Source organism: Pseudoalteromonas sp. SA25, from assembly GCF_011378705.1.
Lineage (GTDB): Bacteria > Pseudomonadota > Gammaproteobacteria > Enterobacterales > Alteromonadaceae > Pseudoalteromonas > Pseudoalteromonas arctica.
The window spans coordinates 1-57,671 of the sequence record NZ_WTKV01000009.1 but is presented as its reverse complement, the minus strand read 5'-3'; the positions used below and the strand labels follow the sequence as shown (position 1 = coordinate 57,671).

Below are 57,671 nucleotides of genomic sequence, written 5' to 3'. Positions count from 1 at the left end.
ACAAACTGCTCGTCGCCATAAGGTACTTCAATGCTAAAACGGCTACCTTTATTTGGCTCAGAATGCACATCAAGCGGCAAACTTAATAAGTCAGCCATACGTTTTACAACACCTAAGCCTAAGCCTACGCCTTTGTTATCGCCCGACTCAACACGGTAAAAGTCATTAAATATTTTAGCTTGCTCTACTTCGCTAATACCAGGGCCTGTATCCCATACTTCTATTCGTAAATTGTGCTTTCGGTTCCTACAGGCAATTAATACACGGCCATTATCGGTGTATTTAACTGCATTAGAGACCAAGTTTTGAATAATTCGGCGTAAATAGGTTATATCGCTGTGCACAATTTGTTGGTGTGAACGCACACTAAGCTTAAGGCCTTTATCACTTGATAAAATAGCGTATTCACTTTGCAGTGGCGCTAAAATATCTTCAATATAAAAGTGGCGAGGGGTTGGGGTCATAGCGCCTTGTTCTAGCTTGGCTATTTCAAGTAGTGCCGACATTAAGTGCACGGTTGAATCAAGACTGTCGCCTAATTTTTCAAAGCTGTTTTGGTTAGTGCTGTCGAGTTGCTTTTCGTCAATGGCAGCAAGGTATAAACGTGCTGCGTTTAACGGCTGTAAAATGTCGTGGCTCGCCAGTGCTAAAAAGCGCGTTTTACTGTCGTTGGCTTGCTCTGCTTCTCGTTTGGCTAAAGTAAGTGCTTGCTCGGTTTGTACACGGCTATCTATTTGAGCTTGTAAGTCTCTATTAATGGTTTGTACTTCTTGAGTTCGCGCTTCTATGCGGTTTTCAAGATCCATGTTTACTTCTTCAAGTGCATTTTGCGTACTTATGTGATTGGTAATATCCGAAAAGCTGGTAACAAATCCGCCATCGGGCAGCGGATTACCAATCATTTCGTATACTTGGCCATTACGACGGTGGCGAATAAAGTGATGCGAGCTGCCGTATTTTAAATGCTGCACACGTTTTTCTACTTGGCGTTCTATTTCGCCAGGGCCACATTCACCACGGTTAGCGTTGTATCTAATAATATCTTCTATGGGTTGGCCTACTTCTAAAAATCCTTCAGGGTAGCCGAACATTTCGCTGTAGCGTTTATTCCAAGCTACTAGCTTTAAATCTTTATCGACAACTGAAATACCATGGCTTAAATTTTCGAGTGAGGTAAATAACAGATTTTGATTAAATTGCAGCGCTTGTGTGGTTTCGTCAAAAAAGTTTACAACTTCTTCAAACGCCATACGCTTACCCGACGATACCGTATGTATTAATGCTTGCGCGGAAGATGCGCCAAGCACGCCTGTTAACGCGCGTTCGCAGTAGGCTATAAATTCAGGCTCTGGGTGTGCGTTGTTATCGCTTAAGTGATGGGCGAGTGCGTAATGCGCCAATACTTGTTGGCTGCGCTGAATACCTAAAAAGGTTTGCAGTAGTATTTTAAAGTCGTAAACAGTGGCTTTTACGTCTTTATTTAAGCGCCTTGATAAAATAGCCTGATCTTTAGGGTTAACAAAAGCAGCTGCCTGAATCTTATCAATTAAGCGCTCCTCAGCCCCAAGTGAAAAACTAATATAACACCCAATATTGGCAAACAAAGCTATCAAGGTTCCGCGTGTTATAAGCGTTTGTTGTAGCTCGCTATCAAGCGTTGCACCGGCATCGAGTATTGGCAGCATTAAAAATAGTACCCAGCAAATAAAGCCCGCAACTAAACCTGCATAAACCCCATAAGCATGGCCTTTTCGCCAGTATAAGCCGCCCACAATAGCGGGTAATAATTGAGTAACAAGTGAAAAAGCAACTAAGCCCATACTTGCCAGTGCGCTGCTATGGCCAAACCATTGCTGATAGAAATAGGCCAAAATTAATATGCCTGCAATAGCAAAGCGCCTTACAAGTAAAATGCGAGACTTATAACTGGTGGTAATTAAGTTGCGTTTAAATTTACGACGTAGCATTAGGGGTAATACCACATCGTTTGAAATCATCGTGCTTAATGTAAGCGTTGCTACCACTATCATTGCGGTGGCGGCCGATAAACCACCTATAAATACAAAGGTGGTTAAAAAGGCGTTGTCGTTAATTAACGGTAGGGCAAGTACAAAGCTGTCGGGTGAATAGCCGCTGCCAATTTCAGGATGAATAGCCGCAGTCGCAATAGGTAAAATCATTGCGGCAGTTAATAGTAAATACAGCGGGAAAGCCCAGCGAGCGGTAAGTAAGTGGCGTTTGTTTTGATTGTCGACCACGGTTACATGAAACTGGCGTGGTAAACATATAATAGCCGCCGCAGCCATTAAAGACTGGCCAATAAAGTTAAAACTAAAAAAGTTAAAGTCGCTCCAATGGGCCCAAATCGACTCGGTTACTTTATTTGAAGTAGGCTCTGGCATATTAAATAAGGTGTAAACAGCAAGTCCTGCTACAGCAATAAGTGCAATAAGTTTAATCATTGATTCAAACGCGACAGCAAGCATTAACCCAGAGCGATACTCTGTTACGTCCACTTTGCGGGTACCAAAAAATATTGCAAATAAGGCCATAATTAATGTGGCAGAAAGCGCGAGCATATCGCCTGATATTTTATTACTGTTTTGCAAAAGTAAAAAGCTGGTACTAAGCGCTTTTAATTGCAGTGCAATGTAGGGAATAGTCGCCAGCAGCGCAATAACAGTAACCATAATCGCGGTAGTTTGGCGTTTGCCGTAACGAGCTGAAATAAAGTCAGCAATAGTGGTTATGTTTTGTTTTTTGCTTACCAGTACCAGCTTACGTAAAAACCCTTGGCCGAATAAAAACAGCAGCGCAGGGCCCAATAATATTGGCAAATAACTCCAACTGCTGGTGGCGGCTGTACCCACTGAGCCGTAGTAAGTCCAAGAGGTACAGTAAATCCCAAGTGAGAGTGAATACACAAAAGGGTGATGGCTAATACGCTTTGCCAAAGGGGTTGTTTTATCGCCCCAATTGGCGAGCCAAAACAGCACACCTATATAACTTAAAGCAACAATAATGAGTACGGCAGTCATGTTGTTATTAAACCTTATTATTTTAAATAGTCCCTCAACCCTATGAGGGATTAACACAATACCAGAACTGAGGTTAAGTGTGAGGCTTGAATTTAAAATAAAACTTTCATTTTATTTCTATCTTATTGAATATTAATAACAAAAATAAAATCATCTCAAGCATTAGACTAATGTCGCATTAATAAACAACTTACCAATTTAATAGTAAAGCCAATTCAAAAAATTAAGCTAACCAATTGAAATAAAATGAAAATGTATAAAATACGTTTGAATGATAAATACAGTTTACGTAAACGTTAATAAGCTGTTACGACTATGGTCTCAATTCAATATGTAACCAGCGTTGCTAAATTGGTAAGCGAAGATAAAAAACCACTCATCGCGATATTGCGGTGCTTAAAGGGGAAAACAAAAATGGCTTTTAAAGATGAAGAACAAGCAAAAGCTTATTGGGCAGAAAACATTTCGCTGTTATTTAAACTATTAGCAGTGTGGTTTATCGTGTCTTTCGGCTTTGGCATATTACTGGTTGATGTACTTAATGAAGTGCGTTTTTTTGGGTTTAAACTTGGCTTCTGGTTCGCCCAGCAAGGCGCGATTTATACCTTTGTTGCTTTGATTTTTGTGTACGTTTTCAAAATGAATACGTTAGATAAAAAATACGGCGTAGACGAATAGGAGCTAAGCAATGGATGTTCAAACACTCACGTTTATAATTGTTGGTTTAAGCTTTGCGCTTTATATCGGCATAGCAATTTGGGCCCGTGCGGGTTCAACTAAAGAGTTTTATGTAGCAGGCGGCGGCGTACCTCCTCTTGCTAATGGTATGGCAACGGCTGCCGATTGGATGAGTGCCGCGTCGTTTATTTCAATGGCGGGTATTATTTCGTTTGCAGGTTACGATGGCAGCGTTTACTTAATGGGGTGGACAGGTGGTTATGTACTATTAGCCATGTGTTTAGCGCCTTACTTACGTAAATTCGGCAAGTTTACTGTTCCTGACTTTATTGGCGACCGTTACTATTCACGCACCGCGCGTTTAGTGGCAATTGTATGTGCCATATTCATTTGTTTTACTTACATTGCAGGGCAAATGCGTGGTGTAGGCGTCGTATTTTCACGCTTTTTAGAAGTAGAAATTGAAACCGGTGTTTACATTGGTATGGTGATTGTATTCTTTTATGCGGTACTTGGCGGCATGAAAGGCATTACCTACACACAAGTAGCGCAGTATTGTGTACTTGTATTTGCCTACCTTGTACCAGCCATTTTTATCTCGATGATGATGACGGGTCACTTTTTCCCACAAACCGGTTTTGGTGCCACATTAATTGGCAGCGATGGCGTGTACGTACTTGATAAACTAGACGGCTTAAGCGCTGAACTTGGTTTTGCGCAATATACCGAAGGCTCTAAGAGCATGATTGACGTGTTCGCTATTACTGGCGCGTTAATGGTAGGTACTGCTGGTTTACCACATGTAATTGTTCGCTTTTTCACTGTACCTCGCGTAAAAGACACGCGTATTTCTGCAGCATGGACACTTGTGTTCATCGCGATTGTTTATACTACAGCACCTGCGGTTGCAGCCTTTGCTCGCGTAAACATGGTTGATACTATTAATGGTAAAGACGGTAGCGGTACAGCTTACGCAGAAGCACCAGGATGGATTAAAAACTGGGAACGCACAGGTTTAATTACATTTAATGATAAAAACGGCGATGGCAAAATGTTCTACACGGCGGGTAAAATAACCGATCCGAACAGTGCTAACGAAGTAAACGTAGACCGCGACATTATGGTATTAGCAAATCCAGAGATTGCTAACTTACCAGCATGGGTAATCGCACTTGTAGCTGCTGGTGGTATTGCCGCTGCACTTTCTACAACAGCAGGTTTACTACTGGTTATTTCGACCTCCGTTTCGCACGATTTACTCAAGCGAACTCTCAAGCCCGATATTACCGACAAGCAAGAGTTACTTGCAGCGAGGTTGGCAGCCATGGTCGCTATTGTTATCTCCGCGTACTTTGGTATTAACCCGCCTGGGTTTGTGGCATCGGTAGTGGCATTTGCATTCGGCCTGGCGGCAGCGAGTTTCTTCCCAGCAATTATTATGGGTATATTCTCTAAAACAATGAACCGAGAGGGCGCAATTGCAGGCATGGTAACGGGTATTGGCTTTACCGCTGCTTATATTATCTTCTTCAAGTTTGTAAGCCCAGAGCTAAACAGCCCTGAAAACTGGTTCTTAGGTATTTCGCCTGAAGGTATTGGCTTAATTGGTATGATTATTAACTTTGCAGTTGCTGCAGTTGTTCTTAAATTTACTAAACCAACACCAGTTGAAATTCAAGAAATGGTAGAAGGTATTCGTAACCCTAAAGGGTCAGCTGAAGCGCACGATCACTAGGCAACATTTATAGATATAGTTTACAAAACATAAAGCACCAAAAGCCCGACTTTAGTCGGGCTTTTTATTTGTTTAATAAATAAGTACATTAGATTGGTACACCACCATTTAAAGAGCGAATACAATGAGTGTAGAACAACAAGAAATAGCCCAATACGTTTGTTTACAAGCGCCTTTTACCATGCTTGATAGCAGCGCATACGAATACTTTGTAAATCATCTTGATATTATTTACCTCACCCGCGAAAACCAAACTCAGTGGTTACAAAGTGAAAACCCTAAACTGTTTTTAATTCGCTCTGGTTTGTATGACCTAGTTGATGGTAAGGGCGATGTTGTTACACGCTTAGCGCAAGGTGACTATTTTGGTTTTCCGTCGCTGTTAACCGGTGAGGCAATTCAAAATAGGTTGGAAGTACAAAAAGAGGGCATAGTGTATATGCTCTCTCAAACGCACTTTGATTTTTTACGCAGAGAATATAAATCGTTTGAGCAATATTTTGTACGCGCTCATGCTAACCGGTTGTTGTCATCGCATTATAAAAGTAAAAACGATAGTTGGTCTGAACGTAAAATATCAGAGCTGATGACCCGCACCGCCATTACGCTTACGCCCGATGCAAGTATTAGGCAAAGTGCTAAAAAAATGAAAGAGCATGGCGTATCGTCAATAATGATAACGCAGCACGCGCACTTAGTAGGGGTGGTAACCGACCGCGACTTACGTAACCGAGTACTTGCCGACGAAGTAGATCCACAAGACGCAGTAAGCAGTATTATGACCGCCAAGCCCAAGTTTATATTTGAAAATAACCGGGTGTTTTCGGCGCTGCACTTAATGCTTAAATACAATATTCATCATTTGCCCGTGCTTGACGAAAACCATAACCCGATAGGGATGATAACCAGCACCGATTTACTGCGCCAACAAAAAAGTGACCCCGTACAGCTTATAGGGCGCATATATAAAGCGCATACTGTTACTGATTTAAAACGCTACGCTAAAGAAATTCCCGAACTTTTGCGTAGTTTTTCGTACAACATTGACGACATATCATTAATTGGTAAATTACTCAGTGGTTTAACCGATGCGCTTACATCGCGCCTTATTCACTTATTTCAAGAAGAGCATGGCGCAGCGCCAACCAGCTTTAGTTTTATTTGCTTTGGCTCGCAAGCACGCGAAGAACAAACCCTGCATTCGGATCAAGATAACGGCTTATTACTCCCTAACGACTTAATCCCCGAACAACACGCTTACTTTAAAAGCATGGGAGAGTTTGTATGTGAGAATTTAGTTGAGTGCGGCATTAGGCGTTGCCCAGGTAATATTATGGCAAGCAGCGATGAGTGCCGAATGAGCGTAAACGACTGGAGCGAGCGCTTTTTTAAATGGATAAAAAGCCCCACACCCAATGCAATGCTTAACTGTAAGATATTTTTTGACCTGCGATTTATTGAAGGTTCAAACGCTTTATACACGGCTTTTTGCGAGCAACTAATTCGTATATCGCGTAACGACTTATTCTATGCCGCAATGGCAACCGACATAAGCAGCAACAGCGTGCCAATTGGTTTATTTAATAAATTTAAAACAGAAAAAACAGATCAAAATAATAAATACATAGATTTAAAAAAACGCGGTGTCGTAATTATAAATGACATAGTGCGGTTATACGCTTTAAAAGCGGGTATTAGGCGCGCCAACACGCAAGAACGATTAGACGCACTACTAAAATATAAACTGATCAGCAAAGAAGATATATACAACCTAAAAGACTGCTGGCGGTTCTTAACGCAGTTGCGCTTGAGTACACAAATAAACGAAGAGGGCTTACCGAGTAATTGTATTAATCCTAATAAATTAAACTCACTAGAGCGCCATCAACTAAAAGAAGCGTTTTACCTTGTTAAACAAGCGCAGCAAGCCGCCGCGTTTAAGTTTGCTCGCGGCAGTTTATAATGATGGATTACTAACATGGTAAAAAAGCTACTCACTCGGTATTTAAAGCGCCGTAAATTACTAGGCAAAAATGCCTTACAACAACGTTATTTGGTGATTGATTTAGAGCTCACTGGGCTTGATGCAAAACAGCACGAAATTGTATCGGTAGCGTGGGTGATAATAGATAACCAATGTATAAAAATGAGCGAGTCGCAGCACCTTATAAATAAAGACGTAAAAAGCCTTGAGCAAAGTCCTGTTTTTCATGGAATTAGCGACGATGCTATAACAAAAGGACAGAGCTTGTGCAGTATATTAACGCAATTGAGCTGCCATTTTAGCGACTGTATTTTAGTGTTTCATAATGCCATGCTCGATTGGGGCTTTTTAAAAATAGCGCTTAAAAATGCCAATATAACTACACGTCCTAAACTCATAATCGACACACTCCATATTGAACAAAAGCGCTTACTCCATCATTCAACTGAAATAAAACAAGATGATTTAACCCTTAATGCATGCCGCACACGTTATGAGTTACCAAGCTATCATTGCCATCATGCCCTCACTGACGCACAAGCCACTGCGGAGTTACTGCTAGCTCAGTGCCATCAAATAAGCCGTGGCAAAGAGTTGCAGTTGAGGTCAATAATTTAACAAAACTACAGCATTTACTAATTATTTTGTTAAGATAAGAATTTTAAAAGGATTTATTATGGTAATTGAAGCCGCCAGTAAGTATTACAACCAGTTAAACAATGACCTTAAAGCAGTTAAAAAGTACATCCACAATAATTTTGGTGTGTTTCTTACTATTCTTTACTTACTGGGTAGTTTATCAGGTGTTGTGTATCTTTACGTTTTACTTAATAACTTCTCGGTTGATGTATTCAACTTCATTGAAATAAGTGACTTTTTACTGGCACTGATTTCAAATCCTTTACTTGTTACTCTTTATACTGCGATCATCGTTTTAACAGCAATTTATTTAAATTGGCGCTCAGGACATATGCCAGATCCTAGTAAAACAACCGTTTTAAAAAAACTTTATTATGGCTTTGGTTACCCGTTCTATTTATTAAAACCTAGTTACTCAGTCATGTTATTTTTAGGACTTATAATATCTACATACCCTACTATGTTGGCGCATTCACACAGTAAAGATATAATAAATGAAAGAACAATGAATTATCACTTGTCATTAAATTATCCAATTGCTAAGAGTAAAGTAACTCAAATTAAAAATGTTCAAATAGTAGCCTCAACAATGGGGAATTTATTTGTTTATGATAATAAACAAGATAAGTTACTTATTATTTCACAAGAAAATATTTCAGCATTAATACCTAACCCACACAAAGAAAAAACGATTAAGCCAGAGGTAAAAGATTAGCTTTAATTAAACATTTGGCAGAAACACGATTGGCTGTTATTTATTAGTATTTACGCATAGCCCAGCATGGAACTTTTTTAGGGACGTAACATGAAACTCATTACCACTATTTTTCTAACCTTATTTCCTCTTATCTCTTTTGCTAATTCAAGCTTACCTACAAATCGTCATATTGCAGTGCAAGGGACTGCTGAGCTATTAGTTGAGCCTGATATGGCTCAAGTTTCCTTTGAAGTATCGAGCACTAAAGATTCGTTGCTTGAGGCTAAACGAGATCTTGATGCCCAGATTAACTTGTTACTAGAAGGAGTCGATAAATATGGCTTTGAGCAAGACGATGTTTTTATCTCTGGTTTAAAAAGCAATGTATACAATATTATTGGTACAGAAACGGGGACTGTTTCAGGCGATAAGTACTTAGCACTAAAAACGGTTAAAGTAACAATAAACGATATTAAAAAAATAGATGGTTTTATTGAATTTGCACAAAGCGTAAAAATAAATAATGTTATAGCAATCGAGAGTGTATCTTCAAAAGCAAAGTTGTTAGAGGCGCAGGCAACAAAAGCTGCAGTAGATGATGCAATAGCTAAAGGGAACCTGCTTGCTAAAGCATTTAGCGCTAAACTTGGGAAAGTTTACAGCATCAATTCGAATTCAAACCGAACGAATTTCGGTGATAATGAAGGCGATGCAAAGCACTCAGTTTTATCGGGCTATACAAATAATTCATACCCCTTCGAACATAAACGGTATGTAGATAAAACAATAAGTACCAATTCAATAATAAGCATCACCTCATCAATAAACGTGGTGTTTGATTTAGAAATAACTAACTAAAATTTTCATTTTAAATACATTTTCGTACTGTAAGCTGGCTTTAAGTTTTTGATTAATTTGAAGGTAGCCATATTATGAGCGATGAAAATAACACGTTAAAAGCACAAACTGAGGCAAAAATAGCGGCAGGGCGTAAAGGTAATCCTGATTTTATGAAAGGTGTTGATGAAACGATTACACAAGCAAAAGCGTTTCAACAAGGTGCTAATGCACTTGATTTAAACCAAAGCGCACCAAGTTTTGAGTTACCAAATCAACATGGTCAATCGGTGCAGTTAACCGAGTTACTTCCTAAAGGGCCTGTGGTTGTTACTTTTTATCGTGGAAGTTGGTGTCCGTACTGCAATTTACAGCTCAAAGCGCTTCAAGCACGTTTACCTGAAATTCACGCATTAGGCGCACAATTGGTGGCTATTAGCCCACAAGTACCCGATGGCTCAATGAGCGAAAGCGATATAAGTAAAATGGATTTTTTAGTGCTGTCGGACCAAAATGCCGATGTAGCAGCAAGCTACGGCGTAGCATGGCAAGTACCCACATTTTTATTAGAACATATGCGAGTAGACCGAGGCCTAGATTTAGAGTCGGTTAATAATGGTAATAGTCGTGTTTTACCGATCCCCGCCACCTTTGTTTTAGATAAACAAGGTAAAGTGACTTGGCGTTATGTTGATGTTGATTATCGTACTCGTTCTGAGCCAGAAGATATAATTAATGCATTGAAAAATTTAGTATAAAAAACTTAATTTAAGAAGTCAGAACCCTCGAAGAGCTTGCAATGCCTAAGCTCTTTAACCTTAATTTAAAGTTTCTAATGCTTCCCTCTTATAATCAGATGCAAGGTCGATTACAATACAGACATCTAAAAGGCGTATTGCCTTTATCTGCACGCTAAAAGAGTGGATTTTATATTTCATGGCAATCAAACTTGCAATTAATGGTTTTGGTCGTATTGGTCGAAATATTGTCCGCGCGTTATACGAGTCTGGTTTGAGCGACGATATAAAAATTGTTGCGATTAACGAACTTGCTGATCCTGAAGCTATTGCTCATTTATTAAAATACGACACATCCCACGGTCGTTTTTCTTTTCCTGTAAAACTTGGTGAAGACACCATTAGTGTTGCAGGCGATACCATTGCACTTTTTTGTGAAGAAAACCCAATTGAATTACCTTGGCAAACGCTCGATGTAGACGTTGTACTTGAATGTACGGGTGTTTATCACTCGCGTGAACATGCGCAGTTACATATTACCGCAGGCGCTAAAAAGGTGTTGTTTTCGCATCCGGCCGATAACGATGTTGATGCTACGATTGTGTATGGCATTAACGACGATGAGCTTAAAAGCGAGCACACAATTGTGTCTAACGGCTCGTGTACAACTAACTGTGTTGTGCCGGTTATTAAAGTATTAGATGATGCATTTGGTATTGAGTCGGGCGCTATTACAACGATTCATGCGTCGATGAACGATCAACAAGTGATTGATGGTTATCATCATGATTTACGCCGTACTCGCGCTGCAAGCCAATCAATTATTCCAGTTGATACAAAGCTCGCCCGTGGTATAGATCGTATTTTACCTAAATTTAAAGGCCGTTTTGAAGCCATAGCCGTACGTGTACCGACTATAAATGTCACGGCAATGGATTTAAGTGTAACGGTTAATACCGATGTAGATTTAAACGCAGTAAATAGCGCACTTAAAGCACAAGCAAAAGACCGCTTAGAAGGTATTTTAAGTTATACCGAAGAGCCGCTTGTATCGGTTGATTTTAATCACGACCCACATTCTTGTATTATTGATGGCACACAAACACGTGTTAGTCACAAACGACTGATAAAGTTATTAGTATGGTGTGATAACGAATGGGGTTTTGCTAATCGTATGCTCGACACCGCGCGTGCTATGATGGCAGTGAATAAGTAATTTATTAATATAATAATTTTAAACGTATTTTTCAGGTTCAGTATCGTTAACTAAGGAGATGTTCATGTCGGTCATAAAAATGGCAGATTTAGATTTAAACGGCAAACGCGTATTAATTCGTGAAGATTTAAATGTACCAGTTAAAGCAGGTAAAGTGACGTCAGATGCGCGTATTCGTGCAGCACTACCTACTATTAAATTAGCGCTTGAGATGGGTGCTAAAGTAATGGTTATGTCACACCTTGGCCGTCCTACGGAAGGGGAATATGATGAAGCGTTTTCGCTAGCACCTGTAGCTGATTACTTAAACGATGCCCTTGAGCAAACTGTACGTTTAGAAAAAGATTATCTAAACGGTGTTGATATTGCTGATAACGAAGTTGTTGTTTTTGAAAATGTGCGCTTTAACAAAGGCGAGAAGAAAAACGACGAAGCGTTATCTAAGCAACTTGCAGCACTGTGTGATGTATATGTAATGGATGCATTTGGTACGGCTCACCGTGCACAAGCATCTACGCATGGCGTTGGCTTATTTGCTGATGTGGCATGTGCAGGTCCATTGTTATCAGCTGAACTAGAAGCGTTAGGCAAAGCACTTGATAACCCAGCTCGTCCATTAGTGGCGATTGTTGGTGGTTCTAAAGTTTCAACTAAGCTAACCGTTTTAGATTCACTTTCTAAAATTGTTGACCAATTAGTTACCGGTGGCGGTATTGCAAATACCTTTATTGCTGCATCAGGTAGCCCAGTTGGTAAATCGCTTTACGAACCAGATTTAATGGATGAAGCTAACCGCTTATGTGCAGCAGCGATTGCTAATAATGGTGAAATTCCGGTACCGACTGACGTAGTTGTTGGTAATGAGTTTTCTGAATCTGCTGTAGCTACGCTTAAAGATGTAAGCGAAGTAACAAGCGACGATATGATTTTTGATATTGGTCCTGATACAGCGAGCAAGCTTGCAAAAATTATTGCAAATGCGGGCACTGTTGTATGGAATGGCCCTGTTGGCGTGTTCGAGTTTGACCAATTTGGTAATGGCACACGTGCTATTGCACAAGCAATTGCTAACTCAAATGCGTTTTCAATTGCTGGTGGTGGTGATACCTTAGCCGCAATTGATAAATACGGCATTGCCGATAAAGTTTCTTATATTTCTACTGGTGGTGGTGCGTTCTTAGAGTTTTTAGAAGGCAAAAAACTTCCAGCAGTTGAAATGCTAGAGTCGCGCGCTAAGTAATTTTAGTAGCGTAAGGTGAGGGGGTAATAGCCCTCACCGACAATTAATTATTAAATACCTCTCACCCTAATTTAATAGTTAATTTAGATGGAATATTACTGCAAAGCAGTGGTTTTTCGTGGCGTTGTTATAACGCCAAACTAACACATCCGTTCAAACTAGATGGTAGGGAACTACTGTCGATAAATTGGAGAATACCCAATGGCTTTAATCAGTATGCGACAACTTTTAGATCATGCAGCAGAGCATGGTTACGGCGTACCTGCTTTTAACGTTAACAATCAAGAGCAAATGCGCGCAATAATGGAAGCGGCTGACAAAACAAACAGCCCAGTAATCGTTCAGGGATCAGCTGGAGCACGTGCTTATGCTGGTGCTCCATTTATTCGTCATATGATTTTAGCAGCCGTTGAAGAATGGCCACATATTCCCGTTGTTATGCATCAAGATCACGGCACATCGCCAGGTGTATGTCAGCGTTCAATTCAGCTTGGTTTTTCATCAGTAATGATGGATGGCTCGTTAATGAGCGACGGTAAAACTCCTTCAAGCTACGAATACAATGTAGAAGTAACGCGCGAAACTGTTGCTATGGCTCATGCTTGTGGCGTATCGGTTGAAGGCGAGCTAGGTGTTCTTGGTTCACTTGAAACAGGTGAAGCTGGCGAAGAAGATGGTGTTGGCGCAGAAGGGTTACTAACCACTGAGCAAATGCTAACAGACCCTGAAGAAGCGGCTGACTTTGTAAATAAAACACATGTTGATGCACTTGCAATTGCCTGTGGTACTTCGCACGGAGCTTATAAATTTACTCGCCCACCAACAGATGACATTTTAGCGATTGATCGCATTAAAGCGATTCATGCACGTATTCCTAACACGCATTTAGTGATGCATGGTTCATCTTCAGTTCCTCAAGAATGGTTAGAAATTATTAATCAGTATGGTGGCGAAATTCCAGAAACTTATGGTGTGCCAGTTGAACAGATTGTTGAAGGCATTAAGTTTGGTGTTCGTAAGGTAAATATTGATACCGATTTACGTTTAGCATCTACCGGTGCAATTCGCCGTCATATGGCGTTAAACCCATCTAACTTCGATCCACGTAAATACCTAGCTGAGGCAACTAAAGCAATGACAGAGATTTGTGTTGCACGCTATAACTCGTTTGGCACTTCTGGTCAGGCTAGTAAAATTAAGCCAATTTCACTTGATGAAATGCACCTTAAATACTCAAGCGGCGAGCTAGACCCTAAAATTAGATAATAGATCAATTTATAATTGATCATTATTAGGGCCTGTTTATCTTTCGAGGTTAAATTTGCAGCAATATGTTTGGTATTTAGGCAAGGCAGAGCCTATGCAGTGTGGTTTTATTCCCCATAAATAGACGATAACGTGGAATAAATGCCAAACATGCGCTGCCCGAAGGGTTCTGCCTAGGGGCAATTTACTCTTTGTTGCTCGGTTTTTACTTAGCCCGCTAGGTTACAAACCTCACGCCGCGATTAAATCGCCCCTAGATTGAACAAATTTTAATCCTGAAAGGTCAACAGGCCCTAAGCCAGTAACTTTGTTGCTGGCTTTTTTAATGTCAGCCCTTTTTATATTGCAGGTTACGGCTTCTATTGATCAGATCGCTGTACTATCAATGCCGTACTTTGGGATCACGCATTTACTAACATAGCCTTTTCGGATCATTACTTTACTAAGCCAAATACACTTTTTCGCTATTTTAGGCTCTGAGATAATTTGATCGTTATTTATTTGTATAAACAATCAACAACTTATGGCTTTGACTAGGTACAACTCTGATCTGAGAGTGGATCGGCTTGGTAAAAATCTGATCCTTTATTTGGGCTTAGTAAAATTTAGATCTATTTTTAAACGTATTGATTGTTACACAGGCGGGTTTGTTAATTTTAAAATAGCTTTAAAGCTACTTTTAAACGATCGATCTGTAAAAAAGTCTTGGTTAGTAAAAAAATGATCCCAGTTAATTTTGTATTATTTAATGATTCAACTAGCGACAAAAAGCAGATAATTTCAAAAATTAGCTATTTTATAAATTTATCGTAAATCTCTTTTTATTACGTTAAATATTAAAAAGGTTTTAAAAATATGACGTTAATGAGGTTTTTTGTCACTAATTTGTGTTTTTTTTACCACCATTTTAATTTACACGTTACACTTTCATAAAAATGTCATACTTAGTCATAATAATGAAAACTAATTCGATAGCGTAAGAGATAAATTGGAATGTCACGTAAAGTACTAGTCGTAGATGACGAAGCTCCTATCAGGGAGATGTTGGTTTTTGTTTTAGAGCAAAATGGATTTCAAGCAATTGAAGCAGAAGATTACGACTCTGCTATTGCAGCTATGGTTGAGCCTTACCCAGATATGGTTTTACTTGATTGGATGTTACCAGGTGGAAGTGGTATTCAAATTGCTAAAAAGTTTAAGCAAAACGAACACACCCGCCAAATCCCAATTATTATGCTTACAGCCCGTGGCGAAGAAGAAGACAAAGTACGCGGTCTTGAAGTAGGTGCTGACGATTACGTAACTAAGCCGTTTTCTCCTAAAGAGCTTATGGCGCGTATTAAAGCGGTTATTCGCCGTGTATCGCCAACCTCATTAGAAGAAGCTATTGAAGTACATGGCCTGCGTTTAGACCCTATTTCGCATCGTGTTACCTCAGAAGGTAACGAGCTTGATATGGGGCCAACCGAATTTAGATTACTGCACTTTTTTATGACTCACCCAGAGCGTGTTTATAGCCGTGAACAGCTGCTTGATCATGTATGGGGAACTAATGTTTACGTAGAAGATCGCACGGTTGATGTGCACATTCGTCGTCTGCGTAAAGCAATTGGCCCACTTGGACATGACCGTTTGGTGCAAACTGTACGTGGTGCTGGATATCGTTTTTCAAGTAAGCTGTGATCAGCTTAAAGCTTAGCTAATGTATGAAATACGCATGTATTACTACTCTAAGGTAAAGTGAGTGTATGTATCGAGTTGTTAATAAGCAGGCGTTAGTAAAGCGCCTGTTTATCTATTTTTTACCCTTACTATTAATTGGTGTGCTGGTTGGCGCGCCATTTTTGCTTTTATTTTTAGGATCCTTTTCCCTCCTTATTTGGCACTACCATCAACTTTATCGTTTGAGCGATTGGCTACTTAATCAACGTAGCTTTAATCCACCTGAGGGCGAGGGTGCATGGGAGCAAGTGTTTGAAGGTATTTATCATCTACAGCACCGTAATCGTAAAAAACGTAATGAGCTTGCTGATTTAATTCGTCGCTTTCGCGATGGAGCTGAAGCAGTACCTGATGCGGTAGTGGTATTACAAAACGATTTAAGTATTGTGTGGTGTAATCAATTAGCGCTTAAAGTGCTTGGTTTGCAGTGGCCAACCGATCATGGTCAGCGTCTTGATAATTTAATTCGCGAACCTAAGTTTGCTAAATACATGCACAAAGGTGAATTTGACGACGCGCTTGAGCTGGATAACGGTCATAGCATTGAGCAAGTACTAGAATTTAGGGTTATGCCTTATGCAAGCACGCAACTTATGGTTGTTGTGCGTGATGTAACGCGCTTAAAACAGCTAGAACAGATGCGTAAAGACTTTGTAGCCAATGTGTCACACGAACTACGTACACCGCTTACAGTGGTTACTGGGTATCTTGAGATGATGGATGGCGACATGATGCCGCCGCCAGCAATGTGGAACAAAGCGCAAAATACTATGCTTGAACAATGCAAGCGCATGGATAGCTTAGTCAGCCAATTACTATCGCTTTCGCGTATTGAAGGTGCTCGTCGCCAAGATAACGATAAAGCCATAAACGTACCGCAATTACTTGGTTATATTCACACTGAGGCAAACTCAATTAATCAAGACAAAGGCCATGAGCTTATTTTTAATATCGATAAAACCCTTGATATTAAAGGCTCTGAGGATGAACTGCGTAGTGCGTTTTCTAATTTAGTATTTAACGCCATTCATTACACTAAACCCGGTGGCAAAGTGGAAGTGTGTTGGCAGCGCAAAAACAATAAAGCGCGTTTTAGTGTTACCGATAATGGTGATGGTATTGCGCCAGAGCATATTAACCGTTTAACTGAGCGTTTTTATCGTGTTGATAAAGCCCGCAGCAGAACAACAGGTGGCTCAGGTTTAGGGCTTGCGATTACAAAACATGTACTAACGCGCCACGATAGCAAATTAAATATTAGCAGCGAAGTTAACAAAGGTTCGTGTTTTTCTTTCGAATTTTCAATAGATAAGATAGTTTCGCTAGCTAAGTAATTAGGCTGAAAAGCAAAGTCATAAAAGTGTCATTTAAGAGTAATGTAACTGTCATGTACTCACTTTAGAGTGGGCAGCAGTTAGAAAATGGGACGAACAAACCGGAGAACCCTACATGAAATTTAAAAACTTAGTTGCCGCAATGGGTGTGGCTGTTACAACTTTCGTATCTGCACAAGCAGTTGCTTTAGACCAAGATATTCCTGAGTATCAAAAAATTAGTGGTGTTTCAGGTAACTTCTCATCAGTAGGTTCTGACACTTTAGCCAACATGATGACGTTCTGGGCTGAAGAGTACAAACGTATTTACCCAAATGTAAATATTCAAATTCAAGCGGCAGGTTCTTCTACTGCACCACCGGCACTTACCGAAGGTACAGCTAACCTAGGTCCAATGAGCCGTAAAATGAAATCTAAAGAAATCGAAGCGTTCGAAAAACGTTACGGTTACAAGCCAACAGAAGTTCGCGTAGCTATTGATGCACTTGCTGTATTTGTACATAAAGATAACCCAATTGAAGGTCTTCGTATTGACCAAGTAGATGCTATTTTTTCATCTACTCGTAAATGTGGCGCACCAGAGCAAGTTAATCGTTGGAGCGATGTCGGCCTAACAGGCGATTGGGCTGCTAAAGACGTTCAGCTTTATGGACGTAACTCAGTGTCAGGTACTTATGGCTACTTTAAAAAGAAAGCACTGTGTAAAGGTGATTTCCGTAATAACGTAAATGAGCAACCGGGTTCTGCATCAGTAGTACAGTCAATTTCATCTTCATTAAATGCAATTGGTTACTCTGGTATCGGCTATAAAACATCGGGCGTACGTACAGTACCGCTTGCTAAAAAAGGCGATAACTTTGTTGATGCAACACTTGATAACGTTGCGCAAGGTAAATACCCGCTATCGCGCTTTTTATATGTTTATGTGAATAAACACCCGAATAAGCCGCTATCACCTATGGAAGAACAATTTTTAAGAATGGTACTTTCAAAAGATGGTCAGCAAATTGTAGAAAAAGATGGTTATGTACCACTTTCTGCAAAGCTAGTAAAAACAGAACTTAAAAAGCTTGGTTTGAACTAATACCAATTGCATTAAATTAGTGAGTTATTATAGCGATAAGAAAATAGCGCAATAACAAGGCTAAAATTATGATACATAGTTGTTCTATATAAATAATTTTTAACGTAGTTAGTGAGTTATTTAATACGCTAGAATGGTCATGTTTTTAATAAAATTGGTATGATAAACCATAGGCAATAAAAAACCGCTCACTGAGCGGTTTTTTATTGCCTAAAACTAAAAACTTTAAGGAATTAAATATTACCTAATTTTTCGGCTTGTGCTTTACATTGGTTGTAGCTCTCAACACATTTTCCAGAGCATACTTGCTGCTTTAAGCCCTCAGCAGTTGTTTGCTGTTCACATGTACTTTCGCATTGGTAATTTTGCTGAGCACACTGATTCATTTCAGGGTTTTCAACTTGGTTTTGGCAACCTACTAATAGTGCAAAAGTAAGGGCGACTACGCTTGTTTTTATTAAAGTGTGCATGCTTCTTATCCTTAAAATGGAGTCGCAATAATATTAAATTTCGACTTGAATATTGTCGATCAATCTAACACCACCAAAATAGGCTGCGGCTAAAATAACAAATTGAGTATCTTCGATTGTAGCAGTTTTTAATGTATCTCGTTGAGCAATCTCAAAATAGTCTGGCTTTAGGCCAGCTTGCTCTAAGCTCTGTTTAGCTAAGCTTTCAAGTTTTACGAAGTCTTTTTCGCCGCTTTTAAGTTGCTCAGCGCATGTATTAAGTGCTTTAAATAATACGGTTGCAGTCGCTTTTTGCTCATCAGATAAGTAACCATTACGTGAGCTCATAGCAAGGCCAGAAACTTCTCGCATTGTAGGTACACCAATAACTTCAACCGGAATTGATAGGTCGCGTGCCATGGTTTTAATTACTTGCAGTTGCTGAAAATCTTTTTCACCAAAACAGGCGTAATCGGGTTGTACAAGGTTAAATAATTTTGTAACTACCGTGGCAACACCTCTAAAGTGACCAGGACGTGAGCCACCACAGTAACCTAATGAAATATCAGGCACATCTACAAAGCTCTGTGCGCCAAGTCCATTTGGATAAATTGTTTCTACACTTGGGGTAAATACAATATCAGTGCCTAGTTCTGCAAGGCCTTGTTTATCTTCGTTTAGTGTACGAGGATAGTTATCTAAATCTTCGTTAGCACCAAATTGCATTGGGTTAACAAAAATACTCACAACGACTTTATCGGCTAAGTTTTTTGCTTTTTCTACTAGCGAAAAATGCCCACGGTGCAAGTTGCCCATTGTTGGCACAAGTGCCACGCTAAGACCCGCTTGGCGCCATGCTTTAATTTGACTACGTAACGATCTGATTTCAGTAATTGACTGCATTATTTAAACTCGTGTTCAGCGCTTGGAAACGCGCCATTTTTAACGTCTGTACAATACTTTTGAACGGCTGCAGGCATATTGCCTGTTTCGAGCAAAAAGTTTTTAGAAAATTTAGGAATGTAACCTGCTGAAATACCAACAAGGTCATGCATTACCAGTATTTGGCCGTCAGTTAAACTGCCCGCACCAATACCAATTGTTGGGATGCTTAGGGCGTCTGTAATGCGTTTTGCCAATGCACTTGGAATACATTCAAGTACTAATAATTGTGCGCCAGCAGCTTCAAGTGCTTTTGCGTCATCAATCATTTTTTGTGCTTTGTCTTCTTCGCGACCTTGTATTTTAAAGCCACCAAATACATGTACTGACTGTGGTGTAAGGCCTAAATGCCCGCAAACTGGAATACCTTGTTGAGTAAGCGTTTTAATGCTCTCGTAAAGCCATTCTCCGCCTTCAAGCTTAATCATGTTTGCGCCAGCGCGCATAAGCTCAGCTGCATTTTTACAAGTATCACTTACGCTTGAGTAGGTCATAAAAGGTAAGTCAGCAATTACAAATAATTCGCGGCTACCAGCGCGTACACAGCGGGTATGATATGCAATATCTTGATTGGTTACGCCAAGGGTGTCATCGCCGCCTTGTAGTACCATGCCCAAAGAGTCGCCCACTAAAATAACTTCAACGCCGTTATCATGAAATAACTTTGCAAAACTAGCGTCGTAGGCTGTCAATGCAGTAATTTTGTTATTTTCTGCTTTCATTTTATTTAAAGTAGAAACGGTTATTTTAGACATAATATCCTCGCAGGCAAAAGCCTAGGTTAATTACAGAGGTAATTGTTGTAAGTCGTTGAGCGGTAAATTATTTGCAATGGTTTTTAATGCAATGCCGCTAGGTAAAATAAGTTCAGGTGCAAGCTCTAATAGTGGATAAACCACAAACTCGCGATTATTCAAACCATAATGAGGCACAGTTAAGCGCACCGTATTTATAATTTGATCATCAAATAATAGAGTATCTATATCAAGAGTGCGTGGACCCCAACGTTCAGCCTTTCTTACTCGACCATGCTCAAGTTCAATTCGTTGCGTTAAATCAAGTAATTGCTCTGGCTCAAGGGTCGTTTTAATGCACGCTACTGCATTGATATAGTCTGGTTGATCTTGTGGGCCCATAGGCTTACTTGCATAGTAATGCGATACGTTTATAAATTCACAATTAGGCAGCTTTTTAAGCGCGATTACCGCGTTATCAAGCTGCTCTTTTGGTGAGTTTAGGTTGGCACCTAAACCCAAATAAACACAGTGCATGTTATTACTCAGCTGGCTTTTTAGTAGGTCGACGGCGCTTTCGCGGCTTAGGACCACCTTGGTGACCTAAGTTTTTAACCATCTCTTTTTGGCCGTTTATATCTTGGCTTAAGTATTGTGTCCACCACTGGGCAAGCTCAGTGTGCTGTGTTTCGCCTGCATCTACGCGTAAGAGTAAAAAGTCGTAGGCGGCTTTAAAGCGAGGTTGCTGCGTTAGTCTGTAAGCACGTTGGCCTGCACGTTTATCCAAACGGTGCTGAATATGCCAAATATCGCGAGCACCTAAAGTAAAGCGTTTAGGAACCGCAATGTGTTGTGAGTTATCGCTTAGTACTTTATTCATTGCTTGTGCGAAAGCATCGTATTCTGCAAGTTGTTCTTGGCTTTGAATCTTTTTAGTACGTTCAAGCAGCGGGAACCAAAGTAGTGCGGCAAAAATAAACGCTGGTGTTACTTTTTTATCTGCATTAATACGTTTGTCGGTATTTTGAAACATTTGCTGAATAAGCGTGTGTTCTAAGCCACTTGGATTTTTATCTAAGATTTTATCAAGCTCAGGAAACAATGAGCGGAATAAGCCGTATTTACGCAGCATTAAAAAGTTAGCTTCGGCCTTGCCATTTAAAAACAGCTTAAGAATTTCTTCAAATAAACGTGCTGGCGGAATGTTATCAAGCAAACTTGCAAGCTCGCTAATTGGCTTTTCACTTTTAGGCGCAATGCTCATATCAAGTTTAGTAGCAAAGCGAACTGCACGTAACATACGAACAGGGTCTTCGCGGTAACGCGTTTCAGGGTCGCCGATTAGCTCAATTTGTTTAGCTTTAATTGCCGCTAAGCCGTTGGCGTAATCGTGAATACTAAAATCTTTGATTGAGTAATAAAGTGCATTGATTGAAAAGTCGCGGCGTTCTGCATCTTCTTCAATACTGCCAAATACGTTGTCACGTAGTAATTGGCCTTCATCGCTTGATTGGCTTATTTGATTTTTGTCTTCTTGCGCTTCGTGGTGGCCACGCATAGTCGCCACTTCAATAATTTCACGGCCAAATACAATATGTGCTAAACGAAAGCGACGACCAATAAGGCGACAGTTTCTAAATAGTTTTTTTACTTGATCTGGCGTGGCATTAGTAACTACGTCAAAATCTTTTGGCTGTTGGCCTAACAATATATCGCGAATACAACCACCAACAAGGTAGGCATCGTAGCCACCGTCTTTTAAGCGGTATAATACTTTGATTGCATTTGGGCTAAATTGTTTGCGAGAAATACCATGCTCACCACGAGTGACAACAATAGGTTCACTGCTTACAGAAGCGCTTTCGGCACTGGTATTCGGGCCGATTATTTGTCGGCAAAATTGAAAAAGCTTGGAAATAATAGTCTGTCTCCTAGAAGGTGTGATTGACTCTGCATCGCAATCAAAAGTTACAGCAAATGGGGCGGTTATAGCCCAGTACAAGCTGTTTGACGTAATTAGCATATATTTAGGCGGCTATCATATACCAGCAGGGTTTAAAAATTAAGTTGATGTGTTGAAATTAAGCCGTTTTTAGCTATTTTATTTACTTAAATGTGTAAATTGGACTTTCTGACTACGTGGATGCTGAGAAATTTGTATTTCGGATACTTGTGGTACCTGTTTTAAGCTAAAGTTTTTAATTCCCCAAGCGATTAATTGTTCAATATTTAAATCGATTAAATCAGCTATAACAGGCAATCCTAAAAATTCAAATGCACTAATTAAAGCAGGCTTTGGATTTTGTTTGCTAATGGCAGGAGCATAATTTTGTTTAGACAATTTGAAACCAGGCTTGGCAACCGCTAAAGGTAAATGAGCAAATTCAGGCACAGGGCTATCGAGTTGTTTAAATAAACTAATTTGCCGAGCGGTTGGCTCAATTAAATCAGCACCTCTTACAATTCGATTAATCCCTTGATCAATATCATCGACGACCACAACAAGTTGATATGCAAATAAGTCATCGCTGCGTTTAATTAAGTAATCTTCATGGGAAAGGGCGCTATTTACCGTTATATCACCTTGAATTAAGTCATTAAATTGAGTCGTTGGATATTGCTGAACTAAGCGAAGCGCACCGGATTGAGTATTATGATTAAGTGTTTGGCAATGCCCCTGATAAATACCGCCAATGGCTTTTATTTGTTTGCGAGTACAGGTGCAACCATAAACAAGGTTTTGTTTTAAAAGTGAGTGGGTAATATCTTGGTATAAAGGCAGACGCTGCGTTTGATATACAACAGGTTCGTCCCAGTGAAGGGCGTAGGCATGTAAGGTATTAAGAATATCGGAGTCGGCGTTTTTAACCACGCGCGTAGTGTCAATGTCTTCTATACGAACTAACCAATCTCCTTGGTTAGCTTTTGCATCTAGATAACTACCCACAGCCGCTACAAGTGAGCCAAAATGTAATGGCCCAGAAGGAGACGGTGCAAAACGACCGCGATATTTACGCATAGGCGCAGTAACGGCTGTAGGAGACATAACTAATTAATAAGTATTAATTAGCCGCGTCCAGATTGCTTTTCTTTGATTTCTGCAAGTGTTTTGCAGTCTACGCATAAATCGGCAGTAGGACGAGCTTCTAAGCGACGTATGCCAATTTCGATGCCACAAGACTCACAAAATCCAAAATCATCTTCTTTAATCAAATTAATTGTTTTTTCAATTTTTTTGATTAATTTACGTTCGCGGTCACGAGTACGAAGTTCTAAAGAGAACTCTTCTTCTTGTGCAGCGCGGTCAACTGGGTCAGGAAAGTTAGCAGCTTCGTCTTGCATGTGCGATTTAGTACGATCAACTTCGTTACGTAAATCATTACGCCAAGTTTCTAAAATCGCTCTAAAATGAGCACGTTGTGCATCATTCATGTACTCTTCGCCTGGTTTTTCTTGGTATGGTTCTAAACCGGCTTGAGCCAATAAACCATGTTTCTTTTGGTCTGGCATAACTCTCTCCTAAATCCTTAATTTAATGCCTCAGCATTAGCCGGCGGTATAAATAACAGAATCTTATATCCTAGGCAAATTTATTTTTAATTAATCGAATTAGCTTCAACCATGCTTACTGAGTAAAAAGTGTATTAATAGTCTATTTACACTTTTAATTAATTCACATATTCGCTTTCTAAAACTTGCCTTGTTATGTGGGCAAAAGCTTTAAAAACAAGTTAATTTTTATAATTCACTTTGTATAACTTTTTTTAATTTGAGTACTTTGCTTATTTTGCAAATTACGCTTAGTTCAATCCCTTGGTTTAATACACTATTGTGCAAATACTATTTTTTTATGAAGTAAAACTTCATTAGCAGAAATTGTGGCCTTGTATGCTAATACTTCAACGCCGGCTATTATTGCTTGGCTTAATAGCGTGGCGTATTTTTTATCAATATGCGCAGCTGCACTTACTGTATTTATTCCTTCATGCAAAACAGCGAACAGTAATACTGCTCGGTGGCCTTGTTCGATCATTTCTATTAGTTCGCGAATATGTTTTTGTCCGCGCAGTGTTTGCGCATCAGGAAAGTAGCCTTGCCCGCTTTGTGGTGCATCTTCGCTTAATAATGTGACTGATTTAACTTCTACGTAGCAATCAGGCTTATTTTCGTCAGTGAGCAAAAAGTCGATTCTGCTGTTTTCGCTGCCGCACTTTACTTCGCTTTGCAATTGACTGTAGTCGAGTAGCTCGCTTATTACATTATTGTTTATTGCTTCTTCTACTACTTTATTAGCCACTGCTGTATTTACACAAATAAGCTGCGATAAGTTATTTTGCGTAAGCTCTAATGAATGCGGGTATTTTCGTTTTGCGTTATCGCTTGTTGAATAAAAAGCAGCAAAACCCGGCTCTGCGCATCCCGTCATTTTACCCGTATTAGCACAGTGGGCGGTAAATTCACTGCCATCACTTAATTGTAAATCAGCTAAAAAGCGTTTGTAGCGTTTTAATAAGGTGGCAGGTTGCAGAGTTGGCGTGTACTTCATGATAACTTCCAAAGCGTAAATACTGCACAGCAGTGTGGTTTATGTTATTTATCTCAAGCTGTTGGGAACTTAAGCGCTCTATAGTAAACTCGGTGGCACATTTAAGTGCAAGGGTATTCTAACATGAGTGAAAAATTTGTTGTTCAACTAAGCGAACAAGCAGCAGCGAGTCATTGGGGCGATAATGCGTCATTGTCTTTTAATGAGCGCGGTGCAACTGTTCATTTGTCTGAGCAAGAAACATTGAAAAATGTTCAAAAAGCTGGTCGTACTATTGCAATCCAAGGTATTAAAAACGTTGAATTAGCAGGCGATGCTTGGTGTACAGAAAGTCAGTGGGCTTTTTATCAAGGCTTTGTAACACCAAAATCGTTAAACGGTGTTGATTTTGTTGATAACGCACAATCAGATATTAAAGAACTTGCTCACTTAAAAACGTCAGCAATTTGGGCACGTGAAATGGTTAACGGGACTGCCGATGACATTTACCCAGAAAGCCTTGCTGAAAAAGCGGCTGAGTTTATTCAATCATTAGCGCCTGAGCATGTAAGTTACCAAATTATTAAAGGTGATGCGTTACTAGAACAACAGTGGATTGGTATTCATGCTGTTGGTCGCGGTAGTGTTCGCCCGCCAGTATTGCTTGAGCTTGATTACAACCCAACAGGCGACGAAAATGCACCAGTAAGTGCAGCGCTTGTAGGTAAAGGTATTACGTTTGACTCAGGTGGTTACTCAATCAAATCAAGCGAAGGTATGCTTGGTATGAAGTGCGACATGGGCGGCGCTGCAACAGTAACTGCAGGTTTAGCATTGGCTATTAACCGTGGTATTGAAAAACGTATTAAACTGTTTTTATGTTGTGCTGAGAACTTAATTTCGGGTCATGCATACAAATTAGGTGATATTCTTACTTATAAAAATGGCACGACAGTTGAAATTGTAAACACCGATGCTGAAGGTCGCTTAGTACTTGCCGATGGCCTAATGGCCGCAGGTGAGACTGGCGCTCCACTTATTATTGATGCAGCAACACTAACTGGCGCAGCGCTTGTTGCTGTTGGTCAAGAGTACAATGCATTATTTGCACTTGATAAAGAACTTGTACGTGAAGTTGAGAGTTTTGCATCTCAAGAAATGGAAGCTGCTTGGCCACTTCCTCTTGAAAAATGGCATCAACAAAACTGCCCATCTCCTTATGCTGATACGGCAAATAGCCGTGCGCAAAAAGGTGGCGGTTATGGCGGTGCATCGAATGCTGCAGGCTTTTTATCGCGCTTTGTGCCAAACGATGGCAAAGGCTGGGTACACATCGATTTAGCGGCTGCATTTAACATGGGCAGTACAAGTCAATGGGCAGCGGGTGCAACAACTCAAGGTATGCGTACAGTTGCTCGTACTTTACAAGAAAAAGCATAATATTTACTAAATTACGCTTTTTACGCTAAAAATAGGCACCCTTGGGTGCCTATTTTTTAATTTACAGGCAAGCAATTTTATTTCATTTACGGTAAAATCAGTCGCCAATACCTGTTTGAGTTTAATTTTTGCTTAACTCTAAGCTGCGCTCAAATCTTATATCCACCACTGGGGTTTCTAATTATGTCAGATAAGTGCTACATCACAGCTCAACAGCTGCTTGAAGATTCGTTCCGCGTAGCGGCACAAGTATACCAAGATGGCTTTCGTCCTGATTTTATTATTGGTATTTGGCGAGGTGGTGCACCGATCGGTATTGCTGTTCAAGAATATTACGATTACAAAGGCATTGAGACTGACCACATTGCAGTACGTACATCGTCTTATTACGGTATTGGTAAACAGTCGAAAGAAATTAAAGTACACGGCTTACATTACATTGTAGAGAACGCAAATGCAGGTGATTCATTATTAATTGTTGATGATGTATTTGACTCAGGTCGTAGTATTGTTGCATTAAAAGAAAAGCTTTCAGAGCTTATGCGCTTAAACTTGCCACGTGATATTCGTATTGCATGCCCGTACTACAAGCCAAAAAACTCAAAAGTAGACACTGTTCCAGATTATTATATTCATGAATCTGAAGAGTGGTTAGTGTTCCCGCATGAATTATCGGGTTTAACACCGGATGAAATTATTGCTGGTAAATCTGATCTTGCGAAAATTCATGACATTTTGCTAGAGAAGTAATTAGTAATTTGCATAAATAAAAAAAGGCCGTTAAGGCCTTTTTTTATTTTAAAGCTGAGCAAAGCTATCTACGTATTCACTTAGTTTTGGTATATCGACTGCTTGCAAGCCATCGTTACTTCTAAGTACCAAGCCTTTTTCTACGAGTTCTGTAACAACACGTCTGTAAGCTCGCTCAGTGGTAGCAAAACGTTCGGCTTCAGCATTTACAGTTGGGTAGGCTCTAAGTAGCGTAGGGTTGTTGTTCTCGGCCCTTAGTAAGCAATCTTTAGCTATGTTATAGCTAAGTGGTAGTAATAACTTATCTAAATTGATTTTTTGGTTTTCCTGAAACTTAGCCGCAATAGTTTGTGCTGTGTATAAGCTTAGTTCTGGTTTTTCAAGCAGTAGAGCACGCCAATGCCTTAATTCAATAAGGTTATAAGTGACATCGCTAAAGCACGTTACCGTATATATACACGGATTATTATTTAGCGCTTCTATTTCACCAATAAGGGTGTTGTTACAATCCAATTGTCCTAACAGCAGGCGTCGTCCATTACCTACGTCGTAACTAAACGACACAGTGCCACTGCGTACAAGCACAAGCTTGCTTAAAGGCTGATCTTGATGGATCAGAACTTCTTTTTTTGATTGTTGATAGCTACTACCGGCAAAGGTTAAAAGCTGATCAACAAGGTAACTAGAAAAATGGTATTGAAACATCAATGTGCTCTTCGGACATTTGTCCTATTTATTACATCTTAATGACGATAGCATTAAGACACTAAGAATTTACGCTAACTTGCTACTAATATTATTAGCTTTGCTAAGAGTATTATTTTACCTTCATTTCCCGTGTAATGATTTAAGAATTTGCTGGTCTTTTCCGGCAAACTTTTTCAGGTTTTTTAAGCAGGTTAGCTTTTTTATTTTGTTGTAACTTTGCAATACTTACAAGTGCCATAAGATAGCAGTACATGTAATGCTAACCTAAAGGCTAGGAGAGAACAATTGAGTTGGGAATATTTAGGTTATATTGCATCAGCTTTATTGGTTGCATCGTTAACAATGACAGATGTAGTAAAACTACGTTGGTACAACATGTTTGGTTGTATTGTATTTACTGCATACGGTGTTGCCATTGGCGCAGTGCCTGTTATTTTTACCAACGGCTTATTGTCGCTTGTAAATTTATACCACATTATAAAAATATATCGCCAACCTAAAGTTGAAGACGCTAAAAGCTAAAATAAGTTATCTGCACAAAGTAAGTTAATGGTTTTAATTAAAATCAAAAACTTCAGTTTTTGTGCAGTCCAGCTTGAAGCGTATATAGATAATCTCATATCACTCTACATAACTTACCTTGATGAACCTTTGAACCTTTGAACCTTTGAACCTTTGAACCATGCTGTAATCTCCTATTCGAAAGATGATTACCTTAGGTTTTAATACGTCGATCGTTAGCTAAATTCTGTTCGCGGTTAAGATATAAATAAGTGCTTCTAAATTTCAAAAAAAAAATCCGATAGCAGTAAACTGCTATCGGATTTTTATCTGTTATACCAACCTGCTTACATATGCAATTTAATTCATTAAATTGCTTAAATATTTATGCAGGTAGGCACTATGGTATTTACGCTTTTTCTAAATCTTCAACGTCACCTAAACCTGCAGTTAATTCTTCAAGTAATTGCTTTATTTCTTCAGAAGCTAAAATAAAGTCAGCATCAAGTTTTAAAGCCATATCTTCTTTAGGAATATCTGCGTTTTCTTCTTTTAGAGTTTCAGAGTAGCTTAAACGTTTGATAGAGCCATCGTTTTGCAGCATAAACTTAAGACGCTCTTGCCAATCAAGTGCAAGTTTAGTTACGCGTTTACCACTTTCTAAATGCGATTTAACTTCATCACACGATAGATCATGACCTTTAAGCTTTACTTGTGCGCCGCTGTCGTCTGCTTCTTCAAGTTCAGCGTCTGAGCCAATAGCAAAACCTTCTGGTGTACTAAAGTTAGTTAACCAATCAGTTAAAAATACATCTAGGTCGTAGTTAGCAAACGCAGGTACAACCGGAAGCGTTCCTAACGATTTACGAAGTAGTGCTAGTAGCTCTTCTGCTTTATTAAAGCTGCCACTATTTACAACAACCCAACCGTTTTCTTGGTCAATAAAGGCAAATTGTAAGCTCGACTTTTTAAATGCTTGAGGTAGAAGAGTATGAAGAATGTTTTCTTTTAATTCGTCTTTTTCTTTCTTTTTAACTGGGCGGTTTTCTTCAGCTTCTATCAGATCAACTTTCTCAGCAACTAGTTCATTAATAACAGAAGCAGGGAGTACTTTTTCTTCGCGTTTAGCGCAAACTAGAATACTTTTTTGAGAAAAATGCGATAGCGTATCGCCATGTTTTCCAAACGCTTTTGTCCAACCAAATGTTGCAAGCTCTTGACCAGTACATGGGCGAAATAAATCTTGCTCTAATGCTTTATCAAAGTCTTCTTGAGTATATGAAACGTCTTGCTTAAAGCGGTAACAAATAAGGTTACTAAACCACATAGGGGAATTGATCCATTTGAAAAATTTGTACAATCATAGCAATAAAAACAGCATCTCGAAATGACTGATTTGTTACTAGGGCGTGTTGAACTTTATGGATTGAAATTTGTTCAATCTAGGGGCGATTAAATCGCGGCGCGAGGTTTGTAACCTAGTGGAATAAGTAAAAACCGAGCAACAAAGAGTTAATCGTCCCTAGAAAGAACCCAAAGGGCAGCGCATGTTTGGTATTTATGCTGCGTTGTCGCCTATTTATGGGAATAACCACACTACATAGGCTCTGTCTTGCCTAAAAACCAAACATGTTGCTGTAAATTCAACCACCAAAGAACAACACGCCCTAATAATTTAATGCATATACTTTTATTTATTCATATTTATCAAAAATAGGCAGTGGCTTAGCCATGTTCTTCGGAAATTGAATATAGTAACGCAGACCTTTGCCCGGTTCACTCGTTGCATCAATAGAGCCACTAAGGGTTTGCTTGACCAAATTAAGCATTATATGGGTGCCTAATCCGCTACCGCCTTCATCGCGTTTGGTAGTAAAAAATGGGTCAAATAATTTTTTTAATTGCTCGTTGGTAACACCGTTACCGTCATCTTTGTAATCAATAGTTAAGTTAGTGTCATCAGCGCTTATTTTAATATCCATTACACCGTTGCTTTTACCTTCAAAGCCATGAATAAGTGAGTTCATAATTAGGTTAGTAAAAATTTGGCTTATAGCCCCTGCAGGGAGATTTAAAACTAAATCATCAGGACATTCTAATTTTATAGTATGGGATGTCTTTTTTAGTTTTGGGTGCAGTGAGCGTATTACTTCGTTAGTGTAATCTTTAAAGTTAATGGTTCTTACTGCTTCACTGGCTTGATCGACCGCTATTTGTTTAAAGCTAGCTATAAGCTCCGAAGCTCTATCTAAGTTAGTGGTTAGTAAGCTTGTGCTTTGTTTTGCTTCGTTAATGAATTCTTCTAGTGCTTTTGGCGAAAGTGTTTTTTCGGTATAAGCATTTTCGAGTTTATTTAAGCGTTCTTGTAAAAATGATATTGCCGTTACACCTATCCCAATAGGGGTGTTTATATCGTGTGTAATACCTGCTACAAGTCCGCCTAGCGCAGCCATTTTTTCTGTGCCTAGTAAACGTTCCTGTGCAAGGCTTAACTCTTCTATATAGCGCTGAGATTCAGTTTGCTTTGTAATTAACTCTAGCTCTGTGCTGCGGCGTAAGTCTACTTCTTCGGTGAGGACAATTTTTTGCTTTTCGAGTTCGTATTTTTGCTGCTGTAAATCCATCATTGCTTGGCTTAAGTTGGATGTTTTACGGGCTACGTCTTGTTCAAGTTGTATGTTGTGTTGATCAAGCTTTTCGTTACTTATAATGAGTTCTTTTTGGGTGTGTTCAAGCTCTTTTCTATACTGAACCACTTTATCTATTAGTTTGTTAAATGACTGCTCCATCACTTTTAGTTCATTATGTTCTTCTGTTTCTATTTCTATATGTTGACCTTCTAGCTCGTCTAGTTCTAAATTTTCTAGTTGCTCAGTGAGTTCTGCTAAAGGGTCTGTAAGAAGTTTTCTAAATGCCATTAAAAATAAGATGATCAAAAAGGTGGTTTTAATCATCGCATTACCAATCAAAAAGTAGATTGATACCATAATGCGGCTAAAAACAACTTCTCGACTTGAGAATAAGGTAACGTCACCAACTTGAGTAGCACGACCTGAAAATTCAAAAATAAGTGGAAAGGTATAACCAAATAAACCCGATTTTGCGTCTTCTAAAATAACCTCTTCTTGTACTAACTGTTGGTTATATAGCTTGTGTATATCAAGAGAGCGCCCTAGCTGTGAAATAATTTCGCCGCTGTCGTCTCGAACAATAATCCCTTCAATCATGGGAATGGCGAGTAAACCTTCTGCTGTTGTAATTGTTTGCTTGGTATTAAGCTCCCAAATTGCACGTGTTAAGCTGCGACTAAAGGTTTTTTGTAAGGTACTAAGTTCATCGCGAATATAGTCTTTAGTATTGACGTATTCAGCAAGCACTTGTCCACAGGTCACTACAAAGGTAAGCAAAAAATAGACGGATAAAACGCTAGTCAGTAGCTTCTTAGAAAGACTTTTTTGTAACATGAGTGACTTGTTCATCCTTTATTATTTTTGTAACGTTACGATATTAATTTAAAAGTTAGTCAATAAACCTCTAAAAATAAATAAAAAAGTTAAAATTTAGTAAGATAAATCACAAAAAGTGAGCGTGTAGTATCAAAGTATTTAAACCAAGGTATAAATTAATAAATTCGTTATCTGTTATGTATTGTAGGCTTAATTAGTATTTGCTTTGGTTAATTATATCTTAAACGGATTTATTCTATATTTATCATTCTATTAAATTATTAATGCGCTGAGTGCTTTGAGGCGTGTTAAAGTGTCTAAAATGCAATGGAAGGCATTAGTTTAATAACCTTTTAATAACTTTGATGGTTGTGTAGTAGTAAACATGATGAAATTTTCGATATTAGTCTGTGACGATTCTGCAGTTGCCCGTAAACAAGTCGTGCGGTGTTTAAATGAATGTATAGACGCTCAAATACAACAAGCTACAAATGGAGCGCACGCTCTAGAACTTTTACGAGCACAAAGCTTTGATTTATTGTGCTTAGATCTCACCATGCCCGAAGTTGATGGTATACAAGTACTCGAGACTATAAAAATAGAAAAAATAGAGTGCTTTGTTTTAGTTATTTCTGCCGATATACAAGAGAAAATGAAGCAACGAGTAGCACAACTTGGCGCAATAGACTTTATCGATAAACCTATCAATAAATCTAACTTAAACGAAATATTGCATAAATTTGGCATTCATTAGGTTTTTTCATGTTAAAAAAGGCTGTTTTATCTTTTAATTTAGGGTTGACAGCATAGCCTTTGTTAAGGCAGTCTTAACATATGAAAACAATTAATCGCGTACTGACCATTATTATTACAACCATCATTCTTACTGGATAGTGGCATAGGTCGGTGCAACAAATTTAAAGGCCTGTGTTCACTTAGAACACAGGCCTTTTTTCGTTTTATGGGATGAGGAACATAAACAATGCGAGTTTTAAAATTTGGTGGGTCTTCGCTTGCCGACTATGCATGCTTACAACAGGTAGCTCAGCTAGTTAAAGCACAATTAAAAGATGAAATGCTTTTGGTACTTTCTGCTCCAGGTGGAATGACCGATTCGCTAGTTGCACTTGCAAGTGCAGCAGAACAAGGCTCTGACTTTTCGCAGCAATGGCAAGCATTAGTTAGCCGCTGTGAAGGTTTGAAAGCTGACGTTGAAAAAAGTGGTGTAGTAGTTACAAGTTGGCCAAACTTAAGGGAACTTAAAAATAAACTAGATGGCGTATCACTTATACAATGTTGCCCCGATCAAGTTCGCGCATTTGTAATTAGCTTTGGAGAGCGCGTTAGTGTTTCTTTAATGCAGGCTTTATTGAATTCGCACGATGCAAGATACTTAGAAGCAACAAGCTGTATCGCTTCAACTGGCGGTTATATCGACGCCGAGGCTGATTTAGTAACAAGTAAAGCGCGCTTTCAAGCTGTGCTTAAAGAAAGTCCTGCAACTATCTATATCATGCCTGGTTTTACAGCGAGTAATGACAAAGGTGAGCTTACAACGCTTGGCCGTAATGGCTCAGATTACTCAGCAGCCATTGCTGCGGCTTGTTTAGAAGCTGAGATTTGCCAAATTTGGACTGACGTTGATGGTGTATACAGTGCTGATCCTCGTTATATTAAAAAAGCGACTAAAGTAGATTTTTTATCTTATAAAGAAGCGATGGAGCTTTCTTACTTTGGTGCAAAAGTACTTCACCCTAAAACAATTTTGCCGTGTGCTAAAGCCGGTGTGCCGTGCGAAATTAAAAATACGCATAACCCAGACGCACAAGGCTCATTAATTGGTAACGATTATTCATCAGATGAGCCAGTAAAAGCGCTTTCGAGCCTACAAGACCTTGCAATGCTAACTGTCTCAGGGCCAGGCATGAAAGGCAAAGTAGGTATGGCGTCTAAGGTATTTAACGCGCTTGCTCACGATAACGTATCAATTGTATTAATCACGCAGTCATCATGCGAATTTAGCATTAGCTTTTGTGTACACGAAACAGACCTAGCACTTGCACTTGATGCGCTACAAACTGCATTTGAACTTGAATTACAAGCAGGGCTTATTGAGCCTGTACAAGTGCAGCGCAATTTAGCTATTGTTACTTTAGTGGGCGATAACATGCGCGCACACCGTGGCTTAGCGGCTAAGTTTTTTGCATCGCTTGCACAAGCGCAAGTAAATATTGTTGCAATTGCACAGGATTCTACAGAAAGTGCTATTTCAGCAGTAATTGATGGTGAGTTATGTAACGACGCCGTAAAAATATGCCATGAAAACTTTTTCACGCATGTGCCGTCAATTGATGTGTTTTTACTCGGTTGTGGCTTAGTAGGGCAAGAGCTTATTAATCAGCTTGAGCGCCAGCAAGCGTGGCTTGAAAAACGTAATATTAAACTTAACTTGTATGGTGTTGCTAACTCTCGTCAATTACACCTTGATAGTGAAGGTATTGCTTTTGGTGATTGGCAGCAAAAATTGGCCTCATCTGAGCAGGCGTTTGATTTAAAACTAGTAGAGCAGTTTGTTAAGCAAAATCATTTAGTAAACCCTGTGCTTGTTGATTGTACGTCGTCGGATGCACTTGCTGCGCAGTATGTAGACTTTTTAAATGCAGGTTTTCATGTGGTTGCTGCCAATAAAAAAGCAACAACAAGCTCATACACGTATTACCAAGATTTAATTGCAGCAACGCAAAAGAATAATCGTAAATTTTTATACGAAACAAACGTTGGTGCAGGCTTACCAGTAATCGACAACTTACAGTCATTATTTGGTGCCGGTGATGAGTTATTAGAGTTTAGCGGTATTTTATCAGGTTCACTTTCGTATATGTTTGGCGCACTTCAAGATGGTTTATCACTTTCTGAGGCAACTATTAAAGCCAAAGAAAGTGGCTTTACTGAGCCAGATCCTCGTGATGATTTATCGGGTACCGATGTAGCACGTAAGTTATTGATCATCGCTCGCGAAGCCGGTATGAAATTAGAGCTAAGCGATATTGAAGTTGAGTCAGTATTACCACAAGGTTTTGCACAAGGTGATAGTGTTGATGAGTTTATGGCAAAACTACCAAGCTTAGATGCTGATTTTAACGACCGTATCAAAAGCGCTGCGAGCGAGGGTAGGGTACTTCGCTATGTAGGCACAATTAAAGAAGGCCACTGTAAAGTAGGTATTGAAGCGGTAGATGCAAAGCATGCGCTTAGTGTCATTCGTGATGGTGAAAACGCACTGGCTATTTTAAGCCAATACTACCAGCCACGTCCGTTTGTAATTCGTGGTTATGGCGCCGGCTCGGAAGTAACAGCCGCGGGTGTATTTGCTGATATTTTAAAAACGTTATCGCGCTAGGAGCTCGTTATGATTGAAGTATATGCTCCGGCGTCTATTGGTAATTTTGCAGTGGGTTTTGATGCACTTGGCGCAGCGCTTGCGCCAATTGATGGCAGTTTGTTAGGTGATGTAGCCGTTGTAAGCGCCGCACCAAGCGATGAGTTTATTTGCACTGGCGAATACGCTCATAAGTTACCAAGTGATGCGAATGAGAATTTAGCGTACCAGTGTTTAGTGCATTTTAGAGCGCATGTTGCGCCTACTATGCCAAGCGTAAAGCTCGAGCTTAAAAAGAACTTACCAATTGGCTCTGGGCTTGGCTCTAGTGCATGTTCGGTCGTGGCTACTTTTGCTGCCCTTGATAAGTTTGCAAAAACTAATTTAAGTCAGGTTGAGCTTATTGAACTGATGGCTGACTTTGAAGCTGTAGTAAGCGGCGGTCGTCATTACGACAACATCACGCCATGTTATTTAGGTGGTTTGCAGTTAACAGGTGATTTAATTCCTGATAAATCGATTGCACTGCCTGTTGATGAAAACTGGTACTACGTTGCTGCGTTTCCTGGTTTTTCGCTTAATACCGCAAAAGCGCGCTCTGTTTTACCAAAAGAGTTGAGCATGCATGCAAGTGTTGAGTTTGCGCAGCGTTTGTCGGCATTTAGTAGCTTACTGTTAACTAATCGTTTTGACGATGCGCTAAGCATAATGAAAGATGAAATAGCAGAACCTTACCGCGCACCGCTCATTAAAGGCTTTAGTGAAGCCAAAGCAAGCTTGCCAGCACTGGGCGCTGAAATAGTCAGTATTTCGGGCGCAGGACCAACCTTATTTAGTGTGTGTAAAACACTTGAAGCTGCACAGCAATGCGCGCAGTGGTTAGAAACCAATTACATTAACGAGCAAGGCTTTTGCCACATTTGTAAATTAGATAACGACGGCACGCGTCAATTAACAGTTTTATAGGATAGTTAGTCATGCAATTACATAATTTAAAAGATAGTTCACAAAAAGTGTCGTTCGTTGAAGCCGTAAAAACAGGTTTGGGTCGTAACCAAGGTGTATTTTTCCCAGAATCACTGCCGCCACTGTCCGATGTTGATGCATTGCTTGATATGGACTTTGTTACGCGCAGCGGCAAAATATTATCTCACCTAATTGGTGATGAGTTACCAAGCGATACTGTGGCAAAAATGGTTAAAAATGCATTTAACTTTCCAGTTAAGCTGGTGGAAGTTGAAGAGAACACATACTGTTTAGAACTGTTTCATGGTCCTACACTTGCGTTTAAAGACTTTGGTGGTCGCTTTATGGCAGAGTGTTTAACGCAGTTTAACAAAGACGAGAAAGTAACTATTTTAACAGCAACATCTGGCGATACCGGTGCAGCCGTAGCACATGCTTTTTATAATAAACCAAATATCGACGTAGTAATTTTATACCCTAAAGGCAAAATTTCACTTGCTCAGCAAAAGCTATTTACTACGCTAGGTAACAATATTCATTGTTATGCAGTTGAGGGCAGCTTTGATGATTGCCAAGAGCTAGTTAAAAATGCCTTTTTAGATGAAGAAGTTAAATCAACACTTGGGCTTAACTCAGCTAATTCAATTAATATTAGCCGTTTAGTTGCTCAGGTTTGTTACTACTTTGAAGCGATTGCACTGCTACCAAAAGAAAAACGGGCAACAGCACATATATCAGTACCTAGTGGTAACTTTGGTAATGTGTGCGCCGCAATGATTGGTGCGGTTATTGGTTTACCTGTAGGTAAATTAAGCGCAACAACAAATCAAAATGATACTGTGCCGCGCTTTATGCTTGATAAAAACTGGACGCCAAACGCAACGCTTGAGTCGCTTTCAAATGCGATGGATGTAAGTAAGCCAAACAATTGGCCGCGTGTACAAACAATGTTAGATAATAACTGGTTTAGCTACGATAATTTTTATTCAACAAGCGTAAACGAGCAAGACACGCAAGCCGTGATGAAAAAAATTCAACAAACGGGCTATGTTGCAGAGCCTCATACTGCTATTGCTTACCAAGGTCTTGTTGAAAATCGTGCGCCGGGTACTGCGGGTATCTTTTTAGCGACAGCTCATCCTGCTAAGTTTAAAGAAAGCGTAGAGGGTATTCTAAATATTGAATTAGGTATGCCAAAACCACTTGCTGATGCACTAGCAAAACCATGCCTAGCAAGCGATATGAACGCCGATTACGACGCGTTACGTACCGAAATGCTCGCTAAATTAGGCTAAGTTAAATTAAAAGGAAAAGCGGCTTGAGCCGCTTTTTTTATAACTTTATACGGATGAATACACTTAGTTATATTTACTAATTAAATGTAGTAAATATAATTCATTTAAAATTATTATGGCTTTATAAAAAAATATCATCTTAAAAGAGCTGTGAAATAGTTTCAATCCCTGTTTAAATATCCTCAACTTAAGAGCGTAGGCAAAGAGTCGTTTAAAGCGTACAATAAAGCCTCTAAAAAACACCATACACGTTGCCCTAGGAGACCCCAATGTTAGAACGTAGCATGAATATTTCGGATTTTGATCCAGAGTTATTTGACGCGATAACCAAAGAAACTGCTCGCCAAGAAGAGCATATCGAACTAATCGCTTCAGAAAACTACTGTAGCCCACGCGTACTAGAAGCGCAGGGTTCACAGCTTACAAACAAATACGCAGAAGGTTACCCAGGCAAACGTTATTATGGCGGTTGTGAGCATGTAGATGTTGTTGAGCAATTAGCAATTGACCGTGCTAACGAATTATTTGGTTCTGACTACGCAAACGTACAGCCACATGCTGGTTCGCAAGCTAATGCAGCTGTTTTTCTAGCATTATTAGACGCTGGCGATACTGTATTAGGTATGAGCTTAGCTCATGGTGGTCACTTAACTCACGGTTCTCACGTAAGCTTCTCTGGTAAGCTTTACAATGCAATCCAATACGGACTAGATGAAGCAACTGGCGAAATTGATTACGCACAAGTTGAAGCACTAGCACTTGAGCACAAACCAAAAATGATTATTGGTGGTTTCTCAGCGTACTCAGGTATTGTTGATTGGGCTAAATTCCGTGAAATTGCTGACAAAATCGGTGCTTATCTGTTTGTTGACATGGCTCACGTTGCGGGTTTAATTGCGGCAGGCGTTTACCCAAGCCCTGTTCCTCATGCACACGTTGTAACTACAACTACGCATAAAACACTTGCAGGCCCTCGTGGTGGTTTGATTATTTCTGCATGTGGCGACGAAGCAATCTACAAAAAGCTTAACAGCGCTGTTTTCCCTGGTGGCCAAGGCGGTCCTTTATGTCATGTTATTGCAGCAAAAGCAGTGGCATTTAAAGAAGCACTTCAACCAGAGTTTAAAGTATACCAAACACAAGTTGTTAAAAACGCAAAAGCAATGGTTGCTGTAATGCAAGAGCGCGGCTACAAAATCGTATCTGACAAAACTGAAAACCACTTATTTTTACTTGATTTAATCGATAAAGATATCACTGGTAAAGATGCAGACGCAGCCCTAGGCAACGCTAACATCACAGTTAATAAAAACTCAGTACCGAACGATCCACGCTCACCATTTGTAACATCTGGTTTGCGTATTGGTTCTCCTGCAATTACTCGCCGTGGTTTTACTGAAGTAGAATCAAAAGAGCTTGCTGGCTGGATTTGTGACGTACTAGATAACATCACTGATGAATCTGTACAGGCGCAAGTTAAAGAAAAAGTAAAAGCAATTTGTGCAAAATTACCTGTTTACGCTTAATTGCATAAGCGGCAGTAATTTAGATCACATAGGCTAGAGGCCTGTTTATCTTTCGAGGTTTAATTTGCAGTAGTATGTTTGGTTTTTAGGCAAGGCAGAGTCTATGTAGTGTGGTTACTCCACACAAATAGGCGATAACGCAGCATAAATGCCAAACATGCACTGCCCTCGGGTTCGTCCTAGGGGCGATTTACTCTTTGTTGCTCGGTTTTTACTTAGCCCACTAGGTTACAAACCTCGCGCCGCGATTAAATCGCCCCTAGATAGAACAAATTTAATCCTGAAAGGTCAACAGGCCCTATTTTTTTGCTAAGATAAAAGACCGCTATTTAGCGGTCTTTTTTGTTTTAAAACGGAAGTACCGAGCTATGCATTGTCCATTTTGTACCGCAAAAGATACTAAAGTTATTGACTCACGCCTTGTTGGCGGAGGCCATCAAGTTCGCAGGCGTCGTGAGTGTAACGACTGCCACGAGCGCTTTACTACATTTGAAGGCGCTGAACTGGTTATGCCTCGTGTTATTAAACAAGACGGCAGTCGCGAACCATTTAACGAAGATAAATTATTAAATGGCTTAAATCGCGCACTCGAAAAACGCCCAGTGAGCACAGAGCAAGTAGACGAAGTAGTGAATATAATAAAATCGCAACTACGCGCAACGGGTGAGCGAGAAATTTCAAGCCATTTGGTGGGTGAATGCATTATGGAAGCCCTCAAAAAGCTCGATAAAGTAGCGTACGTAAGATTTGCCTCTGTTTATCGCTCGTTTGAAGATATACGTGAATTTGGCGAAGAAATTGCCCGCTTAGGGGAGTAATACCAATTTTATTAAAAACATGATCATTCTATCGCATTAAATAGCGCACTCACTGCGTTAAAAATTATTCATATAGAACAACTATATGTCATAATTTTCGCCTTGTTATTGCGCTATTTTCTTAGCGCTATAATAGACCACTTATTTAACGCAATTGGTATAATAAATGCTTAACCAAGTTCCTTTTACAGAACATGATGAAATGTATATGGCACGCGCCATAGAGCTTGCCAAAAAAGGCCGGTTTACTACCACGCCTAACCCTAATGTTGGCTGTGTATTAGTTAAAAATAATCAAATAATTGGTGAGGGTTTTCATCAATTAGCAGGTCAAGGCCATGCTGAAGTAAATGCACTGGCAATAGCTGGTAGTAGTGCACAAGGTGCAACGGCTTATGTAACGCTTGAACCGTGTAGTCATTATGGGCGTACGCCACCGTGTGCTGAAGGCTTAAAAAAGGCGGGCGTTGTAAAAGTAATTGCCGCTATGGTTGATACAAACCCACAAGTTGCAGGCAAAGGCCTTAAAATACTGAGCGATGCCGGTATTGAAGTTGCTTATGGATTACTTGAATCACAAGCTCGCGCACTTAACGTTGGCTTTTTTAAGCGAATGGAACAAGGCTTACCTTATGTGACCTGTAAAATGGCAGCAAGCATAGATGGTAAAACAGCGCTTAAAAATGGGCAAAGTAAGTGGATCACAAGTCCCGCTGCTCGCCAAGACGTACAATTATACCGAGCGCAAAGCTGCGCTATTTTAACCGGTGCCGATACCGTGTTAGTAGACGATGCTAAACTTAATGTGCGACTAAGCGAGTTGCCTTGCACGCTACCTACCGATTTACCGCTTCGCCAGCCCGTGCGTGTTATAATTGACTCACAGAATCGTTTAACGCCCAACCTTGCTTTATTTAAAATCCAAAGTGATGTAATAATACTTACGACTAAGGTTGATAAATCGCTGCAATGGCCGCATTTTGTAAAGCATATTGAAGTAAGTGAAAGTAACGGCAAAGTTGATTTACAGGCTGTTTTAGAAAAGCTTGGGCAACTACAGTTTAATAATGTTTGGCTTGAGAGCGGAGCAACACTTGCTGGTAAAATGACAGAGCTTGATTTAGTTGACGAGTTTGTTTTTTATTTGGCGCCTAAATTAATGGGCCATGATGCAAAAAGTTTAGTTAATTTTCCTGAATTGACGAGTATGCAAAACACCGTTGATTTAACATTTAATGAATGTGCGCGCATTGGTGACGATTTACGTATCACCGCGTTAAAAACTCATTAAAATCACTTAATAAAAAGAGTAGCGCTATGTTTACTGGGATAATAGAAGCCACAGGCAAAATTGCTTTATTACAAAAAAAACAAGGCGACTTAGCCATTCGTATCCAAAGTGCTGACCTTGATATGGAAGACGTAAAGCTAGGCGACAGCATTGCAACCAATGGCGTTTGCTTAACCGTAGTTGATAAACATATTGACGGTTTTAGTGCTGATTTATCTAACGAGACGATTGGTTTAACCGGTTTTGCTCACTATGCTTTAGGGCAAACGGTGAATCTTGAAAAAGCCATGCAACCTGTTTCGCGTTTAGGCGGTCATTTAGTATCTGGCCATGTTGATGGCATAGCAACTATAACAAGCATTACAGCAAACGCTCGAGCAACAGAATATTGGCTTACAACTGACGAAAATTTAATGAAATACATCCCGTACAAAGGTTCGGTATGTATTGATGGTATAAGCCTGACAGTGAACGCTGTAGAAGGTAATAAATTCAAATTAACAATTGTCCCACATACGAGTGAGCAAACCACAATTGCTCACTTTAAAGTAGGCACTCAAGTTAATTTAGAAGTCGATCAAATTGCACGTTATTTAGAGCGCCTTATAAAAGGTGCAGAGCAACCAACAGGCTCTGATATTTCGATGAGCTTACTCGCTAAAGCGGGTTTTATTAAATAACGAAACTGATAACTTATACGAGCAAATTTATGAATTTACACAGCGCACAAGAAATCATCGACGATATTAAAGCCGGTAAAATGGTTATTTTAATGGATGATGAAGATAGAGAGAATGAAGGCGATTTAATTATTGCCGCAGAGCATATTAGTGCACAAGCGATTAATTTTATGGCGACTCATGGCCGTGGTTTAATTTGTTTAACTATGACGCAAGAGCGTTGTGAGCAACTTGATTTACCTTTAATGGTTAAAAATAATGGTGCTGCATTTTCGACTAACTTTACAATGTCGATAGAAGCATCAAAGGGTGTTACTACAGGTATTTCAGCAGCAGATAGAGCGCGTACAGTGCAAGCGGCTATAGCTAAAGGCGCAGTACCAAGTGATATCGTGCAGCCTGGTCATATTTTTCCAATTATGGCACAACCTGGCGGCGTATTAACTCGCGCAGGACATACTGAAGCTGGCTGTGATTTAGCGCGTTTAGCTGGGCTTGAAGCATCATCTGTTATTGTTGAAATACTTAATGCCGATGGCACCATGGCGCGTCGCCCTGATTTAGAAGTTTTTGCGAAAGAGCATGATATTAAAATTGGTACTATTGCTGATTTAATCGAATACCGTAACTTAAATGAAACAACAATTGAGCAAGTTGCAAAATGTAAGTTACCAACTATTCACGGTGAATTTGATTTAGTTACTTATAAAGACACAATTGACGGCCAATTACATTACGTATTGCTTAAAGGCGATATAAAAGAGCAAGAACCGACAAATGTACGTGTACATTTGCAAAGTACCTTTAACGATATCCTACTTTCAGATAGAAGTGCTGACCGTAGTTGGGGCCTTTCAGAAGCAATGGCTTATATCGCTAAAAATGAAGGTGCTTTAGTTATTTTAGGTAAGCAAGAAAGCACTGAAGAGTTAGAGGCAACTGTGAAAGCATTTGCAGCAGCTGATGCTGGCGAAAGCGTTACGCCACGTAAATTCAAAGGTACCTCTCGTACTGTTGGCGTAGGTTCGCAAATACTTGCAGATCTTGGAATTAAACAAATGCGATTAATGAGTCGCCCTAAAAAGTACCATGCACTTTCGGGCTTTCATTTAGAAGTTGTTGATTATGTTGAGCCACAATAAGCATCACGCTTAAACTAGGCTATTATTTTATTTTTATGGTATGATGCGCAGCAATTTTTGCGCAATCGCAACCGCTTGAACTTATTTTTAGGGTTATCAAATGAAAATTATTGAAGGTAGTAAGTACGCTCCTGGCAAAAAGTTTGCCATTGTCATTTCTCGTTTTAATGACTTTATCGGTAGCAGCCTCCTTGCAGGTGCTGTTGATGAGCTAAAACGCACTGGTGGCGTATCTGATGACGACATTACCGTTATTTATGTACCAGGCGCGGTGGAATTACCTTTAGCGGCTAAACGCGTTGCGGCAAAAAAAGAGTATGATGCAATCATCGCATTAGGCGTAGTGATCAGAGGTGGTACACCACACTTTGACCTAGTTGCTGGCGAATCAAACAAAGGTCTTGCGCAAGTATCACTTGAGTATGATATCCCGGTTGCATTTGGCGTATTAACCACAGAAAGCATTGAACAAGCAATTGAGCGTGCTGGCACCAAAATGGGCAATAAAGGCGGCGAAGCTGCTTTAGGCGCGCTTGAAATGGTTAATGTGTTAGATAAAATTTAAGTTTAAGGAATTTTTGTGAAACCAGCAGCAAGACGTAAAGCACGTATCTTAGCACTCCAAGCCGTTTATTCTTGGCAAATAAGTGGCAATTTAATTGCCGATATCGAACAACAAATGTTGATCGAAACAGACGTTACTAAAATTGATGTTGAATACTTTAAAGATTTAGCGACGGGTGTTGCTGTAAATTATAAGCAACTAGACGAAGCTGTATCACCACATTTAACACGTCCGTTTAATGACTTAGATATGGTTGAGCGCGCAATTTTACGTTTAAGCAGCTATGAGCTTAAGTTCCGTGAAGATGTACCTTATAAAGTTGCTATCAACGAAGGTATTGAGCTGGCCAAAATATTTGGCGCTGAAGACAGCCATAAATTTGTAAACGGTGTACTTGATAAAGCTGTTAAGCATTTACGCAAGTAAGTAAACCGTTAAAGAGGGGAGCCGGCATAGGCCGGCTTTTTTGTGTATGAAGGAATTTGAATTAATTAACCGCTACTTTAAAGGTCGCGGGATCACCCGTCGTGATGTAAACCTAGGTATAGGGGATGATTGCGCTTTAGTAACCGTTCCACAAAACTGCCAACTTGCCGTTACAACAGATACTCTTGTTGCTGGCGTACACTTTTTTGATGATATTTCCCCTCGTGCATTAGGTCACAGAGCGCTTGCTGTTAATTTAAGTGACTTAGCGGCAATGGGCGCTGAGCCAACATGGGTTTCAGTTGCGTTAACCTTGCCAAGTATTGACCCACAGTGGATTGAAGAGTTTACTGAAGGCATGCATGAAATTGCAGAATACTTTAATGTGCAAATTATAGGTGGCGATACCACGCAAGGCCCATTAACTATCACTATTTGTGCAAAAGGGACTGTACCAGAAGGTACTGCACTTCGCCGTAGTGGTGCGAAAGTGGGTGATTGGATTTATGTTACAGGTCCGCTAGGTGACGCTGGACTTGCAATTGAGTCTCGCAAACAAGGTATAAGTATTGAGCCAGAACATTTAAAGTACTTAAATAAGCGCTTTGACTTTCCAACACCGCGTGTTGCTGCAGGACAGGTATTGCGAGGCCTTGCATCATCGGCTATTGATGTATCGGATGGTTTAATTGCTGATTTAAGCCATATACTTGATATGTCGCAAGTAAATGCAGTTGTGAATATTGAAAGTATTCCGACTTCAGATGCAATGCAAGCAAGCCTTGATTTTAATCAGCAGCTGCCATTTATTCTCAGTTACGGTGATGATTACGAATTAATTTTTACTGTACCTGATAGCAATAAAAGTATGCTAGAAATAAAACTACGCCAGTATGGTGTAGATGCAACATGCATAGGCCAAATTAAAAGTGGCGATGGTCAAATTGAACTTTTACACAACGGTGAAAAGTTTGATTTTAAGCAGCAAGGTTTTGAGCATTTTGCAAAGGAGCTGGTTTGAACAAAAACCGAAAGTTTAATTTAAAGCGCCCACATCAGTTTTTTGGTTTGGGTTTTGGTACTGGGTTAGCCCCTAAAGCACCTGGTACATTTGGCACTTTTGCTGCACTGCCATTCATTTTTATGACTATGTATTATCCGCTATGGTTGCAAATTGTATTTGCCGTAGTGATCAGTATATTTGGTATATGGGCCTGCGGTAAAACGGCTGATGATTTAGGCGTGCACGACCATCCTGCTATTGTATGGGATGAAGTGGCAGGCTATTACATTACAATGATTGGTGCAGCACTTAGCTGGCAAACATTACTCGTTGGTTTTTTGTTATTTCGCTTTTTTGATATAGCAAAACCTGGCCCAATCCGTATGCTAGACAAACGAGTACATGGTGGTTTAGGTATTATGGCCGATGATATACTTGCGGGCGTTTTTTCGCTTATATGCTTACAGGCGCTAATAAAAGTGGGTTTACTACCCTTTTAATTTTTTATATTTGATTTGTTTAACTAGGTGGCAGCAATATGATGCGATTTTTACTGGTTTGTGTACTGATGTTGTGCGCGACACCAAGTTGGGCTTCAATTAGTGATTACGTAGTTAAGCAATGGAATATAAAAGATGGTCTACCTTCGCAATCACTTAAAAGCGTAGTACAAGACCAGCAAGGTTATATGTGGCTTGGTACTCAGTTTGGCTTAAGCCGTTTTGATGGCACAACATTTACAAACTACAACACGCAAAATAGCCCGTTCTTGCCTAGTAATGGTATTAATAAACTTTTAGTCGATTCTAGTGGCTTATTATGGGTAGGTACTAAAAGTGGCTTGGTAGTTATTAATCCTGCCACATTTGCAGCACAAGAGTTTAATATTAAAGGTCCAGTAAGAGATATCCTTGAGGACTCTAAAGGCAGCATATGGATTGCGGCTAATGGTTTATACTATGTAGATAGAGGGCAAGTTGATTTACGCACTCAAGTAAATGGCCCCCTACCTATTGTTAACGCTACCGTAATTACCCAAATTGTTGGCTCTGTTAGCCAAATGGCACTCTCTCCTGAAGGTATTTGGCTGGTTAATGATCGTCATTTATTACGCCTTACTAAAAACTCATCAGATTTCTCTAAACTACGTTTAGAGCTTACCGCTAAAATATCGTTACCAGAGCGCTTAGCGCAAACCATAGTGCACGATTTATCATTCTTAAACGGTAATTTGTATATAGCCTCTGAGCTAGGTGCATACTTTTTAGATTTAGATGACGAACTAAGACCTTTTCCTTTACCTAATGCAAATAACTCAGCCGTTTATAAGTTTATGAGTGATACCGATGGTGGCTTATGGGTTTCGACTTATGGACGTTTATTATTTAGAGATAAAACCGGTGAGTGGCAATGGGTAGAGCCAAGCCAACTTGATCAAAGCATATGGTTTGCTGATATTTTTAGAGATGATAAAAATAACGTTTGGTTAGCAAGTTTTAGTGAAGGCTTATGGCTTGCCCATGAAGGGCGGGTAGAAAGGCATTCAGCAGTTTCAGATATGACCGAGTCTGTTATGGCTATTAGCCAAGCTCCAGATGGAAAACTGTGGGTTGCTAACAAAAGCGGCATTGGTTATTTCGATTTAGATAAAAGTTTTATTAATTTAGTTCCAAGTAGTAAATATGGATACGCGTCAGTACACGATCTACAATTTGATGGTGAGCGATTATATATAGCCACAGGGCGCGGCTTATTTGTTTTTGAAAACAAGACACTCTATACCGTCCCAGGTCGAGCGCTTCGCGATAATCCTGTGTTTGCAATAAGTCGCTCTAGTAAAGGCGGTTTTTGGATTGGTACCGGACGCGGTTTATATCGATTAAATTATGCTGGTTTAACGCCTTTTGCATATAACGCTTTTTTAGGTAGTAAGTTTATTACCTACGTATTGGATAAAACAAACTTTGGTGTGATTGGTACTAGTAAAGGCGCATATTACTTTACAGACCGTGGCATTGAAAAAATTGGTGACCAAACAACACTTGAAAGTGCATACGTAACTAGCGTGTTACATATAGATGGCGTGGGTATTTTAATCGGCTCTCTTAACGATGGGCTTTTTTACAGAAGTACGCAAGGGCAGTGGCGTCAACTCGATGCAGCTAATGGTTTACCGTATGGGTCTATATTTAGCCTAGAATATGATGAAAAGTTAAAACATGTTTGGGTAAGCACCATGAAAGGTGTTTACAGAATGCCTGTAGAGCAATTTAAAACAGAGATAAAAAGCTTAAAAGTTGAAGAAGTGATTTCATCTTTTGACCGTCAACTCGATGGTAAAGCGAATCAATGTTGTAGTGGGCTTGGGCATGATGCGGTAGCAGACACCGGCAATTCTATTTGGTACCCAAGCTTACAAGGTGTTGTTGAAATACCTAAAAATGTAGAGCTATTTGGTGTGCTTGCATTAAAGCCAACAATAGAAACAATAACAACACCACTTCGTCATTTAACCACCGCTGCGCTTGGTAAAAAACCATCATTAGAAACAGACGAGCGTGATATAACGCTAACTTACACAGCTATTGATTACTATGCACCAAACAGTATTGAATTTAGATATAAACTAAGTGGCTTAGATAGTGACTGGCGCTATGCTAATACGCGACGTGAGGCTATTTATACTAACTTGCCTCCAGGCTCGTTTTTGTTTCAATTAGAAGCGAAGCGCCAAGGTGAAGATTGGACTAAAGCGCAAGAAGTAGAATACGGCTTTGTAGTGCCTGAGCGCTTTGACGAAACTATTTACTTTAGGCTTTTAATTACCAGTGGTTTTATTTTGCTTTTCTACCTTATTTTTTGGGTGTTTAGAGCGCAAGAGCGTAGAAAACAAGAAGCATTAGAGGGCTTGATCACCGAGCGTACCTTAGAGCTTCGTCAAGCTAATGATAAATTAGGCCAAGTGAATTCACAGCTTAAATTAGTTAGTCACTCAGATGAGTTAACAGGGCTGCGTAGCCGTCGCTTTTTGTTTGATCAACTCCCTAAAGATATTGAACACTTTCAACGTAATTCACAATCGCTGCAGGCACAAGGCAAGTCACTGGTGCTGGTAATTATTAACTTTGATAACTTCAGCCGTATCAATGATGCCTATGGCCCAATTGCAGGTGATAGCTGCTTACAGCAAATGGCTGCATTATTAAATTCGCGTACGCAGGGTTCTGACTATGTGGCACGTTGGAGTGGTGATGAGTTTTTGCTATTATTACGTGATTTTAAATGCAATAAAATAGACAGCTATGCTTCAGATCTTTGTAAAGTAATAGCGGCTAATTCATTCCAATTACCAAATGGAAAAACAACTAATATCACGGCATCAATTGGTTGGTCATTTTATCCATTACCACTTTTGGGTGGGCAGGTAATTAGCTGGGAGACATCTATTAACCTAGCAGATATTTCACTACACCAAGTTAAAAAGCGCGGTGGTGATGGTGTTGCAAATATTACGTTTGATGATCAGCTTGATGCATTTGAGTTTGAACAAAATTCTAACGTTGATCAACAATTAGGTATTTTACAAAGCAATGGCCTAGCTGATATTAAAGTGTGGATGCGCTGATCAGCAATATTTGATATTAAAAAAGGAGCCTAGGCTCCTTTTTTAATATGCTCAACTTTAGATGTATAGGAAGTTAATTAATAAACGCTTTAATAGCGGTTAATATTCCTTGCTCGCCTAACCCCATTTCATCGTGCATTTCATCTTGGGTGCCGTGTTTAATAAACTCATCAGGAATACCTAAGTTAAGGATATTAATATCAGCTTTTTGCGTTGCTAAAAATTCGTTAACTGCAGAGCCGGCACCGCCAGCAATCGCATTATCTTCAAGCGTAACAATTACATCGTGGCTAGTTGCAAGCTCATTTAAAAGTGCGGTATCAAGTGGTTTAATAAAACGCATATTAACAAGCGTTGCATCTAATTCATCTGCAGCAAGCTGTGCATTTTCAAGTAATGTACCGAACGATAAAATGGCAATTTTACTACCTTTCTTAATTGTATCTGCCTTACCTATTTCAAGCAGTTGCATAGTACTTTCAATGTCTGCAGTACCTGCAGTACCTGCACTACCGCGAGGGTAACGAACAGCAACTGGGCAATTTGCTTTATAGCCGGTGTACAGCATTTGACGGCACTCGTTGGTATCGCTTGGTGCCATAATAACCATATTTGGAATGCAGCGCATAAAGCTTAAATCGTACGCACCTTGGTGAGTTTCACCATCGGCTCCCACAATACCAGCGCGGTCAATGGCAAATAATACAGGTAAGTTTTGCAGTGCAACATCATGTATTAATTGGTCATACGCACGTTGTAAAAAGCTTGAGTAAATAGCAACAACAGGTTTTAAACCTTCACAGGCAAAGCCAGCAGCTAAAGTAACCGCATGCTGCTCAGCAATGGCCACATCAAAGTATTGATCTGGAAACTCTTTAGAAAAACGTACCATGCCTGAACCTTCGCGCATTGCAGGCGTGATAGCCATTAACTTGCTGTCTTGTTCGGCCATATCACATAACCAATCGCCGAATACTTTTGAAAAAGTAGCAGCACTAGGTTTAGATTTAGGTAGGCTAGTTGTGCTCGGATCGAATTTTGGTACACCATGATAGCCAATAGGATCGGCTTCAGCCGGTTTATAGCCCTTACCTTTTTGCGTTTTTATATGTAAAAGCTGTGGGCCTTTTAAATTACGCATATTACGTAATGTATCTACAAGCATGTTTACATCGTGACCATCAATGGGACCAATGTAATTTAGGCCTAATTCTTCAAAGAAGGTACCCGGGATCATCATGCCTTTAATGTGCTCTTCCATTTTACTGGCAAGTTGCTTTACCGGAGGCACTCCTGAGAGTAACTTTTTACTACCTTCACGAATGTTAGTATAAAAGCTACCTGATAAAATTCGAGCAAAGTGATTTGTTAATGCGCCAACATTTTCAGAAATCGACATTTCGTTATCATTTAAAATAATAAGCATGTCTGATTTTACATCACCTAAATGATTCATCGCTTCAAATGCCATGCCTGCGGTTATAGCTCCGTCACCAATAATGGCTACAGACTTTCGACCTTTACCTTCTTTTTGTGCGGCAATAGACATACCTAAGGCAGCTGAAATAGAGGTGCTTGAATGGCCTACGCTAAACGTATCGTATTGGCTTTCATCGCGAAAAGGAAAAGGGTGCAAACCGTCTTTTTGGCGAATGGTGTGCATTTGCTCGCGACGACCAGTAAGAATTTTATGCGGATAAGCTTGATGACCCACATCCCAAACTAGGCGATCGTCTGGAGTGTTATAAACATAATGCAGCGCAACGGTTAGTTCAACCGTCCCTAAACCAGACGCTAGATGACCGCTACTTTGCGATACTGAGTTGAGTAAATAATCGCGCAGCTCATTGCTAAATGCAGGGAGTTTGTCTTGCGCTAAGTCACGCAATTGGGCTGGCTCGTCAACCAAATTAAGTAATGGATACTTGCTACTATCAAGTGTCATGGTTTTATATATATCCTTCGCTAACATTAATTAATTCAAAGCTTTTACGAATAATTAATGTTGAGTAATAATGTCAGTGCTAATTGCAATACGTATGAGCAAAAATTAGTGGTCACGCTCAATTAGATAATTTGCTAGCGACGCAAGAAGTGTTGTGTCAGCATCTATATTTGCTAACGCTTCATGGGCTTGTTGTATTAAATTCTGCGCCTTTTCTTTAGCGCCTAGCATACCTAATAACGCCGGATATGTCGCTTTATTCGCGGCAATATCGGAGCCTTGTGGCTTTCCTAAAATAACTGTATCGCCTTCAACATCTAAAATGTCGTCGTGTACTTGAAATGCTAGCCCTATAGCATACCCAAAAACACTTAAATTTTCTAAGGTTTGTTGATCAGCCTTTTCACTGCACAGTGCACCAAGTGTAATTGCGCAATTAATTAGAGCCCCGGTTTTTAGCTTATGTATTCGCTCAAGCTCTTGTACGGTAATTACTTTATCTGTTGCTGCTATATCAAGGCCTTGTCCGCCAACCATACCCTGAAGGCCTGATGCGTGGGCAAGTGTAGCAATCATTTTTACTTGTGTTTGCGATGAGCATTCAAATTTGTGATTCGCAATAAGCTCAAAAGCAAGAGTTTGAAGAGCATCACCGGCTAAAATTGCATTTGCCTCGCCAAACTCTATATGACAAGTAGGGCGTCCGCGGCGTAAGTCGTCATCGTCCATTGCTGGTAAGTCATCATGGACTAACGAATAGCTATGAATACACTCAATTGCAGCAGCAAGTACGTTTAAGTCTTGATGGTTTGCGCCGAGCATTTTACCTGTGGCATAAACTAAAAATGGGCGTAATCTTTTACCGCCATTAAATAATCCATACTGGGTGGCGTTCTTTACCGTTTCTTCTGTATCGAGAGGCTGGTTAAAATGCTGTTGTAAGGTCGCTACTACATCTTTTTGAGCACGTTCAATATGATTTTTTATGCTCACAGCTATTCCATATCATTATCAAAGTTTGTAAGTACTGACTTTTCGCCATTCCCCATCAAAATTGATACTTTTTGTTCTGCTTGCTGTAATTTCCCTGATGAAGCACTTGCTAATGCAATTCCACGCTCAAATTGCTTTAACGATTGCTCAAGCGATAAGTCACCTTGTTCCATGTCACTAACGATTGTAGATAATTCTTCTAGTGCTTGTTCGAAACTTAAGTTTTCAGGTTTTTTAGTCGCCATCTTTATTTCAGCTTACATAATAAATTTAGGGGTCAATTTTAGGGGGAATGCTAAACTAGGTCAAAGGATGATATTGGTTTTTTACCTTTATAACGTTAAATTATATTTCAAGTGCATTAATAAAGCCTTAATAGCGGTCTGTTGGTTTAATAAATCAATTGATAATTAGGTAGCCTTTATAACTTGATCTAAGATAGTGCTAAAGGCTGCTTTTTATGTTTATTTATAAAAATGGCTTAAGCAATTCAATATGTTGCCGATAAGCAGTTAATAATAAAAGTTTATGATAAGGCCATTAAGCATGAAACTTCTGGAGGAAATGTGGATTTAGCAACCATAATCGGGATCCTAGGCGCAATTGGCTTAATTGTCATGTCTATGTTTATGAGTAGTAGCGGTGAAATGGCTATGTTTTACAATACCCCGTCGGTGGTTATTGTATTTGGTGGTTCACTCTTTATTGTTTTATCAAACTTCACTATGTCGCAATTTTTGGGGATAGGTAAAGTTGTTGCCAAAGCGTTTATGTTTAAAATCGAAACGCCAGAAATACTTATCGAAAAAGCAGTAGAACTTGCTGATTCAGCTCGTAAAGGCGGTTTTTTAGCACTCGAAGAAGCTGAAATTCCAAACCCCTTTATGCGCAAAGGCGTCGATATGCTCGTTGATGGCCATGATGCAGATGTAGTTCGCGCTACACTTCAAAAAGATATTTCTCTAACTACGACTCGCCATGAATTGGGCGCGGGTTTATTTAAGTCGTTAGCTGATATAGGGCCTGCAATGGGTATGATTGGTACTCTAATTGGTTTGGTTGCAATGTTGTCTAACATGGATGACCCAAAGGCAATCGGTCCGGCAATGGCAGTAGCACTATTAACAACTTTATATGGCGCGTTTTTAGCCAATGTTGTGGCAATTCCTATTCAGGTAAAACTTGAACTGCGTAAAGACGAGGAAGCGATGAATCAGCGTTTAATTTTGGATGCTATTTTAGGTATACAAGATGGTCAAAATCCAAAAGTAATCGAAGGTATTTTGAAAAATTACTTAGCTGAATCTAAACGCAAAGTAGATACCGAGGAGTAACTATGTCTGATCAAGAGTGCAAATGTCCACCACCAGGTCTACCTGCATGGATGGGAACGTTTGCCGATTTAATGTCACTGTTAATGTGCTTTTTTGTACTCTTGCTCGCGTTTTCAGAAATGGATGTACTTAAGTTTAAACAAATTGCGGGCTCTATGAAGTTTGCTTTTGGTGTGCAGAATAAAATTGAAGTAAAAGACATCCCTAAAGGGACCTCTGTTATTGCCATGGAGTTTACCCCAGGTAAACCAGAGCCAACCCCAATAGAAACCATTCAGCAGCAAACAGTCGAAATGACTCAACAAATGTTAGAGTTTCAGGCTGGCGATGAAAGCTCAGCAGGCGGTAGGCAAGAACAGCGCGGGGATAAACGCGGTGGCGAATCTCGTAGTACCTCACAAGAAGAATCTTCTGAGCAAGCAACTTCAGCAGCCGATCAGGAGCAAACTAACGAGCTTGTTAAAAAGATAGCGCAGCAGCTTGAAAAGCAAATAATCGATGGCGCAATTGAGCTTGAGTCTTTAGGGCAGCAAATAATTATTCGCATTAGAGAGAATGGTTCATTTCCTTCAGGTAGTGCATTTTTACAACCTAAGTTTAAACCTATAATTCAAGATATCGGTGTGCTGTTAAAAGATGTACCCGGTGAAATAACAGTATCTGGCCATACTGATGATTTTCAGGTGTCGAATGAGTTATATATTAATAATTGGGACCTATCATCAAAGCGTGCTGTAGCCGTTGCAAGTGAACTGCAAAAAGTCCAAGGATTTGATAAAACCCGAATGATGGTGGTTGGTCGAGCTGAAACACGACCACTTGTACCGAATGACACCGATGAAGATCGCCGCAGGAATCGCCGAGTAGAAATATCTATATTACAAGGTAAAGCAAAAGAGTCAGCTCCTATAGATGTAAGATAACTTTTATTGGCAAACACACTTATTTATCATAAAGTATGCTTTCTTTAACAAATGTAACGGAATAGTTTATGAAAAAGGTCGATAAGTTTAGTCATATGCCAGGAAATGGCGGTGGTAATGACGATGATGAAAAAAAACTTGATTAACTCTAATGCCTGAATGGTTTTTAAAGACTATATTGATATTAGATACTAGTTGGGTGTTTATTTTAAGCCCTGCTATTTTCATCTTTTATTTTAGAAAAGATTATTTGGCCCTGCGTTTCGCTTTAATTACAGCCGCTTTTTTTTTATATGGAACCATTATTCATCCTTACTTGAAAGAGTTTGATAATGGGATTTATGTTTATCGATACCTTGTTTGGGCCTTTAATGATATTGCTTGGATGGCACTCATCGCATATCTGGGGTTAAAAGATAAGGTTTATTTATGGCAATGCGTATTAGGTCAATTGGTTGTTATTATGGCACCAATTTTACAGCTATTTAGATTAGTCGACCGCCATTTATGGGATCTTTCTTATAGTACATACATTTATAAAACCTTATTGCCATTTATTAATATAGGCACCGTTATTGTTTGTTATCTTCCGCTTATTTATATTTTAACAAAAGACAAAAAAAGCCCAGCTAGCCAATAGTTACAAAAAGTTCCCTCCTTTAAAATAGCTGTGCTAGACTACTGTTTATATAAACAGTGATGAGCAGGCTATGAAACTCTACATTGCAGAAAAACCTTCACTTGGACGCGCTATTGCTGATGCGTTACCAAAACCACATAAAAAATATGATGGTTATATAGAAGTCGCTAATGGCGATTGTGTATCGTGGTGTATTGGACATTTGCTAGAACAAGCAGAACCCGATGATTACGATGAGCGCTTTAAAAAGTGGCAGTTTGAACACTTACCTATAATACCTGAACAGTGGAAGTTAAAAGCCAAAACCAAAACACGTAAACAGCTCACTGTTTTAAAAAAATTAATTAAACAAGCCTCGCAACTTATTCACGCTGGCGATCCAGACCGTGAAGGCCAGCTACTAGTCGATCAAGTAATTGAAGAAGCTAAAATAAGTCAGGCTAAAAAGCAGAGTACGCAACGTTTACTCATTAGTGATTTAAACTTATCGGCGGTAAAAAAATCACTGGGTACTATGCGTTCTAATCGAGATTTTATTCCGTTAAGTGTATCTGCTTTAGCGCGCTCTCGTGCTGATTGGCTATTTGGTATGAATTTAACACGTGCATACACACTAGCTGGGCAAAAAGCAGGGTTTGGTAATGTGCTTTCGGTAGGGCGAGTACAAACCCCTATTTTAGGTCTTGTTGTTAATAGAGATAACGAAATAGCACACTTTGTATCTAAGCCTTTTTACGATGTACTGGCGCATTTACTTACTCCAGATAACCAGCCATTCATAGCTAAGTGGGTTCCTAGTAAAGCATGTGAGCCACATCAAGATGAAGAAGGGCGAATACTTAACAAAGCACTCGCACAAAATGTTGCTTCACGCATTACAAAGCAAAGTGCTGAGCTTACTTCACTTGACCAAAAACAAAAAAAACAAAGTGCTCCATTACCTTATAACTTATCTGCACTACAAATCGATGCGGCTAAAGCATTTTGTATGCCAGCTCAAGAAGTGTTGGATATTTGCCAAATACTTTACGAACGTCATAAATTAATTACTTACCCACGCTCGGATAATCGTTATTTACCTAAAGATCACCATCAAGATGCATCAGCTATTTTTAAAGCTATAAGTGCTAATGGTGGGCAAAGCAGTGGATTAGTAAACGGGGCTGATGTAAAAAAGCGTAGTAAATGTTTTAACGATTCAAAAGTGGCTGCCCATCATGCCATTGTGCCTACGGCTAAGCAGTTAAAGTCAGCGAATTTGAACGGTGACGAAGCGAAGGTATATCAATTAATAAGCCGCCATTACCTAATTCAGTTTTATCCCGACTATATATATAACGAAACTAAAGCAGAGATAACAATCGCTGGCGGATTATTTAAAGCAAATGCAAAACAAGATGTAAGCCTGGGCTTTAAGGTATTAATGGGTAAGTCTGAATTAAAAGATGAAGCTACGTTACCTCCTTTAACTAAAGGTATGCCTCTTTTTTGTGAGCAAGGCGAAGTGGTCGAAAAGCATACATCACCTCCTGCTTATTTTACCGATGCTACATTATTGGCTGCGATGACCGGCATTAGTCGTTATGTTAAAGATCCACAAATTAAAAAAGTATTAAAAGACACTGATGGTTTAGGTACGGAGGCAACACGTGCGGGAATAATCGAGTTGCTATTCAAGCGGCGCTTTTTAAAACGTGAAGGTAAGTCAATTAGAGCGACCGAAACGGGACTTGCCCTTATTAGCGTATTACCACAAGGTTTAGCGAGTCCTGATTTAACCGCAAAGTGGGAATCGAGCTTAGGTGATATCGCGCAGCAAGTAATGAGTTATCAGCAATTTTTACAGCCTTTACTTGCTGACCTAAATGGGTTTGTACAATTAGCAGCAAACTGCGATAGCAATGCATTTGCAAGGTTACCAAAAAGTTCACCTAAAAAACGCTTTGCTAAACGAGGTGGAAAAGCGACCTTTAAAAAGTCGAGTTATAAAAAAGCTCTGTTGCTAGTTAGCTACAGAGCCATTTTATTAAACGATATTACTTAACCTGAACTCTGCTTGAGATATATTTATTATCCAGAATTCATATATGGTCTCCTCCAGTATTGCAAGGTGTCATTCAACGATAGCAGGGACAGGTTTGCTGTCATATATACGGTCTTTTAGTGAAGATTATTACTTCTGACCTTGATGTAATCCGCGCATATTGTCCTGATCAGGTTATCGGTATTTACTACCACTGAACTCTATAGGTTTTCAATATGCAGGTTTGACCTGTTATGTCATCGTTTTAGCCACTTACGCAATTCTTTGAAGAGTATTTATACGGGTGAGTAACTCTCACCTGAAGCGCTAATAGCCCAAGCCATTCTCGCCATCTTGTTGGCATAAGCTACACATGCTCGATTATGCCCTCGAGTTTGAACCAGTCGGTTTATCCATTGACTTAATTTATCATTCTTCGTTTTTGCTCTTGAGACAACAGCTTTTGCTCCTTGGATCAACAGGCACCTTAAGTAGCTATTTCCTCGCTTACTTATCCCAAGTAAAGTATCTTTTCCGCCACTACTGTGTTGACGCGGAACGATACCTAAAGACGCTGAAACATCGCGGCCTCTTTTATAGTTACTGCCATTTCCAACTTCATTGAAATAGGCGCTTGATACCATAGGACCAAATCCAGGTATTGTTTGGATCCGTTGGCAAATATCATTATTTTTTGCTGTTTCAACTATTAATGTACTGTAAGTTTCAATGCAGCTGTCTAAGTTACTCAATTGTGTTTCTAACTGCTTTAGTACCGCTTTAAATGCGCCTGATAATCCGGTATTTTCATCTTCTAAAATTAGGGGGATACTTTTGCGTATTGTGTTTACACCCTGATTTAAAATAATTCCGTATTCAGCAGTTAAGCCTCGGATTTGATTGCATAGTGCCGTTCTTTGTCTGACCGCTAATTCTCTCGCTTTGTGCTGTGCTTGGTTATCTTGTTGCTCAACTGATTTTATACAGACACTCTTAATATGATGTTGTTTTGAAGCAACGCTAATTGCTAAAGCATCGTTATAATCATTTTTATTGCCAACTAAGAAGGCTTTTACATGCTGAGGTGGAATAAGCTTAATCTGATGACCACATTTTCTGATTTCTCGAGCCCAAAAATGAGAAGTTGCACAGGCCTCTAAAGCAACTAAACACGTAGTGTGTTGTTGGAAAAAAGATAACACTTGCGCACGCTTTAACATTTTCTTTTTAACTAAGCGCCCTTGTTCATTGCAGCACACCACATGGAAAAATCTTTTTGCTATGTCTAAACCAATTGTTGTAATCTTCATTTTGGTCTTCTCCCTTTGATTATTGTAACCACTTTAATCATGGCACATAGATGCCGTATAGGGAGGAGACCATTACATCAGGTTA

Annotated in this window: 50 protein-coding genes (1 of these 50 running past the window's edge); 34 read left to right on the top strand and 16 right to left on the bottom strand. The window is 39.7% G+C overall.

From position 1 onward, the window contains the following. Positions 1 to 3,038 carry the 5' portion of a PAS-domain containing protein gene (locus GQR45_RS09310; RefSeq protein ID WP_010554600.1) on the bottom strand. The gene continues 403 nt to the left of window position 1, outside the view, so 3,038 of the gene's 3,441 nt are visible here — the first part of the coding sequence; the start codon lies at positions 3,036 to 3,038; its stop codon lies beyond the left edge, outside the window. A 414-nt stretch (positions 3,039 to 3,452) separates the two neighbouring features. Between GQR45_RS09310 and GQR45_RS09305 the strand changes: the two genes are divergently transcribed. The 13 genes from GQR45_RS09305 (at position 3,453) to GQR45_RS09245 (ending at position 18,207) form a co-directional block, all read left to right on the top strand. Beyond that, on the top strand, positions 3,453 to 3,716 hold the full coding sequence (locus tag GQR45_RS09305; RefSeq protein WP_007377498.1) for a DUF4212 domain-containing protein: 264 nt from the start codon (positions 3,453 to 3,455) through the stop codon (positions 3,714 to 3,716). A 10-nt stretch (positions 3,717 to 3,726) separates the two neighbouring features. After that, positions 3,727 to 5,451: a sodium:solute symporter family protein gene (locus GQR45_RS09300; RefSeq protein ID WP_165725726.1), complete on the top strand. Its 1,725-nt coding sequence runs from the start codon at positions 3,727 to 3,729 to the stop codon at positions 5,449 to 5,451. Positions 5,452 to 5,575: 124 nt separating this feature from the next. After that, positions 5,576 to 7,414, top strand: a complete 1,839-nt coding sequence (locus GQR45_RS09295) for a DUF294 nucleotidyltransferase-like domain-containing protein (RefSeq protein ID WP_165725725.1) — start codon at positions 5,576 to 5,578, stop codon at positions 7,412 to 7,414. A gap of 15 nt (positions 7,415 to 7,429) precedes the next feature. Further along, complete coding sequence (locus GQR45_RS09290) at positions 7,430 to 8,053, top strand: 3'-5' exonuclease (RefSeq protein WP_165725724.1); 624 nt, start codon at positions 7,430 to 7,432, stop codon at positions 8,051 to 8,053. Between the two features lie 58 nt (positions 8,054 to 8,111). After that, on the top strand, positions 8,112 to 8,789 hold the full coding sequence (locus GQR45_RS09285; protein WP_165725723.1) for a hypothetical protein: 678 nt from the start codon (positions 8,112 to 8,114) through the stop codon (positions 8,787 to 8,789). Positions 8,790 to 8,879: 90 nt separating this feature from the next. Further along, positions 8,880 to 9,629 carry an SIMPL domain-containing protein gene (locus GQR45_RS09280; protein WP_165725722.1) on the top strand — a complete coding sequence of 250 codons (750 nt, stop codon included), beginning with the start codon at positions 8,880 to 8,882 and terminating at the stop codon, positions 9,627 to 9,629. Between the two features lie 74 nt (positions 9,630 to 9,703). After that, positions 9,704 to 10,366 (top strand): peroxiredoxin-like family protein, encoded by a 663-nt coding sequence (locus tag GQR45_RS09275; RefSeq protein WP_165725721.1) that lies wholly within the window; start codon positions 9,704 to 9,706, stop codon positions 10,364 to 10,366. Positions 10,367 to 10,544: 178 nt separating this feature from the next. Next, the gene (gene epd / locus GQR45_RS09270) at positions 10,545 to 11,561 is read left to right on the top strand and encodes an erythrose-4-phosphate dehydrogenase (RefSeq protein WP_165725720.1); all 1,017 of its coding nucleotides are present in this window, start codon (positions 10,545 to 10,547) and stop codon (positions 11,559 to 11,561) included. 64 nt (positions 11,562 to 11,625) lie between these two features. Continuing rightward, on the top strand, positions 11,626 to 12,801 hold the full coding sequence (locus tag GQR45_RS09265) for a phosphoglycerate kinase (protein WP_007587175.1): 1,176 nt from the start codon (positions 11,626 to 11,628) through the stop codon (positions 12,799 to 12,801). A gap of 201 nt (positions 12,802 to 13,002) precedes the next feature. Continuing rightward, positions 13,003 to 14,067, top strand: coding sequence for a class II fructose-bisphosphate aldolase (gene fba / locus GQR45_RS09260; protein WP_165725719.1), 1,065 nt, complete (start codon positions 13,003 to 13,005; stop codon positions 14,065 to 14,067). A gap of 993 nt (positions 14,068 to 15,060) precedes the next feature. Then, positions 15,061 to 15,750: a phosphate regulon transcriptional regulator PhoB gene (gene phoB, locus GQR45_RS09255; protein WP_006791869.1), complete on the top strand. Its 690-nt coding sequence runs from the start codon at positions 15,061 to 15,063 to the stop codon at positions 15,748 to 15,750. A gap of 65 nt (positions 15,751 to 15,815) precedes the next feature. Continuing rightward, positions 15,816 to 17,123: a phosphate regulon sensor histidine kinase PhoR gene (gene phoR, locus GQR45_RS09250; RefSeq protein WP_010554593.1), complete on the top strand. Its 1,308-nt coding sequence runs from the start codon at positions 15,816 to 15,818 to the stop codon at positions 17,121 to 17,123. 115 nt (positions 17,124 to 17,238) lie between these two features. Beyond that, positions 17,239 to 18,207, top strand: coding sequence for a phosphate ABC transporter substrate-binding protein PstS family protein (locus GQR45_RS09245; RefSeq protein ID WP_010554592.1), 969 nt, complete (start codon positions 17,239 to 17,241; stop codon positions 18,205 to 18,207). A gap of 233 nt (positions 18,208 to 18,440) precedes the next feature. Here the strand turns inward: GQR45_RS09245 and GQR45_RS09240 are convergent, their stop codons facing one another. The 8 genes from GQR45_RS09240 to sfsA form a co-directional block, all read right to left on the bottom strand. After that, on the bottom strand, positions 18,441 to 18,677 hold the full coding sequence (locus GQR45_RS09240) for a hypothetical protein (RefSeq protein WP_007587168.1): 237 nt from the start codon (positions 18,675 to 18,677) through the stop codon (positions 18,441 to 18,443). A gap of 33 nt (positions 18,678 to 18,710) precedes the next feature. After that, complete coding sequence (panC, locus tag GQR45_RS09235) at positions 18,711 to 19,559, bottom strand: pantoate--beta-alanine ligase (RefSeq protein ID WP_007587167.1); 849 nt, start codon at positions 19,557 to 19,559, stop codon at positions 18,711 to 18,713. After that, entirely contained in the window at positions 19,559 to 20,353 is a 795-nt protein-coding gene (gene panB, locus GQR45_RS09230; RefSeq protein WP_007587166.1) for a 3-methyl-2-oxobutanoate hydroxymethyltransferase, read from the bottom strand. Before panB ends, panC begins: the two co-directional genes overlap by 1 nt. A gap of 30 nt (positions 20,354 to 20,383) precedes the next feature. Further along, complete coding sequence (gene folK, locus GQR45_RS09225) at positions 20,384 to 20,869, bottom strand: 2-amino-4-hydroxy-6-hydroxymethyldihydropteridine diphosphokinase (RefSeq protein ID WP_007587165.1); 486 nt, start codon at positions 20,867 to 20,869, stop codon at positions 20,384 to 20,386. Positions 20,870 to 20,873: 4 nt separating this feature from the next. Next, a complete protein-coding gene (gene pcnB, locus GQR45_RS09220) occupies positions 20,874 to 22,355 on the bottom strand; it encodes a polynucleotide adenylyltransferase PcnB (RefSeq protein WP_007587164.1) in 1,482 nt (493 codons plus the stop codon). A gap of 78 nt (positions 22,356 to 22,433) precedes the next feature. Further along, entirely contained in the window at positions 22,434 to 23,378 is a 945-nt protein-coding gene (gene gluQRS / locus GQR45_RS09215; RefSeq protein WP_165725718.1) for a tRNA glutamyl-Q(34) synthetase GluQRS, read from the bottom strand. Between the two features lie 20 nt (positions 23,379 to 23,398). Then, positions 23,399 to 23,842, bottom strand: a complete 444-nt coding sequence (dksA, locus tag GQR45_RS09210) for an RNA polymerase-binding protein DksA (RefSeq protein ID WP_002962671.1) — start codon at positions 23,840 to 23,842, stop codon at positions 23,399 to 23,401. A 316-nt stretch (positions 23,843 to 24,158) separates the two neighbouring features. Further along, positions 24,159 to 24,878 carry a DNA/RNA nuclease SfsA gene (gene sfsA, locus GQR45_RS09205; RefSeq protein WP_165725717.1) on the bottom strand — a complete coding sequence of 240 codons (720 nt, stop codon included), beginning with the start codon at positions 24,876 to 24,878 and terminating at the stop codon, positions 24,159 to 24,161. A gap of 123 nt (positions 24,879 to 25,001) precedes the next feature. Here sfsA and pepB point away from each other — a divergent pair, with 123 nt between their 5' ends. Both pepB and GQR45_RS09195 read left to right on the top strand, forming a co-directional pair. Next, positions 25,002 to 26,297, top strand: coding sequence for an aminopeptidase PepB (gene pepB / locus GQR45_RS09200; protein WP_007587159.1), 1,296 nt, complete (start codon positions 25,002 to 25,004; stop codon positions 26,295 to 26,297). Between the two features lie 183 nt (positions 26,298 to 26,480). After that, positions 26,481 to 27,047, top strand: coding sequence for a phosphoribosyltransferase family protein (locus GQR45_RS09195; protein ID WP_007377478.1), 567 nt, complete (start codon positions 26,481 to 26,483; stop codon positions 27,045 to 27,047). A 48-nt stretch (positions 27,048 to 27,095) separates the two neighbouring features. Here GQR45_RS09195 and GQR45_RS09190 read toward each other — a convergent pair whose 3' ends face one another. Next, entirely contained in the window at positions 27,096 to 27,752 is a 657-nt protein-coding gene (locus tag GQR45_RS09190; protein ID WP_002962665.1) for a Crp/Fnr family transcriptional regulator, read from the bottom strand. A 288-nt stretch (positions 27,753 to 28,040) separates the two neighbouring features. On the opposite strand from GQR45_RS09190, the gene GQR45_RS09185 reads away from it, so the two are divergent. After that, positions 28,041 to 28,277: a YgjV family protein gene (locus tag GQR45_RS09185; RefSeq protein WP_002962663.1), complete on the top strand. Its 237-nt coding sequence runs from the start codon at positions 28,041 to 28,043 to the stop codon at positions 28,275 to 28,277. A 388-nt stretch (positions 28,278 to 28,665) separates the two neighbouring features. On the opposite strand, the gene rdgC is transcribed toward GQR45_RS09185, so the two are convergent. Next, positions 28,666 to 29,583, bottom strand: a complete 918-nt coding sequence (gene rdgC / locus GQR45_RS09180) for a recombination-associated protein RdgC (RefSeq protein ID WP_007587156.1) — start codon at positions 29,581 to 29,583, stop codon at positions 28,666 to 28,668. Positions 29,584 to 29,950: 367 nt separating this feature from the next. Continuing rightward, the gene (locus tag GQR45_RS09175; protein ID WP_024593692.1) at positions 29,951 to 31,720 is read right to left on the bottom strand and encodes an ATP-binding protein; all 1,770 of its coding nucleotides are present in this window, start codon (positions 31,718 to 31,720) and stop codon (positions 29,951 to 29,953) included. Positions 31,721 to 32,087: 367 nt separating this feature from the next. Here GQR45_RS09175 and GQR45_RS09170 point away from each other — a divergent pair, with 367 nt between their 5' ends. The 14 genes from GQR45_RS09170 (at position 32,088) to GQR45_RS09105 (ending at position 48,418) form a co-directional block, all read left to right on the top strand. Then, positions 32,088 to 32,456 (top strand): response regulator, encoded by a 369-nt coding sequence (locus GQR45_RS09170; protein WP_024589756.1) that lies wholly within the window; start codon positions 32,088 to 32,090, stop codon positions 32,454 to 32,456. A gap of 228 nt (positions 32,457 to 32,684) precedes the next feature. Further along, positions 32,685 to 35,102 carry a bifunctional aspartate kinase/homoserine dehydrogenase I gene (thrA, locus tag GQR45_RS09165; protein WP_007587151.1) on the top strand — a complete coding sequence of 806 codons (2,418 nt, stop codon included), beginning with the start codon at positions 32,685 to 32,687 and terminating at the stop codon, positions 35,100 to 35,102. A 9-nt stretch (positions 35,103 to 35,111) separates the two neighbouring features. Further along, on the top strand, positions 35,112 to 36,047 hold the full coding sequence (gene thrB / locus GQR45_RS09160; protein ID WP_165725716.1) for a homoserine kinase: 936 nt from the start codon (positions 35,112 to 35,114) through the stop codon (positions 36,045 to 36,047). Positions 36,048 to 36,058: 11 nt separating this feature from the next. Next, on the top strand, positions 36,059 to 37,342 hold the full coding sequence (gene thrC / locus GQR45_RS09155; RefSeq protein WP_165725715.1) for a threonine synthase: 1,284 nt from the start codon (positions 36,059 to 36,061) through the stop codon (positions 37,340 to 37,342). 269 nt (positions 37,343 to 37,611) lie between these two features. Next, a complete protein-coding gene (glyA, locus tag GQR45_RS09150; protein ID WP_024593690.1) occupies positions 37,612 to 38,868 on the top strand; it encodes a serine hydroxymethyltransferase in 1,257 nt (418 codons plus the stop codon). Between the two features lie 368 nt (positions 38,869 to 39,236). Continuing rightward, on the top strand, positions 39,237 to 39,686 hold the full coding sequence (nrdR, locus tag GQR45_RS09145; RefSeq protein ID WP_002961761.1) for a transcriptional regulator NrdR: 450 nt from the start codon (positions 39,237 to 39,239) through the stop codon (positions 39,684 to 39,686). Between the two features lie 166 nt (positions 39,687 to 39,852). Further along, the gene (ribD, locus tag GQR45_RS09140; protein ID WP_165725714.1) at positions 39,853 to 40,977 is read left to right on the top strand and encodes a bifunctional diaminohydroxyphosphoribosylaminopyrimidine deaminase/5-amino-6-(5-phosphoribosylamino)uracil reductase RibD; all 1,125 of its coding nucleotides are present in this window, start codon (positions 39,853 to 39,855) and stop codon (positions 40,975 to 40,977) included. A 26-nt stretch (positions 40,978 to 41,003) separates the two neighbouring features. Beyond that, positions 41,004 to 41,657, top strand: a complete 654-nt coding sequence (locus GQR45_RS09135; RefSeq protein ID WP_024608327.1) for a riboflavin synthase — start codon at positions 41,004 to 41,006, stop codon at positions 41,655 to 41,657. 29 nt (positions 41,658 to 41,686) lie between these two features. Then, entirely contained in the window at positions 41,687 to 42,799 is a 1,113-nt protein-coding gene (gene ribBA / locus GQR45_RS09130) for a bifunctional 3,4-dihydroxy-2-butanone-4-phosphate synthase/GTP cyclohydrolase II (RefSeq protein ID WP_010554580.1), read from the top strand. A 100-nt stretch (positions 42,800 to 42,899) separates the two neighbouring features. After that, on the top strand, positions 42,900 to 43,364 hold the full coding sequence (gene ribE / locus GQR45_RS09125; protein WP_007587130.1) for a 6,7-dimethyl-8-ribityllumazine synthase: 465 nt from the start codon (positions 42,900 to 42,902) through the stop codon (positions 43,362 to 43,364). 15 nt (positions 43,365 to 43,379) lie between these two features. Continuing rightward, positions 43,380 to 43,790 (top strand): transcription antitermination factor NusB, encoded by a 411-nt coding sequence (nusB, locus tag GQR45_RS09120; protein WP_007587129.1) that lies wholly within the window; start codon positions 43,380 to 43,382, stop codon positions 43,788 to 43,790. Between the two features lie 46 nt (positions 43,791 to 43,836). Then, complete coding sequence (thiL, locus tag GQR45_RS09115; RefSeq protein ID WP_101164009.1) at positions 43,837 to 44,811, top strand: thiamine-phosphate kinase; 975 nt, start codon at positions 43,837 to 43,839, stop codon at positions 44,809 to 44,811. Continuing rightward, positions 44,808 to 45,293 (top strand): phosphatidylglycerophosphatase A, encoded by a 486-nt coding sequence (locus GQR45_RS09110; protein WP_007587120.1) that lies wholly within the window; start codon positions 44,808 to 44,810, stop codon positions 45,291 to 45,293. The genes thiL and GQR45_RS09110 overlap by 4 nt, the downstream gene beginning before the upstream one ends. 38 nt (positions 45,294 to 45,331) lie before the next feature. Next, positions 45,332 to 48,418 carry a ligand-binding sensor domain-containing diguanylate cyclase gene (locus GQR45_RS09105; RefSeq protein WP_007587118.1) on the top strand — a complete coding sequence of 1,029 codons (3,087 nt, stop codon included), beginning with the start codon at positions 45,332 to 45,334 and terminating at the stop codon, positions 48,416 to 48,418. A 73-nt stretch (positions 48,419 to 48,491) separates the two neighbouring features. Here GQR45_RS09105 and dxs read toward each other — a convergent pair whose 3' ends face one another. The 3 genes from dxs to GQR45_RS09090 all read right to left on the bottom strand — a co-directional run bounded on the left by dxs (position 48,492) and on the right by GQR45_RS09090 (position 51,601). Further along, the gene (gene dxs, locus GQR45_RS09100) at positions 48,492 to 50,363 is read right to left on the bottom strand and encodes a 1-deoxy-D-xylulose-5-phosphate synthase (protein ID WP_165725713.1); all 1,872 of its coding nucleotides are present in this window, start codon (positions 50,361 to 50,363) and stop codon (positions 48,492 to 48,494) included. A 105-nt stretch (positions 50,364 to 50,468) separates the two neighbouring features. After that, positions 50,469 to 51,356 carry a (2E,6E)-farnesyl diphosphate synthase gene (gene ispA, locus GQR45_RS09095; RefSeq protein WP_007587115.1) on the bottom strand — a complete coding sequence of 296 codons (888 nt, stop codon included), beginning with the start codon at positions 51,354 to 51,356 and terminating at the stop codon, positions 50,469 to 50,471. A gap of 2 nt (positions 51,357 to 51,358) precedes the next feature. After that, positions 51,359 to 51,601 carry an exodeoxyribonuclease VII small subunit gene (locus GQR45_RS09090; protein WP_002961738.1) on the bottom strand — a complete coding sequence of 81 codons (243 nt, stop codon included), beginning with the start codon at positions 51,599 to 51,601 and terminating at the stop codon, positions 51,359 to 51,361. Between the two features lie 321 nt (positions 51,602 to 51,922). Between GQR45_RS09090 and pomA the strand changes: the two genes are divergently transcribed. From pomA to GQR45_RS09070, 4 genes are all read left to right on the top strand, one after another. After that, positions 51,923 to 52,690 (top strand): flagellar motor protein PomA, encoded by a 768-nt coding sequence (gene pomA / locus GQR45_RS09085; protein ID WP_007587114.1) that lies wholly within the window; start codon positions 51,923 to 51,925, stop codon positions 52,688 to 52,690. Between the two features lie 2 nt (positions 52,691 to 52,692). Continuing rightward, positions 52,693 to 53,613 (top strand): flagellar motor protein MotB, encoded by a 921-nt coding sequence (locus GQR45_RS09080; protein WP_007587113.1) that lies wholly within the window; start codon positions 52,693 to 52,695, stop codon positions 53,611 to 53,613. A gap of 151 nt (positions 53,614 to 53,764) precedes the next feature. Beyond that, positions 53,765 to 54,253 carry a hypothetical protein gene (locus GQR45_RS09075; protein ID WP_165725712.1) on the top strand — a complete coding sequence of 163 codons (489 nt, stop codon included), beginning with the start codon at positions 53,765 to 53,767 and terminating at the stop codon, positions 54,251 to 54,253. Between the two features lie 70 nt (positions 54,254 to 54,323). Beyond that, positions 54,324 to 56,297, top strand: coding sequence for a DNA topoisomerase III (locus GQR45_RS09070; RefSeq protein WP_165725711.1), 1,974 nt, complete (start codon positions 54,324 to 54,326; stop codon positions 56,295 to 56,297). Positions 56,298 to 56,572: 275 nt separating this feature from the next. Here GQR45_RS09070 and GQR45_RS09065 read toward each other — a convergent pair whose 3' ends face one another. After that, positions 56,573 to 57,586 carry an IS110 family transposase gene (locus tag GQR45_RS09065; RefSeq protein ID WP_165725710.1) on the bottom strand — a complete coding sequence of 338 codons (1,014 nt, stop codon included), beginning with the start codon at positions 57,584 to 57,586 and terminating at the stop codon, positions 56,573 to 56,575. Positions 57,587 to 57,671: the final 85 nt, after the last annotated feature.

Excerpts from the sequence above, each read along its gene's own strand:
- GQR45_RS09305 (WP_007377498.1), top strand. The coding sequence starts at position 3,453 with ATGGCTTTTAAAGATGAAGAACAAGCAAAAGCTTATTGGGCAGAAAAC.
- GQR45_RS09300 (WP_165725726.1), top strand. The coding sequence starts at position 3,727 with ATGGATGTTCAAACACTCACGTTTATAATTGTTGGTTTAAGCTTTGCG.
- GQR45_RS09295 (WP_165725725.1), top strand. The coding sequence starts at position 5,576 with ATGAGTGTAGAACAACAAGAAATAGCCCAATACGTTTGTTTACAAGCG.
- GQR45_RS09290 (WP_165725724.1), top strand. The coding sequence starts at position 7,430 with ATGGTAAAAAAGCTACTCACTCGGTATTTAAAGCGCCGTAAATTACTA.
- GQR45_RS09285 (WP_165725723.1), top strand. The coding sequence starts at position 8,112 with ATGGTAATTGAAGCCGCCAGTAAGTATTACAACCAGTTAAACAATGAC.
- GQR45_RS09280 (WP_165725722.1), top strand. The coding sequence starts at position 8,880 with ATGAAACTCATTACCACTATTTTTCTAACCTTATTTCCTCTTATCTCT.
- GQR45_RS09275 (WP_165725721.1), top strand. The coding sequence starts at position 9,704 with ATGAGCGATGAAAATAACACGTTAAAAGCACAAACTGAGGCAAAAATA.
- epd (WP_165725720.1), top strand. The coding sequence starts at position 10,545 with ATGGCAATCAAACTTGCAATTAATGGTTTTGGTCGTATTGGTCGAAAT.
- GQR45_RS09265 (WP_007587175.1), top strand. The coding sequence starts at position 11,626 with ATGTCGGTCATAAAAATGGCAGATTTAGATTTAAACGGCAAACGCGTA.
- fba (WP_165725719.1), top strand. The coding sequence starts at position 13,003 with ATGGCTTTAATCAGTATGCGACAACTTTTAGATCATGCAGCAGAGCAT.
- phoB (WP_006791869.1), top strand. The coding sequence starts at position 15,061 with ATGTCACGTAAAGTACTAGTCGTAGATGACGAAGCTCCTATCAGGGAG.
- phoR (WP_010554593.1), top strand. The coding sequence starts at position 15,816 with ATGTATCGAGTTGTTAATAAGCAGGCGTTAGTAAAGCGCCTGTTTATC.
- GQR45_RS09245 (WP_010554592.1), top strand. The coding sequence starts at position 17,239 with ATGAAATTTAAAAACTTAGTTGCCGCAATGGGTGTGGCTGTTACAACT.
- GQR45_RS09240 (WP_007587168.1), bottom strand. The coding sequence starts at position 18,677 with ATGCACACTTTAATAAAAACAAGCGTAGTCGCCCTTACTTTTGCACTA.
- panC (WP_007587167.1), bottom strand. The coding sequence starts at position 19,559 with ATGCAGTCAATTACTGAAATCAGATCGTTACGTAGTCAAATTAAAGCA.
- panB (WP_007587166.1), bottom strand. The coding sequence starts at position 20,353 with ATGTCTAAAATAACCGTTTCTACTTTAAATAAAATGAAAGCAGAAAAT.
- folK (WP_007587165.1), bottom strand. The coding sequence starts at position 20,869 with ATGCACTGTGTTTATTTGGGTTTAGGTGCCAACCTAAACTCACCAAAA.
- pcnB (WP_007587164.1), bottom strand. The coding sequence starts at position 22,355 with ATGCTAATTACGTCAAACAGCTTGTACTGGGCTATAACCGCCCCATTT.
- gluQRS (WP_165725718.1), bottom strand. The coding sequence starts at position 23,378 with ATGTCTCCTACAGCCGTTACTGCGCCTATGCGTAAATATCGCGGTCGT.
- dksA (WP_002962671.1), bottom strand. The coding sequence starts at position 23,842 with ATGCCAGACCAAAAGAAACATGGTTTATTGGCTCAAGCCGGTTTAGAA.
- sfsA (WP_165725717.1), bottom strand. The coding sequence starts at position 24,878 with ATGAAGTACACGCCAACTCTGCAACCTGCCACCTTATTAAAACGCTAC.
- pepB (WP_007587159.1), top strand. The coding sequence starts at position 25,002 with ATGAGTGAAAAATTTGTTGTTCAACTAAGCGAACAAGCAGCAGCGAGT.
- GQR45_RS09195 (WP_007377478.1), top strand. The coding sequence starts at position 26,481 with ATGTCAGATAAGTGCTACATCACAGCTCAACAGCTGCTTGAAGATTCG.
- GQR45_RS09190 (WP_002962665.1), bottom strand. The coding sequence starts at position 27,752 with ATGTTTCAATACCATTTTTCTAGTTACCTTGTTGATCAGCTTTTAACC.
- rdgC (WP_007587156.1), bottom strand. The coding sequence starts at position 29,583 with ATGTGGTTTAGTAACCTTATTTGTTACCGCTTTAAGCAAGACGTTTCA.
- GQR45_RS09175 (WP_024593692.1), bottom strand. The coding sequence starts at position 31,720 with ATGTTACAAAAAAGTCTTTCTAAGAAGCTACTGACTAGCGTTTTATCC.
- GQR45_RS09170 (WP_024589756.1), top strand. The coding sequence starts at position 32,088 with ATGATGAAATTTTCGATATTAGTCTGTGACGATTCTGCAGTTGCCCGT.
- thrA (WP_007587151.1), top strand. The coding sequence starts at position 32,685 with ATGCGAGTTTTAAAATTTGGTGGGTCTTCGCTTGCCGACTATGCATGC.
- thrB (WP_165725716.1), top strand. The coding sequence starts at position 35,112 with ATGATTGAAGTATATGCTCCGGCGTCTATTGGTAATTTTGCAGTGGGT.
- thrC (WP_165725715.1), top strand. The coding sequence starts at position 36,059 with ATGCAATTACATAATTTAAAAGATAGTTCACAAAAAGTGTCGTTCGTT.
- glyA (WP_024593690.1), top strand. The coding sequence starts at position 37,612 with ATGTTAGAACGTAGCATGAATATTTCGGATTTTGATCCAGAGTTATTT.
- nrdR (WP_002961761.1), top strand. The coding sequence starts at position 39,237 with ATGCATTGTCCATTTTGTACCGCAAAAGATACTAAAGTTATTGACTCA.
- ribD (WP_165725714.1), top strand. The coding sequence starts at position 39,853 with ATGCTTAACCAAGTTCCTTTTACAGAACATGATGAAATGTATATGGCA.
- GQR45_RS09135 (WP_024608327.1), top strand. The coding sequence starts at position 41,004 with ATGTTTACTGGGATAATAGAAGCCACAGGCAAAATTGCTTTATTACAA.
- ribBA (WP_010554580.1), top strand. The coding sequence starts at position 41,687 with ATGAATTTACACAGCGCACAAGAAATCATCGACGATATTAAAGCCGGT.
- ribE (WP_007587130.1), top strand. The coding sequence starts at position 42,900 with ATGAAAATTATTGAAGGTAGTAAGTACGCTCCTGGCAAAAAGTTTGCC.
- thiL (WP_101164009.1), top strand. The coding sequence starts at position 43,837 with ATGAAGGAATTTGAATTAATTAACCGCTACTTTAAAGGTCGCGGGATC.
- GQR45_RS09105 (WP_007587118.1), top strand. The coding sequence starts at position 45,332 with ATGATGCGATTTTTACTGGTTTGTGTACTGATGTTGTGCGCGACACCA.
- dxs (WP_165725713.1), bottom strand. The coding sequence starts at position 50,363 with ATGACACTTGATAGTAGCAAGTATCCATTACTTAATTTGGTTGACGAG.
- GQR45_RS09090 (WP_002961738.1), bottom strand. The coding sequence starts at position 51,601 with ATGGCGACTAAAAAACCTGAAAACTTAAGTTTCGAACAAGCACTAGAA.
- GQR45_RS09080 (WP_007587113.1), top strand. The coding sequence starts at position 52,693 with ATGTCTGATCAAGAGTGCAAATGTCCACCACCAGGTCTACCTGCATGG.
- GQR45_RS09075 (WP_165725712.1), top strand. The coding sequence starts at position 53,765 with ATGCCTGAATGGTTTTTAAAGACTATATTGATATTAGATACTAGTTGG.
- GQR45_RS09070 (WP_165725711.1), top strand. The coding sequence starts at position 54,324 with ATGAAACTCTACATTGCAGAAAAACCTTCACTTGGACGCGCTATTGCT.
- GQR45_RS09065 (WP_165725710.1), bottom strand. The coding sequence starts at position 57,586 with ATGAAGATTACAACAATTGGTTTAGACATAGCAAAAAGATTTTTCCAT.